General features: G+C 40.7%; 58 protein-coding genes, 2 tRNA genes and 2 pseudogenes (1 of these 62 running past the window's edge). 35 read left to right on the top strand and 27 right to left on the bottom strand.

Annotated features, from left to right (window positions below; genetic code table 11):
- The 8 genes from C2M30_RS01080 to C2M30_RS01045 all read left to right on the top strand — a co-directional run.
- Positions 1–1535, top strand: partial view of an ATP-binding cassette domain-containing protein gene (locus tag C2M30_RS01080; RefSeq protein ID WP_105170367.1) — the 3' portion only. Its footprint begins 394 nt before the window's first position; the window shows 1535 of its 1929 coding nt (coding positions 395–1929); the start codon falls outside the window, past its left edge; its stop codon occupies positions 1533–1535.
- Positions 1453–1986, top strand: a complete 534-nt coding sequence (locus tag C2M30_RS01075; RefSeq protein ID WP_105170366.1) for a TIGR02444 family protein — start codon at positions 1453–1455, stop codon at positions 1984–1986. The genes C2M30_RS01080 and C2M30_RS01075 overlap by 83 nt, the downstream gene beginning before the upstream one ends.
- A 97-nt stretch (positions 1987–2083) precedes the next feature.
- Complete coding sequence (locus C2M30_RS21660) at positions 2084–2227, top strand: DUF3149 domain-containing protein (protein ID WP_010562184.1); 144 nt, start codon at positions 2084–2086, stop codon at positions 2225–2227.
- Between the two features lie 318 nt (positions 2228–2545).
- Complete coding sequence (locus C2M30_RS01065) at positions 2546–3532, top strand: hydrolase (protein ID WP_105170365.1); 987 nt, start codon at positions 2546–2548, stop codon at positions 3530–3532.
- On the top strand, positions 3529–3762 hold the full coding sequence (locus C2M30_RS01060) for a YheU family protein (RefSeq protein ID WP_105170364.1): 234 nt from the start codon (positions 3529–3531) through the stop codon (positions 3760–3762). The genes C2M30_RS01065 and C2M30_RS01060 overlap by 4 nt, the downstream gene beginning before the upstream one ends.
- 148 nt (positions 3763–3910) lie before the next feature.
- The gene (locus C2M30_RS01055) at positions 3911–5116 is read left to right on the top strand and encodes a dipeptidase (protein ID WP_010562187.1); all 1206 of its coding nucleotides are present in this window, start codon (positions 3911–3913) and stop codon (positions 5114–5116) included.
- A 71-nt stretch (positions 5117–5187) separates the two neighbouring features.
- A complete protein-coding gene (locus C2M30_RS01050) occupies positions 5188–5790 on the top strand; it encodes a DNA-J related domain-containing protein (RefSeq protein WP_158683288.1) in 603 nt (200 codons plus the stop codon).
- A 6-nt stretch (positions 5791–5796) separates the two neighbouring features.
- On the top strand, positions 5797–6255 hold the full coding sequence (locus tag C2M30_RS01045) for a GNAT family N-acetyltransferase (RefSeq protein ID WP_234004661.1): 459 nt from the start codon (positions 5797–5799) through the stop codon (positions 6253–6255).
- A gap of 354 nt (positions 6256–6609) precedes the next feature.
- On the opposite strand, the gene C2M30_RS01040 is transcribed toward C2M30_RS01045, so the two are convergent.
- The 4 genes from C2M30_RS01040 to nudE form a co-directional block, all read right to left on the bottom strand.
- A tRNA-Met gene (locus tag C2M30_RS01040) sits at positions 6610–6686 on the bottom strand.
- A gap of 73 nt (positions 6687–6759) precedes the next feature.
- Positions 6760–6836, bottom strand: a tRNA-Met gene (locus tag C2M30_RS01035).
- 105 nt (positions 6837–6941) lie between these two features.
- Positions 6942–7733, bottom strand: a complete 792-nt coding sequence (cysQ, locus tag C2M30_RS01030; RefSeq protein ID WP_054980471.1) for a 3'(2'),5'-bisphosphate nucleotidase CysQ — start codon at positions 7731–7733, stop codon at positions 6942–6944.
- A 21-nt stretch (positions 7734–7754) separates the two neighbouring features.
- Positions 7755–8309 carry an ADP compounds hydrolase NudE gene (gene nudE, locus C2M30_RS01025; protein WP_100912442.1) on the bottom strand — a complete coding sequence of 185 codons (555 nt, stop codon included), beginning with the start codon at positions 8307–8309 and terminating at the stop codon, positions 7755–7757.
- A gap of 60 nt (positions 8310–8369) precedes the next feature.
- Between nudE and yrfG the strand changes: the two genes are divergently transcribed.
- Positions 8370–9026: a GMP/IMP nucleotidase gene (gene yrfG / locus C2M30_RS01020; RefSeq protein WP_100912441.1), complete on the top strand. Its 657-nt coding sequence runs from the start codon at positions 8370–8372 to the stop codon at positions 9024–9026.
- Between the two features lie 57 nt (positions 9027–9083).
- Here the strand turns inward: yrfG and C2M30_RS01015 are convergent, their stop codons facing one another.
- The 4 genes from C2M30_RS01015 to C2M30_RS01000 form a co-directional block, all read right to left on the bottom strand.
- Positions 9084–9704, bottom strand: a complete 621-nt coding sequence (locus tag C2M30_RS01015) for a dUTP diphosphatase (RefSeq protein ID WP_105170362.1) — start codon at positions 9702–9704, stop codon at positions 9084–9086.
- 45 nt (positions 9705–9749) lie between these two features.
- Positions 9750–10250, bottom strand: coding sequence for a hypothetical protein (locus tag C2M30_RS01010; RefSeq protein WP_105170361.1), 501 nt, complete (start codon positions 10248–10250; stop codon positions 9750–9752).
- Between the two features lie 116 nt (positions 10251–10366).
- Positions 10367–12697 carry a fatty acid cis/trans isomerase gene (locus tag C2M30_RS01005; protein WP_105170360.1) on the bottom strand — a complete coding sequence of 777 codons (2331 nt, stop codon included), beginning with the start codon at positions 12695–12697 and terminating at the stop codon, positions 10367–10369.
- Entirely contained in the window at positions 12698–13075 is a 378-nt protein-coding gene (locus C2M30_RS01000; protein ID WP_105170359.1) for a hypothetical protein, read from the bottom strand.
- Between the two features lie 113 nt (positions 13076–13188).
- Here C2M30_RS01000 and C2M30_RS00995 point away from each other — a divergent pair, with 113 nt between their 5' ends.
- Positions 13189–13803, top strand: a complete 615-nt coding sequence (locus tag C2M30_RS00995) for a LemA family protein (protein ID WP_105170358.1) — start codon at positions 13189–13191, stop codon at positions 13801–13803.
- 3 nt (positions 13804–13806) lie between these two features.
- Entirely contained in the window at positions 13807–15696 is a 1890-nt protein-coding gene (locus tag C2M30_RS00990) for a M48 family metallopeptidase (protein ID WP_105170357.1), read from the top strand.
- A 1-nt stretch (position 15697) separates the two neighbouring features.
- Here C2M30_RS00990 and C2M30_RS00985 read toward each other — a convergent pair whose 3' ends face one another.
- Positions 15698–16363, bottom strand: a complete 666-nt coding sequence (locus C2M30_RS00985; protein WP_105170356.1) for an SDR family oxidoreductase — start codon at positions 16361–16363, stop codon at positions 15698–15700.
- A 118-nt stretch (positions 16364–16481) separates the two neighbouring features.
- Positions 16482–18578, bottom strand: a complete 2097-nt coding sequence (locus C2M30_RS00980; protein WP_105170355.1) for a TonB-dependent siderophore receptor — start codon at positions 18576–18578, stop codon at positions 16482–16484.
- 205 nt (positions 18579–18783) lie between these two features.
- Here C2M30_RS00980 and C2M30_RS00975 point away from each other — a divergent pair, with 205 nt between their 5' ends.
- Positions 18784–20121 (top strand): PepSY-associated TM helix domain-containing protein, encoded by a 1338-nt coding sequence (locus C2M30_RS00975; protein ID WP_105170354.1) that lies wholly within the window; start codon positions 18784–18786, stop codon positions 20119–20121.
- Positions 20122–20141: 20 nt separating this feature from the next.
- Here C2M30_RS00975 and C2M30_RS00970 read toward each other — a convergent pair whose 3' ends face one another.
- Positions 20142–20918 carry a VOC family protein gene (locus C2M30_RS00970; RefSeq protein ID WP_105170353.1) on the bottom strand — a complete coding sequence of 259 codons (777 nt, stop codon included), beginning with the start codon at positions 20916–20918 and terminating at the stop codon, positions 20142–20144.
- 118 nt (positions 20919–21036) lie between these two features.
- Entirely contained in the window at positions 21037–22833 is a 1797-nt protein-coding gene (locus C2M30_RS00965) for a methyl-accepting chemotaxis protein (RefSeq protein WP_234004660.1), read from the bottom strand.
- A 517-nt stretch (positions 22834–23350) separates the two neighbouring features.
- Here C2M30_RS00965 and C2M30_RS00960 point away from each other — a divergent pair.
- The gene (locus C2M30_RS00960) at positions 23351–23986 is read left to right on the top strand and encodes a hypothetical protein (protein WP_199775859.1); all 636 of its coding nucleotides are present in this window, start codon (positions 23351–23353) and stop codon (positions 23984–23986) included.
- Between the two features lie 140 nt (positions 23987–24126).
- Here C2M30_RS00960 and C2M30_RS00955 read toward each other — a convergent pair whose 3' ends face one another.
- The 4 genes and pseudogenes from C2M30_RS00955 to C2M30_RS00940 form a co-directional block, all read right to left on the bottom strand.
- Positions 24127–24462 carry a hypothetical protein gene (locus C2M30_RS00955; RefSeq protein WP_010562205.1) on the bottom strand — a complete coding sequence of 112 codons (336 nt, stop codon included), beginning with the start codon at positions 24460–24462 and terminating at the stop codon, positions 24127–24129.
- 208 nt (positions 24463–24670) lie between these two features.
- Positions 24671–25404, bottom strand: a pseudogene (locus C2M30_RS00950) (MBL fold metallo-hydrolase).
- Positions 25401–25958, bottom strand: coding sequence for a chemotaxis protein (locus C2M30_RS00945; protein WP_234004659.1), 558 nt, complete (start codon positions 25956–25958; stop codon positions 25401–25403). Before C2M30_RS00945 ends, C2M30_RS00950 begins: the two are co-directional and overlap by 4 nt.
- A 310-nt stretch (positions 25959–26268) precedes the next feature.
- Positions 26269–27111, bottom strand: a complete 843-nt coding sequence (locus C2M30_RS00940; protein WP_105170351.1) for a DMT family transporter — start codon at positions 27109–27111, stop codon at positions 26269–26271.
- A 76-nt stretch (positions 27112–27187) separates the two neighbouring features.
- Between C2M30_RS00940 and C2M30_RS00935 the strand changes: the two genes are divergently transcribed.
- The 13 genes from C2M30_RS00935 to C2M30_RS00875 all read left to right on the top strand — a co-directional run bounded on the left by C2M30_RS00935 (position 27188) and on the right by C2M30_RS00875 (position 37363).
- The gene (locus C2M30_RS00935; protein WP_105170350.1) at positions 27188–27748 is read left to right on the top strand and encodes an LON peptidase substrate-binding domain-containing protein; all 561 of its coding nucleotides are present in this window, start codon (positions 27188–27190) and stop codon (positions 27746–27748) included.
- Positions 27749–27840: 92 nt separating this feature from the next.
- Positions 27841–28431: a sigma-70 family RNA polymerase sigma factor gene (locus C2M30_RS00930; RefSeq protein ID WP_105170349.1), complete on the top strand. Its 591-nt coding sequence runs from the start codon at positions 27841–27843 to the stop codon at positions 28429–28431.
- Positions 28424–29092 (top strand): ChrR family anti-sigma-E factor, encoded by a 669-nt coding sequence (locus tag C2M30_RS00925; protein WP_100912426.1) that lies wholly within the window; start codon positions 28424–28426, stop codon positions 29090–29092. The genes C2M30_RS00930 and C2M30_RS00925 overlap by 8 nt, the downstream gene beginning before the upstream one ends.
- An 8-nt stretch (positions 29093–29100) precedes the next feature.
- Positions 29101–30057, top strand: a complete 957-nt coding sequence (locus C2M30_RS00920; protein ID WP_105170348.1) for a YbgA family protein — start codon at positions 29101–29103, stop codon at positions 30055–30057.
- On the top strand, positions 30058–31461 hold the full coding sequence (phrB, locus tag C2M30_RS00915) for a deoxyribodipyrimidine photo-lyase (RefSeq protein WP_105170347.1): 1404 nt from the start codon (positions 30058–30060) through the stop codon (positions 31459–31461). It abuts the gene before it with no gap.
- Positions 31454–31885: a nuclear transport factor 2 family protein gene (locus C2M30_RS00910; protein WP_105170346.1), complete on the top strand. Its 432-nt coding sequence runs from the start codon at positions 31454–31456 to the stop codon at positions 31883–31885. The genes phrB and C2M30_RS00910 overlap by 8 nt, the downstream gene beginning before the upstream one ends.
- On the top strand, positions 31882–32604 hold the full coding sequence (locus tag C2M30_RS00905; protein ID WP_105170345.1) for an SDR family NAD(P)-dependent oxidoreductase: 723 nt from the start codon (positions 31882–31884) through the stop codon (positions 32602–32604). The genes C2M30_RS00910 and C2M30_RS00905 overlap by 4 nt, the downstream gene beginning before the upstream one ends.
- Complete coding sequence (locus tag C2M30_RS00900; protein ID WP_105170344.1) at positions 32604–33854, top strand: NAD(P)/FAD-dependent oxidoreductase; 1251 nt, start codon at positions 32604–32606, stop codon at positions 33852–33854. The genes C2M30_RS00905 and C2M30_RS00900 overlap by 1 nt, the downstream gene beginning before the upstream one ends.
- 2 nt (positions 33855–33856) lie before the next feature.
- Positions 33857–34582: a DUF1365 domain-containing protein gene (locus tag C2M30_RS00895; RefSeq protein WP_199775858.1), complete on the top strand. Its 726-nt coding sequence runs from the start codon at positions 33857–33859 to the stop codon at positions 34580–34582.
- A gap of 2 nt (positions 34583–34584) precedes the next feature.
- The gene (locus tag C2M30_RS00890) at positions 34585–35859 is read left to right on the top strand and encodes an SAM-dependent methyltransferase (protein ID WP_105170343.1); all 1275 of its coding nucleotides are present in this window, start codon (positions 34585–34587) and stop codon (positions 35857–35859) included.
- Positions 35834–36334, top strand: coding sequence for a DUF2878 domain-containing protein (locus C2M30_RS00885; protein WP_105170342.1), 501 nt, complete (start codon positions 35834–35836; stop codon positions 36332–36334). Before C2M30_RS00890 ends, C2M30_RS00885 begins: the two co-directional genes overlap by 26 nt.
- A gap of 13 nt (positions 36335–36347) precedes the next feature.
- Positions 36348–36845 (top strand): chalcone isomerase family protein, encoded by a 498-nt coding sequence (locus C2M30_RS00880; protein WP_158683287.1) that lies wholly within the window; start codon positions 36348–36350, stop codon positions 36843–36845.
- Complete coding sequence (locus C2M30_RS00875; RefSeq protein ID WP_105170340.1) at positions 36842–37363, top strand: DUF3833 domain-containing protein; 522 nt, start codon at positions 36842–36844, stop codon at positions 37361–37363. The genes C2M30_RS00880 and C2M30_RS00875 overlap by 4 nt, the downstream gene beginning before the upstream one ends.
- Before the next feature lie 64 nt (positions 37364–37427).
- On the opposite strand, the gene C2M30_RS00870 is transcribed toward C2M30_RS00875, so the two are convergent.
- Both C2M30_RS00870 and C2M30_RS00865 read right to left on the bottom strand, forming a co-directional pair.
- The gene (locus C2M30_RS00870) at positions 37428–38222 is read right to left on the bottom strand and encodes a UDP-2,3-diacylglucosamine diphosphatase (RefSeq protein WP_105170339.1); all 795 of its coding nucleotides are present in this window, start codon (positions 38220–38222) and stop codon (positions 37428–37430) included.
- Positions 38223–38312: 90 nt separating this feature from the next.
- On the bottom strand, positions 38313–39032 hold the full coding sequence (locus C2M30_RS00865) for a hypothetical protein (RefSeq protein ID WP_105170338.1): 720 nt from the start codon (positions 39030–39032) through the stop codon (positions 38313–38315).
- 111 nt (positions 39033–39143) lie between these two features.
- On the opposite strand from C2M30_RS00865, the gene C2M30_RS00860 reads away from it, so the two are divergent.
- From C2M30_RS00860 to C2M30_RS00845, 4 genes and pseudogenes are all read left to right on the top strand, one after another.
- Complete coding sequence (locus tag C2M30_RS00860; protein WP_105170337.1) at positions 39144–39521, top strand: hypothetical protein; 378 nt, start codon at positions 39144–39146, stop codon at positions 39519–39521.
- Between the two features lie 368 nt (positions 39522–39889).
- Positions 39890–41705, top strand: a pseudogene (locus tag C2M30_RS00855) (assimilatory sulfite reductase (NADPH) flavoprotein subunit).
- A gap of 52 nt (positions 41706–41757) precedes the next feature.
- Positions 41758–43476, top strand: coding sequence for an assimilatory sulfite reductase (NADPH) hemoprotein subunit (cysI, locus tag C2M30_RS00850; protein ID WP_105170336.1), 1719 nt, complete (start codon positions 41758–41760; stop codon positions 43474–43476).
- 41 nt (positions 43477–43517) lie between these two features.
- Positions 43518–44258, top strand: a complete 741-nt coding sequence (locus C2M30_RS00845) for a phosphoadenylyl-sulfate reductase (protein ID WP_010562228.1) — start codon at positions 43518–43520, stop codon at positions 44256–44258.
- On the opposite strand, the gene C2M30_RS00840 is transcribed toward C2M30_RS00845, so the two are convergent.
- The 3 genes from C2M30_RS00840 to C2M30_RS00830 form a co-directional block, all read right to left on the bottom strand.
- Positions 44255–45022 carry a substrate-binding periplasmic protein gene (locus C2M30_RS00840; protein WP_158683286.1) on the bottom strand — a complete coding sequence of 256 codons (768 nt, stop codon included), beginning with the start codon at positions 45020–45022 and terminating at the stop codon, positions 44255–44257. The two genes, C2M30_RS00845 and C2M30_RS00840, sit on opposite strands and share 4 nt — an antisense overlap.
- A gap of 69 nt (positions 45023–45091) precedes the next feature.
- Positions 45092–45325: a hypothetical protein gene (locus C2M30_RS00835; RefSeq protein ID WP_010562230.1), complete on the bottom strand. Its 234-nt coding sequence runs from the start codon at positions 45323–45325 to the stop codon at positions 45092–45094.
- An 81-nt stretch (positions 45326–45406) separates the two neighbouring features.
- Positions 45407–45844 (bottom strand): PaaI family thioesterase, encoded by a 438-nt coding sequence (locus C2M30_RS00830; protein ID WP_010562231.1) that lies wholly within the window; start codon positions 45842–45844, stop codon positions 45407–45409.
- 116 nt (positions 45845–45960) lie between these two features.
- Between C2M30_RS00830 and C2M30_RS00825 the strand changes: the two genes are divergently transcribed.
- Positions 45961–46731 (top strand): hypothetical protein, encoded by a 771-nt coding sequence (locus tag C2M30_RS00825; protein WP_010562232.1) that lies wholly within the window; start codon positions 45961–45963, stop codon positions 46729–46731.
- Positions 46732–46787: 56 nt separating this feature from the next.
- Here the strand turns inward: C2M30_RS00825 and C2M30_RS00820 are convergent, their stop codons facing one another.
- Positions 46788–47018, bottom strand: coding sequence for a hypothetical protein (locus tag C2M30_RS00820; protein ID WP_054980505.1), 231 nt, complete (start codon positions 47016–47018; stop codon positions 46788–46790).
- Between the two features lie 159 nt (positions 47019–47177).
- Between C2M30_RS00820 and msrA the strand changes: the two genes are divergently transcribed.
- On the top strand, positions 47178–48422 hold the full coding sequence (msrA, locus tag C2M30_RS00815) for a peptide-methionine (S)-S-oxide reductase MsrA (RefSeq protein WP_105170334.1): 1245 nt from the start codon (positions 47178–47180) through the stop codon (positions 48420–48422).
- 9 nt (positions 48423–48431) lie between these two features.
- Here msrA and C2M30_RS00810 read toward each other — a convergent pair whose 3' ends face one another.
- Positions 48432–49121, bottom strand: coding sequence for a DNA-3-methyladenine glycosylase I (locus C2M30_RS00810; RefSeq protein WP_105170333.1), 690 nt, complete (start codon positions 49119–49121; stop codon positions 48432–48434).
- A 235-nt stretch (positions 49122–49356) separates the two neighbouring features.
- Here C2M30_RS00810 and C2M30_RS00805 point away from each other — a divergent pair, with 235 nt between their 5' ends.
- A complete protein-coding gene (locus C2M30_RS00805; protein ID WP_105170332.1) occupies positions 49357–49824 on the top strand; it encodes a GNAT family N-acetyltransferase in 468 nt (155 codons plus the stop codon).
- On the opposite strand, the gene C2M30_RS00800 is transcribed toward C2M30_RS00805, so the two are convergent.
- Positions 49807–50637 carry a LysR family transcriptional regulator gene (locus C2M30_RS00800; RefSeq protein WP_105170331.1) on the bottom strand — a complete coding sequence of 277 codons (831 nt, stop codon included), beginning with the start codon at positions 50635–50637 and terminating at the stop codon, positions 49807–49809. The genes C2M30_RS00805 and C2M30_RS00800 overlap by 18 nt on opposite strands.
- 112 nt (positions 50638–50749) lie before the next feature.
- On the opposite strand from C2M30_RS00800, the gene C2M30_RS00795 reads away from it, so the two are divergent.
- Positions 50750–51403 (top strand): glutathione S-transferase family protein, encoded by a 654-nt coding sequence (locus C2M30_RS00795; protein ID WP_105170330.1) that lies wholly within the window; start codon positions 50750–50752, stop codon positions 51401–51403.
- A 44-nt stretch (positions 51404–51447) separates the two neighbouring features.
- On the opposite strand, the gene C2M30_RS00790 is transcribed toward C2M30_RS00795, so the two are convergent.
- Together C2M30_RS00790 and C2M30_RS00785 are read right to left on the bottom strand one after the other, a co-directional pair.
- Positions 51448–53586 carry a S9 family peptidase gene (locus C2M30_RS00790; RefSeq protein ID WP_105170329.1) on the bottom strand — a complete coding sequence of 713 codons (2139 nt, stop codon included), beginning with the start codon at positions 53584–53586 and terminating at the stop codon, positions 51448–51450.
- Positions 53587–53696: 110 nt separating this feature from the next.
- Positions 53697–54125, bottom strand: coding sequence for an Lrp/AsnC family transcriptional regulator (locus tag C2M30_RS00785; RefSeq protein ID WP_105170377.1), 429 nt, complete (start codon positions 54123–54125; stop codon positions 53697–53699).
- Between the two features lie 155 nt (positions 54126–54280).
- On the opposite strand from C2M30_RS00785, the gene yjeH reads away from it, so the two are divergent.
- A complete protein-coding gene (gene yjeH, locus C2M30_RS00780) occupies positions 54281–55528 on the top strand; it encodes an L-methionine/branched-chain amino acid transporter (protein ID WP_105170328.1) in 1248 nt (415 codons plus the stop codon).
- 2 nt (positions 55529–55530) lie between these two features.
- Here the strand turns inward: yjeH and C2M30_RS00775 are convergent, their stop codons facing one another.
- Positions 55531–57030, bottom strand: coding sequence for a hypothetical protein (locus C2M30_RS00775; RefSeq protein ID WP_158683285.1), 1500 nt, complete (start codon positions 57028–57030; stop codon positions 55531–55533).
- Positions 57031–57671: the final 641 nt, after the last annotated feature.

Below are 57671 nucleotides of genomic sequence, written 5' to 3'. Positions count from 1 at the left end.
TACTGCATGGTTTAGGCTTTTCGCAGCAGCAAATATCTCTGCCGGTAAAATCATTTTCGGGTGGTTGGCGCATGCGCTTAAACCTTGCCCAAGCGTTATTACAAGAAGCAGATTTACTACTGCTGGATGAGCCAACCAACCACTTAGATTTAGATGCGGTTTACTGGCTAGAAAAGTTTTTGAAAACCTACTCAGGTACATTAGTGCTAATATCACACGACCGTGAATTCTTAGATGCCATTGTCGGCGAAATCTGGCACGTTTATCAGCAGCAAATTCACACTTACAAAGGTAACTACAGCCAGTTTGAGCGCATTAAGGCTGAAAAACTAGCTCAGCAGCAAAGTAACTTTGAAAAGCAACAAGAGCAAATAGCGCACTTAGAAAACTTTATTCGCCGCTTTAAGGCCAAAGCCAGCAAAGCCAAACAAGCGCAAAGTCGTGTTAAAGCACTCGAGCGAATGGAAAAACTGGCGCCAGCACATATCGACTCGCCATTTAACTTTAGTTTTAAAGAGCCACCTAGCTTACCAAACCCACTTATTTCTTTAGAAAAAGTGAAAGCGGGTTATGGCGATGTCACCATTTTACAAGACATCAAACTAAACCTTGTTCCAGGTAGCCGCATTGCACTACTTGGTAAAAACGGCGCGGGTAAATCAACGTTAATCAAATTATTAGCAGGCGAGTTAAACGCGCAATCAGGCGAATTTGTGCACCACCAAGGCTTGCGTATAGGTTACTTTGCGCAGCATCAACTCGAATCGCTCGACCCAAGTGCATCGGCCATTTTGCATTTGCAACGTCAGGATAACAAAGCGACAGAGCAAGAACTAAGAGACTTTCTTGGTTGCTTTGCGTTTCATGGCGACAAAGCGCTTGAGCCTGTAGCGCCATTCTCTGGTGGCGAAAAAGCACGTTTAGTACTGGCATTATTGGTGTATCAAAAACCTAACATCTTGCTACTCGATGAACCAACCAACCACTTAGATCTTGAAATGCGTCATGCTCTCGTAATGGCACTGCAAGGGTTTGAAGGGGCAATGGTTACGGTATCGCACGATCGTCATTTATTAAAAAACACTTCAGATCAGTTTTATTTAGTGGATAGCGGTCAAGTAACTCAACTTGGTTACGAGATTGAAGATTACTACGCATGGCTTGCCAACAAAGACGTTGCTAAAACACCTGAAAGTGATACAGCACCAGTTGAAAGTAAACCTAACAAGGTGCAAAACCGCAAAGAGCAAAAACGCCTCGAAGCTGAATTTAGAAAACAAATGCAGCCATTAAAGCGCGAAATTGAAAAACTTGAAAAGCAGTTAGAAACAGTTAGTGATGCGCTGCAAAACGTTGAAAGCGCGCTAGCGGACGCCAGCATCTATCAAGATGAAAATAAGGCAGAACTTAATAAACAGCTAGCGGAACAGGCCAAACTTGCGCCACAGCTCAATGAGATTGAAGAAAGTCTGCTTGAAAAGCTCGAAACACTTGAACAAGAGGAAGCTGACTTTGCAGCCCAATTTGCAGAGTAGCAACCTCTGGCAGTTTGCTTTGCAGTATTACAGTAAAAGCGCGCGTAGCCGCGCGCTTTTACTGCTGCAAGATAAATACGCTGCCAATATCAATTTGTGCTTACTACTTAAATACCTCTCCCACCAAAACATAATCGTAAGCACCTCAACCATTGCCGTATTACATGCACACGTTACGGAATTTAGCCAAAACTACACTCAGCCGCTTCGCCAAATACGAGCCAACTTCAAACAGTCGTTGCAAACAATGGAAAATTACTCAGTATTGCGAACCCATATGCTCAATGCCGAGTTAGAGCTTGAAAAGCAAGAACAGCAATTGCTAGTAGACGCCTTTAATCGCGCAACAGCAAACGATTCGCCTCCCACCTGCCCGCTTAAATACTACCTAGAAAACATTTTAGCAGTGCCAAAAACTGACCTAGATCAAACATTAACTCAACTTGCGTAACACGCGTAAATACGCGGGATAAATATTGATCTAAGTCATGATCATTATGCTCACCTTATTCTATTCTCTTTCGTGTTGACGTTAGAGGAGAAACACAATGAGCAATTTATTTAGAGACTTTTTCCAGGACCCTGTGCTCTTTTTATCATTTGGCATTTTAGGTGTTGTTATTGTTCTTTGCCTTTTCTACGTAGGCTTCTTTATCAATAAGATTAAGAACGATCAGCCTAGCGAGTCATAACTAGTTTTATAAAATTTGATAATGTGGGCTTTAGCCGGCATTTGAAAAACCCTGTTAGAATTAAGCACGACGCACTAAAGCATCAAACTAGGCAACTAGTTTGGTGCTTTATTTTTTCTAATACCAATTTGGATAATTAAGTGCTCTATTGTGAGGCAATAAAACCGCGCTGGTAGCAAGGCAATCACTTCGCTGTAAAGCTGCGCTACATGAAAAACTTTAACGCGGTTAGCAACAGGTTTAATGCTTCAAAATGAATAATTATAATTGCGAATTGGTATGATACACTGAACAAATATTTTTCTTTTGTACACAGCCATGGATCAAAACTTTAAGCCAGCTTGGTGGATGACCAATCGGCACGCACAAACCATTTTACCGCGCTTTTTTCGCCCAAACCTTACCGTTGATTACAATATTGAAGAAATCACTACGCCCGATCACGACTTTCTGCAACTGATCTGGAGTTCTCAGCATATTGCTGCCGACGACAAACCGTTAGCAATTGTGCTGCATGGCTTAGAAGGAAATATTGATAGTTTCTACGCTAAAGGCATGATGAAAGCCTTAACTTTAGCCGGTTTTGATGTTGTGTTATTACACTTTAGAAACTGTGGACAAAAAGCTAATTTGCAGGCACGCGCCTATCACAGCGGTGAAACCAGCGATTTGCATTTTTTGGTTAATACATTAAAACAACGCTTTCCAAATAAGCCATTAATGGCCGTTGGCTTTTCACTCGGAGGCAATGTATTAACCAAGTACCTAGGTGAGTATGAAGACGAATGTCAGCTAGATGCCGCAGCCGTTGTTTCAGCCCCGTTTGCCTTAGCATCATCATGTAAAGTGATTCAAAAAAGTTGCTTTAAGCTTTATCAAAAATATTTACTGGATAGGCTAAAAAAGTCCACAGCAAGAAAGCTTGATAACATTAAAGAATCAATTAATTTAACGGCAAAGCAACTAGAAAACATTTACGATTTATGGGAATTTGACAATAAAGTAACAGCCCCATTACATGGTTTTATAGATGCGGCCGATTACTACCTAAAATCAAGCGGCAAACAGTATTTAAAACGCATCACAACTCCCACTTTAGTGATTCATGCAAAAGATGACCCTATGTTGTCACAAGAAGCTATTCCGCAAAAAGAAGACGTAAGCAACGCGGTTAAACTGATGGTTTCCAAGCAAGGTGGACATGTTGGCTTTATAAGCGGTAAAAACCCATTTAAGCCGATTTTTTGGCTAGAGCAGCAAGTTCCCCATTTTTTCCAGCAACAACTTTTAGGCAAATTAAAATGATCGTTCCGATTGAACAAATTGACCCAGATACTCTGACTAATTTAATTAAAGAGTTTGTTCTGCGAGAAGGCACTGACTACGGTGAAGAAGAGGCAGCACTCAACTTAAAAGTTGAGCAAGTGAGAGCACAGCTCAAAATTGGCACAGCGGTATTAGTGTTTTCTGAATTACACGAAACGATTAATATTATGCCAGCCAGTGACTTTGAATCACACCCAGATTATGAATAGAAAAGGCAGCGCCTTTTCTATTTTTTAACTTTTCACTTTCTTACTCACAACTTTCGATTACCAACAGCTCTCAACATTTCTATCGCGATTCTATTGCTTTACTCATTAAAGCAAGCACAATAAAGAAAACAACGACACAGAATCCACTATGAAATATCTAATAAAAACAAGCTTAATCGCAAGTGCCATAATGGCAACCTTCACAGCAGGTGCAACCCAATACACAGCATCAGAAAAAGCAGTAAAACTCGCACAAGAGAACTTATTAATCGACACCCATATCGATGTACCTTACCGCATTTACCACAAATGGGATGATGTCTCAAAAGCCACGGAAGGTGGGGATTTTGACTATCCTAGAGGTGTAAAAGGCGGTTTAAATGTGCCTTTTATGTCGATTTACATTCCAGCAAACCTCGAATTTGAAGGCAAAGGGAAAAGTTATCAACTAGCCAATCAATTAATTGATGGCATGGAAGCATTAGCACAACGTGCACCAGATAAATTTGCTATTGCAACCAGTACTGCCGACGTTGAAGCACAATTTAAGCAAGGATTAATGTCACTTGCTATGGGCATGGAAAACGGCTCGCCAATGGAAGGGGAAATGGCAAACCTAAAGCATTTCTTTGACCGTGGTGTGCGTTACATTACCCTTGCGCACTCACAAAGCAACCATATTTCTGACTCGTCCTATGATATTCGTCGTAAGTGGAAGGGGTTAAGCCCGTTTGGCAAAGATCTAGTAAAAGAAATGAATAAAATCGGCATGCTGATTGATGTTTCACATATTTCAGACGATGCGTTTTATCAAGTTATGGAATTATCTGAAGTGCCTGTGATTGCATCGCACTCATCACTTCGTAAATATACGCCGGGTTTTGAGCGCAATATGGATGACAAAATGCTGCTTGCTCTCAAAGAAAACGGCGGTGTTATTCAGATTAACTTTGGTTCAAGCTTTGTAACCTCTGCAGCGGGTGCTTGGGGCGATAAAATGAAAGCAGCCCGTAAACAAGCCAAAGAGACTTTCGGCGAAAATAGTTCACAAGTAAAAGATTTCAGAAAAGCATACAGTGCTAAAAACCCATACCCGTTTGCAAGTTTAGAGCAAGTGCTGAATCATATTGACCATGTAGTAAAACTAATTGGTATTGATTATGTCGGTATTGGTTCTGACTACGACGGCGTTGGCGACTCACTGCCAATCGGTTTGAAAGACGTAGCAAGCTACCCTAACCTAGTGCAAGGTTTATTAGATCGCGGCTACTCTGATAAAGATATTATTAAGTTATTAGGCGGTAACACAATGCGTGTTTGGCGCGAAGCCGAAAGCTACGCTAAAAAGCACTAACGCTTATAAATGTTAGGCGGCATTGTGTCGCCTGACTTTCTCAGCAAGTGTTAAAACAGGAAGTGAACATTTTGAATAGCAACTTTGAAGCACTCTCATTAACACTGCAACAAGCTATTTTAGCGACGCTTTTACAATACCCGAATTGCAAACTCAACGCGCTTTTTAACCAGTTAAAGCAACAAAAGCTGCTGCACACCCTAGATTCAAACCCAGAGCAAAACCTGTTTAAGCAAAACTTTCTGGTAATGAATGCCCTATTCAACCTTCAACATGATGCAAAAGAGTTAGGGTATAGTTTAATTATTGAATCAATCAATATAAAGCTTGTTAAGTATCAAGAAAACCAAGTCACAAATCATAACTCTGCGCTTTCAGAGTATTATTTAAACTTTAACAATATCGCTATCTCAAACGATGAAATAAACCAGTTACTGGATAACTTTTGGCAGTACTACGCTGAACATAGCACAATAACATCAGATAATTTAACTACAGCGTTTAACACGCTTGGCTTAGCTCGTGACGCTAATTTGAAACAGGTAAAGCGTGCTTGGTATAAAATCGCACTCGCATCACATCCAGATAGACAAGATAACCAGCATACTAGTGACTACATTACAGCAAACCATGCCTATCAGCTACTGGTAAAACATTTCACGCAAAGTAAGTAACTCTTAATGCAGCTGATACCCATTGAGCCTGAAAAACTTTCTTTAGCTCTTTTACTCGAAGCCGATCCAAACATTGAAAAAGTACAGGCCTATTTAGCAAATGGCATCTGCTTTGCCGCAGTTATCGATAATACTGTAATTGCTGCTTGTATCTTTCAACGACGCTCACGCATCTCTATCGAACTAATGAATATTGCGGTGCAGCCAACATATCAAGCGCAGGGGGTCGGCTCTAAATTGCTGGCATATGCGATTGCCGAGATAAAATACAAAGGCGTTGAAATTATTGAATTAGGGACTGGAACTTTTGGTCATCAACTTAGCTTTTATCAAAAATTAGGATTTCGTGTTGAAAGTGTGATTAAAAACCACTTTTTAGACAACTACCCTGAGCCAATTTTCGAAAATGGAATTCAGCACAAAGATATGCTCAGGCTAACCCTTTGTTTGAAAGATATTTCATAGCAAATTAATAGTTTACGACTTATTGAATTCAACTTAACGCGATATTAAGCACTAATGATAATTTGCCGGAAAGTTTAGAAGCTTTAAATATAAAGGAATAATTTCTAGAGAAGAAAACTATCTAAATAAACTGAAAAGTTGAAATATTAAGAAATAGTTAAAGGAGCCGGATGTGACACGCGTTGGGCACCAACGACGACCGTAGGGCGAAATAAACTATTTATAAAGATTTAAAAATTGAGAGTATTAAGAAATGGTTGCGGGAGCCGGATGTGATACGCGTTGGGCACCAACGACGACCGTAGGGCGAAATAAACTATTTATAAAAATTTAAAAGTTGGGAGTATTAAGAAATGGTTGCGGGAGCCGGATTTGAACCGACGACCTTCGGGTTATGAGCCCGACGAGCTACCAGGCTGCTCCATCCCGCGTCAGAATGGTTCACGAATGTGAACAAGCCTTAGAAGTTTTAATTCATTCTAAAAGAATTGGCTACCAAAGAGTTGGTTGCGGGAGCCGGATTTGAACCGACGACCTTCGGGTTATGAGCCCGACGAGCTACCAGGCTGCTCCATCCCGCGCCTGTATTCTTAAGCTTTGCTGCTTAAGTGAGGCGCTATAATAAGGATTTATGACAGTTATGCAAGTTTTTTCTTTTAAAAACTGTTTAACCGCTCAAATTAGCATCAACGCTTATGCGGTTTGATCATTTCTTGCCAAGGGTAACTTTGATCGCCCGTAATAATAAAGTCAGGGTTTTCAGTCGTTTCGCGCTGGTTATAGGTAATAGGATTGAATTCCGCATCAAAAAGCTTACCACCTGCCATTTCCACAATTATTTGTGATGCGCCAGTGTCCCACTCTCCAGTTGGCCCTATTCGCATAAAAGCATCAGCACGTCCTTCAGCGATTGCACACGCTTTTAATGAGCATGAACCTAATGGCAATGTATCAAACTCTGAGTCAATGTACTGACTTACCGTTGCAATATTTTGTCGCCTACTGACAGCTAACTTTAATTGAGATTGCTTTTGAACTTGCAGCTGAACATCTTCGCCATTTTCACGTTTAAATGAACCAACACCTTGCATCGCCCAATATGTAACCCCTTCGGTTGGCCAAAAAATAACACCAAACACCGGTTTATTATTTTCAACAAGCGCAATGTTTACTGCAAAGTCGCCACTTTTAAGCACAAACTCACCTGTGCCATCTAGCGGATCGAGTAGCCAGTATCGCTGCCACGACTCACGGTCTGAGAGCGCAGGAATTGGTGTTTCTTCAGACATAATCGGGATATCTGGTGCTAGCGCTTTTAAACCCGCTAATAGCACCTCATTTGCCGCTAAATCTGCTTTTGTTACAGGCGTGTTATCTGACTTTTCACATAGTTGAATGTCATCTTGATGGTATACATCTAAAATAGCGTCACCTGCTTGTCGCGCTATTTCAATACAAGGCTCAATAAATTCTTTCATTCGGTACTACTGTAAATTAAATTAAGATAAATACTGTTTTGCTAATAATAGTGCAGCAACGCTGCGCGCTTCGGTAAAGTCGGTTTGCTGTAATAGTGTTTGCCAATCGCTTAACGGCCACTTAACAACTTCAAGTGGTTCAGGTTCATCCCCCTCTAACTTCTCGGGGTATAAATCTTGCGCCAACAATATGTGCATTTTAGCGTTAAAATAACTCGGAGCTAACGATACTAACTTTAGCTCAGCAAGTTGCTTTGCACCAAATCCAGCCTCTTCTTTTAGCTCACGATTACCAGCTTGCACCGCTGTTTCACCAGGATCAATTAGACCTTTTGGGAACCCGAGTTGATAGTCGTGTGTACCTGCACAGTACTCTCGCACTAATATTAGATTATTTTCACTATCCACAGGCACTACAAGCACCGCACCTCGGCCCCCGCCTTTTACCCTTTCATATTGCCTTTTAACGCCATTTGAAAAAGTTAAGTCCATCGCTTCTACCGTAAACAATTTACTGTGCGACACTTCGGTAACATTTGTAATTTGGGGGAGTGTTAATCCTTTGTTCTCGGCCATCTTGAAACTCTGTTAAACTACAGTCTAAATTTATAATAAAACTTTTAAACTAAAAAACCTATGTTAAATTGGCAGGAAATCGATACCGTTTTATTTGATATGGACGGCACATTATTAGACCTTCATTTCGATAACCATTATTGGCTTGAACTAATCCCACAAAAACTTGCAGAAAAACACGGTATCACTAAGCAACAAGCGTTTGCACAGCTGTCAGAAAAATACCAACAAGTGGAAGGACAAATACAGTGGTATTGCTTAGATTATTGGCAGCAGGAACTCGATTTGCCAATTGTCGAGTTAAAGCAAGAAATTAAGCACTTAATTAGCATTCGAGAAGACGTGCCTGACTTTTTAAAAGCGCTTAAAGAAGCCGGAAAAAAACTTATTTTACTGACCAATGCGCATCCAGATAGCCTGTCACTCAAAATTGAACAAACAGCTTTTGATGTGCATTTAGATGCGCTTATTTCAACCCATGAGTTTGGCGTAAGTAAAGAATCTCAGCGCTTGTGGCAACAAGTGGAGCAACAGCTTGGCTTTGATAAAACCAGAACTTTGTTTGTAGATGACAGCTTGCCTGTGCTTGATGCGGCAAAACAGTTTGGTATTAAACACCTTCTTGCAGTTGCAAACCCAGATTCCACCAAAGCAACCCGCACTATTGATAACTACTTATCAATTGAAGACTACCGCACTCTACTGCCAATAACTTAACTCATAAAAAAAGGCCACATTAGTGGCCTTTTTGTACTCTTTAATTTGGTTTATAACTTACGCTGGGTAGCGAGCCTCTAAGCCTTTGTATACCAGCTCAGCAAAGTTCTCTTGATTAATGTCGAGTGATTTAACTACTTCAACTAAGTGTTCGTTATCTTCTTGACCGTTCCACACTTTAATGTAGCTGCCATCTTTATAGCCATGATCTTGGCGGAAAAAGTTAAGTGTGTTTTTACCAACATAACCACGATATAAATCGTCGATATCCATACCAATTTGCGCCATACAACCGGCAAATGCAGCCGCATCAAATGTCTTGTTTGCTACGGCACTTGCAGCAAGTAGTTCTAGAGTTTGCTTAAAATCATCAGCTTGAGTCGGCTTTTCTAGTTCAGCAGTTAATTGCTCTGCTAACTCTTGATAACTTGTTTCGCCATCGATTCGAAGCGATAAACCAAAGTGGAAAATATCTACCAGCTCAAGAATTACTTGTTCAGTGTCAGGTGTTTGTTTCTTCCACCACTTCCAACCGTAGTGGTCTAGCATTTCAGCACACTCAACCCAAATCGCACGATACCACTCAAATCCCTGATTAAACCACTGGGCATGGACTTTAGTATTCATCGCGTTTTGCATTTCTAGCATAGTGCAAATTTTGTTTACATTGGCAGACATAATCTTTCTCTAAAATTAAATTGGGCTTAGTGTATCAAAAAGCGATTACTGTCTCAGCTCAAAATCACACTGTGATTTCTTCACATAACGCGCATCAAAGGTTTCACCCGTATTAAATTCAAGGCGCATTGATGACAAATCAAAACGAGAGTGTGGGTAGCGGTCAATCCACTGCATAGTGGCTTGACAAATTTCCTCTAACTTATAGATACGAAAGGTATCGACCACAACAACCGCCTGCTCAGGCTCAAGGTAACTGCGCACAATATTTTCACTCCACGCAGTTTGTGAGTAGTTTTGCGTTAAAAAATAAGTCAGATCAGAGTTATCTAATCCCGAACCCAAAGTGCTCACATTATTGCTGGCTTTTTGAGCGAACTGTGTAAGTGACTGACCACTATTAACAATTTCTTCGCGCTCACCTGGTCCGCAACGACGTGTTGTGAATTTAACGGTGCCATCAGAGCTGTAACATTTACGCTGAACTTTCTCAGCTTGGGCAAAAAAAGGTAATAAAAGAATGCTTATCGCTAGTAAAATCTTCATTGTTATTCTCAACTAGTACGAACTATAGGATTTTGCCAAATTTTTTAGGAACAAATCAAGTGTTAGCATGTTGTTTACATCAGTTTCACAAAGATAAAACCAACAAAACAGATTAACTATTTGTTCTCAAAACGATTGTAATCAAAGATTCCGTATTCAATTTGTAAATTCTGTTTGGCTGTTTTATGCAGAATGTCGCTATAACGCCAAAATTCGGGATCTGTACGCCTAATTGCGAACTGCGTTTTTAGCTGAATGTAGTCTTTCTCTGTTTTCACCTTGCTAAATTGCGTTACAAACTCATTCACCTGATGCTGCTCAAGATAAAACAGCACCGCAGGGTAATCACCAATAAAACCATTTACCAAACTTGCTGTGTCTTCGCGTGGTGCACGCTGCGCACCTTCGTTAAGTAAGCTTGAAATATTAAAGTGTGCATTATGATGCAGCAGACTAAAAGCTTTATGCTGGCCTTGTTGCTTAACTAAAATAAACGAGATTTGTGCAAGTTGCTGCACTGCCGCATTTGGCAGCGAATTAAGCTCCCCAAGTGCTTGGCTGATTTCATCATTTGCCAGCTTATGTCGCGTATTTAACACTGCTGACAAATGCTGCTTAATATTGCTGTAAAGTTCCGCTTTTGGCGCATTAGTTTGATATTTAATGCCTGTTTCTTGGTTAAACTGGGCATTAGACTCTAAATGCTCAACTAAATTTTTGGGCGCTTTTCGATACCAATGATTGCGTACCTTTCTGCGCTCTTCTAACGGCAAAAACGCTAAGAAGTTTTGCTCACCTTCCATACGTAAAAAGTCCATATATAGGCGAGTTACCAACTGATGCCCAACGTTACCGTACACATCAAACCCAGCCACCAGCAAATAATGAATGCGTTCAAATAAGCTGTAATCAAGTACCCACATGGTTTTTGGTGCTTGCCCAACTAACCCTTTAACTACAGTGGCACTATCAAAATGGCGGAAAATAGTCAGTGCGGCATTATCATTATGCCCTTCACCTTGCCAAAGCAGCGACATATCAAGCCCTTTACCACCAGAAAACGACTCATTCATTTTCGCTGTTTTACGCGCTAAAAACTTAGCTTGTAGTCTGGCATATTTAACCCAACTGCTAATTGGCAGCGCATTACTTTGCTCCTCTGCCGGCATTGCCAATAAATCATCTACTTGATGAAAAAACTCATCCATATTGGCATTGGCAACACGTTTGGGTTCAACAAATGCCACCCAAAAGTGGTCATTAATTACATTTAGCGCCACTTGGCCACGACAAACCGGCCCTTTAATAAAACCCATAATAATGGTTTGTGAATGGTCGAGTAAAAATTGGTACTTCACTTTGGTCGGGATCTGAGCAAAGCTTTTAAATGGGTTGGAGGCAACATCTACTGCATAGCTAGGCAATTCCGACACGGTATAATCCGTTGCAATAAACAGCTGATGCAATCGCGCTAACTCTTTGTTATCCAGAGCTAATGGAATATGATTTTTCGCCAAAATGCTGGCCTGATTACGCTGTAAGCGATAATACACTCGCGCAACGTTTGGCTCATCAAATGGTCTGCGTGTTGCGATTACATCAATCGGTTTGCCCGGTGGTGTTGTCGAACGCACCAGCTTATAAAAATGCTGCTCTTTAGCGTTACTGAAATAAATATTTGTTAAAAACCAGTGCTCATAAATATAGCGCGCCATAAGTTGATGCTTAGCTGGTGCTTGGTTTAAAAATGCTTCCCACTTTTCAACCTGCTGTGCAGTAAATTGGTCCACCGGCGCTAAATTGGTCATTTTTGCGCCCTGCATTAACCAATGCTGCAGCACGTTAAATTCGCTATCATCAACGGCAGGAAAACCATAAGGCATACCCAGTGATGGTTGATGCTCAGAGACTTGCTGATAGCTTTCAATACTGGCACAGGTCGCCGTTCTATCTAGCGAAAAATCATATTCATCACCAAGCTGCGCCACTTGTGGCAACGGGTTTGATTTTTTAACAAGTAATGTATTGTAGAGCAAACTTGCTGCAAGGTTGTTCGCAGGTGACTCGGGGTATTCGTTTAAAACCGGTGAAAAACCAAGTTCTCGCCATTCAGACGTTGAATCGGCATCAATAAATAATCGGTGCGGCTTTGCTGCGACTAATCGCGTGCCATCGTAAACGAGTTCTTTGCTAATACCGCGATCAATACCGGCTGCCGATGTTAACTTTAACTGGCAAGGTGCATCATAACAGCCGTGACACACTACACAACGGCTTTCTAATACGGGTTTTACCGCACTCTGATAAAATTGCCCATCACTGCTATGATGCGCAACTATTCGTTGTTTTACTTCGGGTTTGCCATATTTGTTATGCCAGTTATTGACCGCCAAAGCTGTACAGCCAGAAACCACAATTATGAAAAATAAAACAACGAACTTTTTCATTTACTCAACGTCCTCGTCATCAAGTCCTAAATCAAACTCAGGAGCAAATTCCAACCATGGTGAAATAAACTGTTGCTCGTTTTCGCTACAAACCATCACCGCTAATTGCGGGCCTTTTTTAAGGTGCAATTGCACTGATTCAATATTTGTCACTGCACGCTGCCAATCTGCTATTACGTCGTTAAACGCGTAATCTGTTAGAAATACCGTATGTGTTTCTTCATCAGTAATTTTTTGGCACATTTCAGCCATTACCATTTCGGTAAGTGCCACTGAAACAAAAAACGCAGGTTCTGAGTCTTGCGTTATAGGCATATCAGGCGCCAAAAAAAACACTGGAATATCTATATTTTCGGTCGCTAGCGTATCATCTGCCATATTGTTCTCGTATTAAATTTGGGTAATTGCCGATATGATAGCAAAATAGTTGAATTTTTTGGCGCTTTTAGCCATTGTGTTGACAGTTTAGAGGCATTTCTCAAGGAAATTTAATGACCAGTGTAATTGATAACTTCTTCTCAACTATTGGTATTTTGTTACTTATACTCGCGTTATTAGCAGTGTTTGTTATTGTGATATTTAATACACTCGTTAAGTATCGCAATTATGTGATTAACGCTTTTGCACAAATTGATGTGCAGCTACACCGACGTCATGACTTAATCCCAAATTTAGTCAACACCTGCCAAGCTTACTTAAAACATGAAAGCAGTACGCTTGAGCAAGTCACCAAAGCGCGAAATGCCGCGTTAAGTTATTTAGAGCAGGCAAAACAAGCCCCAAACAATGGCGCACTGATTAAACAATTAGCTAACGCTGAAAACACCTTAACGCAGGCTCTTTCAGGTTTACAAATTACTATTGAGGATTACCCTGAATTAAAAGCCAACGAAACGGTAAAAGATTTACATGAAGAGCTGGTTTCAACAGAAAATAAAATAGCCTTTGCGCGCCAAGCTTATAACGATGAAGTTATGCAATATAACACCTACAAACAAAGCTTTCCAAACAACTTAGTCGCAGCTAAATTTGGCCACAAAAATGATGCCAGCGTGTTAGAGCTAGAAAAAACCAGTATACGACAAGCCCCCTCTGTACAACTTTAATTAATGAAAAACTTTTTTCAGCAACAAGCTGCAAACCGGCGTGCCAGCGCTATGCTGGTTTGCTTATTTTGCATTGCCGTTGGCCTAATTGTGTTGCTTGCACAATGGTTTTTTGGTCTTATTTTCGATGCCCGAATAGCCAGTAATCTAAACCTTATTTTGTACCAAGGTTGGGATGTATTTCGTGCACAAAATCCATATCAATGGCATATTCCATCAGCACTCGTTACTGCAATACTTATTTTTACTACGGGCATTTATAAATACCGCCAACTGCGTACGGGTGGCAGCAAAATTGCTGAGCAATTAGGTGCAACACGTATACAGCCCAACACCTTTCATCCGTTAGAAAAGCAATTGCTCAATGTGGTTGAGGAAATGGCAATAGCAGCACGTACCACAGTACCTCGCGTTTACCTACAATTGCATCATAGCCAAGTAAACGCATTTGCGGCGGGTCATAACAGCCATAATGCGGTGATTACGGTAACCCGAGGTGCACTTGAAAAACTAACCCGTGACGAACTACAAGCGGTTGTCGCCCATGAATTTAGTCATATTGTTAATGGTGATATAAAACTGAATAACCGATTAGTTGCAGCTACCTTTGCTATTAGTTTTATCGGTTTAGCAGGTGAGTGGATACTCGAGCGTGCCGCCGCTGCAGGGCGTGGTAACGCTAAAGGCTCTGGAGGCTTGGAGTTAGTAATTGCACTTATGCTTATTTGTTACGGCTATATTGGCACATTAATGGCCGATTTTATTAAAGCCGCAATTTGCCGTCGCCGCGAATATCTAGCGGATGCCAGTGCCTGTCAGTTTAATCGTAATCCCGCAGCGCTCGCAGATGCGCTGAAAGTAGCCGCAGGACTTCGAAAGCCACATCGCAATGCTCACTTTCATCAATACAGCCATTTATTTTTTAATCAAATAAGAACCCCTTGGGTAAGTTCATTTTCGACTCATCCGCCAATTGTGAAGCGAATTGCTAAGCTAGACCCAAGTTGGCAGCCGCCAAGTGCTGGTTTTCGTGAAAGGCCGAGTGTTGCCAACTACCAAGCAATGCAATTAAGCGCAACACGCGAGTTTTTAACTGAAAACAGCACGCCTATAATCAATCAAACCATCACTGCCGATACCAGTCATTTATCAGACAAACTATCGCATTTAGTACACGACCCTTACGCGTGTTTTACACTTATTCCGCTGTTATTAATTAGTGACGAGTTTGAGTTACGAAATTTACAACTAAATTGCTTATTATCATCACACTACGTTGATGCGTATACCCTTGATTGCGCCGAAAGCGAACTTGCTAAATTATCTGAAAACGAACGCTTTCAACTTATCGAGTTAGCATCGCCAAGTATTACCAGCCTAGGGGAAAAACAAAAACACGACTTCACTGAGTTGTGCTGGCAAATTGTTAAGCAAAAAAATCTAGCGCCTAAAACGAATACCAGGCAACGCAATCAGTATTTAATTACTTGGTTGTATTTAGAAATTATCTTAATGCAAGTCACTAAAGCGAAACGTACCCTTGCCGTTACCACTCGTAATAGCAAAAAACTGATTCTCGCATGGCGGTACTTTGTGAGTTTAATTGCAGCGATTGGTCACGAATCTGAACATGAGCAACAGCAAGCGTTTAAAGCAACATGTCAGCAATTTAATATGAAAGGGTTGGAGGTAATTGAGTTTAAACTTTTTGATATTGAGCACGCACATCAGTTTTTTGCTGTACTCACTCGTTTACCACTGAAAAATCGCAATGCTTTTTTGCAAGCTATCGAGTTTACAGCTAAATGGGATAATCAATTAACCGAGGCGGAGCAAACCATGCTTTACAGCTTTGCGCTGTTACTTGATTTACCCAGCCCTGTAGAGCGTTAAATTACCAAGGCAACACTTCGCCATTCGAGTGCCAAAAAGTGCCTGTATTATTTAAATTTAGCTCATCAATACGCGTAATTAAACGACTAGCAGCAAGCTCTGGTGTGATATCGCCAGCAAAGCCGACCATTGCGGTTTGTACAAAACCTGGATGTAAGATTGCTAGGCTAACATCACGCGATGCAAGTTCAATCGCCATACTTTTACTCGCGGCATTGAGCGCGGCTTTTGACATGCGATAACCAATATATGCACCTGAGCCATTATCTTCAATTGATCCCATACGGCTTGTGATCATTGCCACTTTGCTGCCAGCACGCAAGTTTGCTTGTAGTGCATGCGTCACGCGGACTGGTGCAACTGCATTAATATTAATTTGCTGCTCTAGGTTCGCAAAATCCATATTGCTTAGGCTTTCGTTATGAAACACACCCGCATTATTTATTAGAATATCAATTGCTTGATCACCAAGTTGCGTTTTAAGTTTGGCAATATCATCTGCATTTGCAACATCAACTCCCTCAATCACGTTTGCGCCACTTGCATTAAGTTTTTCACTTGCAGTGCGCACTACAGCAGTCACATTAAAACCTTGTTTAATATATTGCTCAACAAATGCAAGCCCGATACCGCGGTTTGCGCCCGTAATAACCACGTGTTGTGTCATAATTTTTTCCCAATAAAAAAGATACCAATAAACATTGGTATCTTTTAGATAAAATACAAGGTGTGTCTAGGGTTTACTAATCTTTAAAGTTTGTTTTTGCAACAAAAACCAATATCCCCTACCAAGTGTAGTTCATTGTTAAGCTTACCGTTCTTGGGTCGCCTGGAAATAGCTGACCGTAAGAGTAGCCACCAGTCCAATGATCTTTGTCGAGTAAGTTGTCAATTAACAAAGCAGCTTGCCACTTTGGTTGCGTAAAATAAACGCCTGCTTGTAAGATCGTGTATGAAGGTAATACAGCGTCGTCCGACGTATTGCGTTCATCAATAAAGGTTGCTCCACCAGCAATTTTCCAGGTGTCAGTAAGCGTATATTTACTCCACAAAGTCGCAGAATTCTTTGGTGCATTTTCTTTTTGCTCACCAATTAGCGTAGGGTCAGAATCTTCCGTAATTTCTGCTCGGTTGTAGGCGTAATTTGCAATTACAAGCCAGTCTTCGCTGATTTGGCCGTTTATATCAAACTCAAAGCCCTTAGCTTGTTCTTCACCACGTTGGCGATACACTCGGTATCCTAACTCGCCTGAACGCTCTAAGTCTTGAACTAGTACATTTTGTTTAGTGATTTGATACAAAGACGTTGTTAGTAACACTTTTTCATCAAACAGTTTTGTTTTATAGCCGACTTCGTATAAATAACTGTCAATCGGCCCAAATGGACCACCTTGTTCTTCCGTATTTAAAAACGTTGATGGCGGTTCAAAACCCGTAACCCAACTAGCGTACACACTAGAGTCTAACGACAGGTTATATACAACACCTAAGCGCGGTAAAATATCGCTATCTGAACTCTCATTGCCGTTAAGGTCTGTTAGTTTATAATCCTCACGACGTAAACTCGCAAGAATAGACAAGTCTTCAAACTTAATATGGTCTTGAATATATAAACCGTTACTTGTTAACCCTCCACCAAATTCAAACACATCACCTAAGTTGTAACTGTCTACATTAGGCTGTTGATATGTTGGATTCAAAATATCAAAAGTCCCTGCTGAGCGGCTCATTCTTTGCGAATTAACTTTATGATTATCAATATAATCACCACCTACAACAATATTGTGTTCGATATCGCCCGTGTATAGTTTGCCGGTTACATATGCTGTCACATTATCAGAGTCAGCATCAATATCGCGATCGGTATACCATACATTAAACACAGAATCAGAATCGGCAATGTAAGTTGCAGCTCGGTGCTCTACTAATTTTTGTTCACTGTCTAAATGCATGTATTTAAAGCCGAGTGACCAATAATCATTAAAGTGATGATCTAGAGTCAAACTTGCTGAAAGCGATGTAGTATCAAGTTTATCACCCGGCTGGTTTGACGAGAGTGACATAGGAATTTTTGAAAGGTCGGTCGCTCCCCTAAGGTTTGGCTGCCCTCGGTCAAGTAAGCCCTTACTATCAGAGTAAACTACTTCAAAGTTTAATTTTGTGTCTTGGCCAAGTAAGTAAGTTAAGCTTGGTGAGAGCAATAAACTTTTATTGAAAATATTGTCTCTAAATGTGTCTGAATCTTCATAACCACCGTTAAAGCGATACAATAAATCGTCACTGTGAGCGATTTGCCCTGTCGAATCTAATGCGATGTACTTATCTGAATAACTACCGACACGCGCACTAATATTATGACGACTTTCCGCAAGCGGTTTTTTAGTAACGGTATTAACGGTACCACCAGGACTTGCATCACCAAAAACAGCAGAAGCAGGTCCTTTAATTACTTCAACACGCTCAACGTGGGCAATTAATGTTTGGTTCCAAAAGTTATTATGAGTTCGCATTCCGTTAACCCGACGATCGTCCTGACTGCGAAAACCGCGAATTGTGATATCGTCATAAACAGAATATTCATTTGCGCCACTAACAAAAGGGGTTACGTCATTAAGACGCATCATAGCTTGGTCTTGAATCACTTCTTTTGTTACTGCACTTATTGATTGGGGAATTTCTAAAATATCTGCTGCTGTGCGCGTTACTGAATAGCTATAATCGGAGAAAGTGGATTGCGAGCTTCGACCTAAAATCTCAATTACTTCTATGTCTTTTAGATCTTTTTTAGTTTTTTGGCTGGTATCACTCGGTTCGTTAGCAAATACGATATGAGGTAACATTAAAATAGCTGATACAGCCAAAGCTAGGCGACTAAACTTCATATTAATCCTTAATAAAAAAACGTCGCGCAATATTGTAAATGCAAATCATTATCACTACAATACTTTAAATTTCAAATTGATACACAATGTGAGCTTCGTTTTATTGCGAGTAAGTGTAATAAATCGAGAAAATACAAATCGGGTTATTTCACAACAAGCCAAACATTATTAAACGTCGTTTTAAGAATGCAAGGAAGATTACTTAATGACAAAAAAGCAATGGTTTAGCTGGCATAGTCTAAGCGGCGTGTGGTTTGGTCTAATATTGTTTTTTATCTGCTGGACTGGCGCTTTTGCAACCATTTCATACGAATTAGACTGGCTATTTGATAATAAGGCTAGAGCACAGCCACAAGCTCATAATGTGAGTTTAGGTGAAGCCTATCAAAAGGTTCAAACACAGTTTCCAAACGCACAAATCGGTATTGCATTTTCTTCGGGAGAACCTTATTTTGCACACGACTTTGTAGTTAGATTTAAAGGTAAACCTTGGCAACATGTTTACGTTGACCCCGTTAATGGAGAAGTTACTGGAGTCACTAGCTTTTTAAATATTCAACGTTTCTTTCGTGACTTTCATATGCACTTTTTCGGCATATTCGATAGCATCGTCTCGTACTATTTGGTACTTATTTTTGCATTACCCTTATGTTTCTCAACCGTAAGTGCCGTTTATCTATATCAAGGATGGTGGAAAAAGTGGCTACAACTTTCATGGAATGGCGATAGTCGCGCAAAACTAGCCAGTTTGCATAAATTTTCTGGTGTTTGGAGTTTATGGTTCGCCGTAATAATTTCGCTGACTAGTATTTGGTACTTGTACGAATTTGTACGCATGGACTTAGTCGATGGCAAAACTGCATTTACAGATGTTGGTAACTTCGCCGTCAACCCTATAGCTGAGTTAGAAGCGCAAAATACGCAACCCTTATCAATTGTTACGCTAGAAAAAATAGCTCAAAATGCACGGCCCGATTTAGATATTAGAGCTATGAGATTCTCTGGTGGTTACTTTTATGTGGAGGGGCAGTCAGCTGATATCTTAGTACGTGATCGTGCCAATAAACTTTACATTAACCCATACAGTGGTGAAGTTGTTTATAACCAAACAGCATCAAGCCAAGGGCTCTATTGGCGTTTATCTGATACAGCAGATCCTCTTCATTTTGGCAATTTTGCTGGTTTGTGGGTTAAATTAGCATGGTTTGTTTGTGGTATTGCGTTATCATTTTTATCACTCAGCGGTAGCTACATGTATGTAAAACGACAAAGCAAATTAAGACGAAAAGAATCACAGCAAGGGGTTAAAACGTCATTAATAATTAGCTGCTGTTTACTCAGTTTGATTGGATATTATGCTTACATAACCATTATGAGCTATGGCGTTGCAGGGCAAACACCAAATTTACCAAGTGGCTCACTTTTATTCTTGTCGGTTTGGATTGTAGTGACGCTTGCTATTATTTCGTTTTGGATTAAATCGCTACTTAGCGTGTGTTTTACAGATACCAAATCGTTGTATCAACTAAAAACATTTAGTTGATACAACGTAATACTACTGAACTACATTTCAATCACAGATAGAAATCCGCCTTGTGGGTCGTTGATCACACTAAAACGACCAACATTGGGCACGTCGGTTGCAGGTACGCATACGGTACCACCCAGCTCCTCTACTTTTGCTAAGGTTTCATCACAATTGGTTACTTGGAAGTAAGTCATCCAGTGTGCTGGCATATCGCCCCACTCTTCATTCATTTCCAGCATGCCCGCAATTTCTTCATCACCTAACATAAAAATGGTGTATGGCATACCATCCATGTCTTCAACTTTATATTGCCAGCCGAATACAGATGAATAAAACTGTCGGCTTGCCTCTGCGTCTTTTGATGCAAGCTCGTTCCAACACACACTGCGCGCTTCATTTTTGATTTGTGAACCACAATGCTGATTACCTTGCCATATCGCAAACATTGCTCCGTTCGGCTCAAAGAACATCGCCATGCGCCCTGCATCCATAACATCATGAGGGCCAGCAATTACACGTGCACCTGCTTGCTTAGCTTTCTCAACGGTTTCGTCAACATTATCTACCGCAATATAATTTAGCCAATGACTTGGTACTTTTTGCTCTAAACGCTCTGCTTCCATTTGGTACATGGCACCAATATCTTTGCCATTAAGTTGCAGCATGGTGTAATACAAATCATCACCTATCGGCTGATCATCATGTTGCCAGTCAAATAGTTGAGTATAAAATGCCTTCGCTGACGCCCAATCGCGAGAGCATAATTCCGTCCAGCAAAATGTGCCTGCTTGGTGCTTTGTGTAACTTGCCATGTCTTTTTCCTTATTGTTTGTGAGCACTGTATTAAAGTTAACCAAGATATTCTAAAAAGCAATAAAAAAGCGAGGCTATTACTAACCTCGCTTTTACTCTAACCATTTAATTTTGTAGTTAAATTTTAAACCACTTTATTGCATTATCGAGCTCATCAGCTTGATGTGAAACCTGATTTGAGGCTTCAGAGTTAGCCAGTGAGCTATTTGCTAGTTCATCTGCATAGTCGCTGATTTGTACAATATTTTGGTTTATCTCTTGTGCCACAGTAGATTGCTGCTCAACCGCCACCGCAATGGTTGACGTCATCTCTGAGATTTCCTGAATATCGGCAATAATTTCAGCGAACGCTTTACCTGCTTTATCTGTTTGCTCAGCCGTTTCTAAACCTTGCGATTTGCACAATTCAATACTGTCGACAATGTTCGCAGTGCTTGATTGCAAGTCGGTAATGATCTGCGTAATTTCTTGCGTTGACTCTTGTGTTTTCACCGCAAGAGAGCGAACTTCATCAGCAACAACCGCAAAACCTCGACCTTGCTCACCCGCACGCGCGGCTTCAATCGCTGCATTTAACGCAAGTAGGTTAGTTTGCTCTGCGATGCCACGAATAACTTCCATCACAGCGTTAATTGCGTTGCTCTTTTCACGCAGTAAATTAACCTGCTCAGCAGATTCAACCAATTGATTACTCAATAAGGTCATTTGATCAACGGTTGTTTCTATTTGCTTCTGCCCAATCGTCGCGTTTTGTGAAACTGTATCAACACGGTTTGAGGTTGTTTCAGCATTAATAGCAATATCATGCGCTACTGCGCCCATTTCAGTTACCGCACTTGCAACTGTTTCAACTTCCGATTTTTGCTGAACCAGTTGCTGGCCACTCGATTCCACTACCTGCGCTACACGAGTCGATTCAGTATTTACAATTTCAACCGAGTGATGAATGGTTTGTAGTACGGATAAAAACTTCGCCATCAATTCATTCACACTATCGGCCAACATCGCCAACTCATCATTACCGTGTTTGCGAACCTTAATCGACAAGTCACCCGAATGCGCGATGCGGTCAATATCGTTAATAACACTATCAATTGACGTTGTAACAGAGCGTGTGATGGTAAATAAAAAGCCAACTAATGCGAATGCCAAAATTAAACTCAATGCAATTTGCTGCACTTTAGCATCTGCGTAGATATCTTCTTGAATAGCCTCTAACTCAACCCCTAGCGCTTCAAGTGATATTTTTAGCTTATCTTCGGTTTCTGCAACTTGGCTCTTTAAACCTGTTGTTTGGTTAAAGCCAATTGCAAGATAACGCTCAGACGCTTTTAAAAAAGCATTTTGATACTGCTTTAATAAGCTGATTAAATTTCTATCATTGCTGATAAGTAGCAGCTTTTCTAACTCAGCAACCGTACTGTTAATACGCGCAATGTATTTTTTGTCGCCTCGCATAATGAAATCTTTTTCACTTCGGCGAAGTTGCAGCACTAATACACTGATGTCTAGGCGATTAGTCGCTTTTGCTTGTTCTTCTAATTTATGAACGGCACCGCGTAGTTCTTTACGCAATCCCGCATTTTGGTTGTAACCATACTCAATGTACAGTTCATCTAAACTGACAAAATCACGCTCTAATGTTGATAGCATTTCTCTTGTATCAGCAAGCGCACGTGGAGTTACATCAAACTCAGATAGTTTTTGTTGTAGTTTAGTTAAGGCCGACTCAGCTTCATCGACTCGATTTACCAATTCTTGGCGGAAACCTGACGCTGGCTTCTCCAAGAACTTAACTTCAATACGCAATGTATCTGCGACAGCGCGCTCAGCAGCAATTAAATCTTCTGTAGCATCCACTAATACTTGCTTCTTCCCTGCAATATAAACATTTAATAACGTGAGAGCAGCCATTGAAACTACCGCGATCCCTGAAAGGATTTGCAACTTAGTTTTAATTTTTATGGCTTGAAACATTTTTACCTCTAAACTTCAGTGACGGTGGGGAAATTGTATAAGGCTTGATTAAACAATTTATTGTTCTAACGCATATATGTTGTCGACTAAAAACAGCATAGCTTTAGAATATTTGTAACATTTATTTAATCGAGGCCATTTAATACCTAAATTAGACACAACACAACCCGTTTTTAAAAAACTTATTTCTGAATCAAACACCTATGTTGCAAATGCAACAAACATTAATAACTTTAACTAATGCTAAAATGTTATTTTGCGAACTTCATCACAATGAGCGTCGTTAACCTCATCTCAACACACTTTTGTTATGCTAAATGAATGTTATGCTAGAGCCTGTTGATCTTTGCTGTGCTATCTACAAGTGTACTTTTCCACAGCATTACGAAGGATCACCTCATAACTTAATTTACAGCTCCCCCTGGGCTACCAAATAGAAATATGGAATTACACGATGAAATATAAATTTGCTTTGGCTGCACTCATTAGCAGCTTAATACCTGCCTCAGCACTTGCAGCGAGCAGCGCAAAAAACCTCGGCCCAGCGGTAGTCAAACCAGCACCAAAAGTTAGTATTGCTAGTCACGACGCTTTTTTCGATAAATTGCGCGCTCATTGCGGTAAGGCATACCAAGGAAAAGTAACGGTTGATAACCAAGATAATGGTTCTTTCAGCGGTAAAAAATTAGTAATGCATGTGCGTAAATGCAGTGACACAGAACTACAAATTCCATTTCATGTTGGTGACGATGCATCACGCACATGGATTATCACCAAAACTGGTTCAGGTTTAAGTTTAAAGCACGACCACCGCATGAGTAACGGTGAATACGATGTATCAACCATGTATGGCGGCCATACGGTTGATGCAGGCTGGCAACACGCACAATCTTTTCCTGCCGATCAATACTCAAAAGAGTTATTTGTAAAACAAGGAATACCACAATCAAATGGAAATACATGGCAAATTTTCATTTACCCAGAGACATATACCTATCGCTTAGTACGTGAAGGGCGCGAGTTTAGAGTAGACTTTGATTTAACTAACCCAATTACACCACCTGCTGCACCATGGGGCTATCAAGATTAACAGCGATATCCATTATGCTAGTTACGCAATGGGAAATAACGCGAGATGATGAAAAGCTAACAAAGTAGAACTTCCGTATGTAGTCAATCTACATCGAAAATTTTAACGCTGTTAGCATATTCTTTATTTCACTTGCATAATTAGCTACAGGTTAGTTCAGCAACTAATGGGCCTGGATTTGCTCTAGGCTCTGTTGGGAATTTTTCAAACGCTTGAATTCCCGACACAAACTTAAGATTAAATTTATCGCTTTTACACAGCGCTGCGCTGTGGCGCAACATAAATACAGATTGCTTAGCAAACTCTTGATAACTGCCTTCTCGAATAGACAGCTTGTATTTGTTATCAGCCAACTGTGTTTGGCGATAGTGCACTTTATGGTCAAAATCATACAGCGCTTGTACTTTTCCTTGGTCTTTTGCATGTAATGCCAATGATGCAAACAATACAGCTAATCCAACTAAAACCCTTGTCATACCGTTTCCTTTAATCGTATTCCTGAACTCAAAAACACATTACGTTTTAATTTACGTACTACTCATTATGCTGGTTCGCAATGAATCCCAAATTAATTGACACACAAAAGGCAATATCAAAAAGCATAAGATAAGCGCGCTTACACACGTTTTATTAAAATATATCAGTAAGTTAGATTGTTTTTAACTATGAGTTCAAGTTATCAACTTACGAATTCACTATACCAACTTCCAAATTATCAAACCACTCAAGAAACTCTTGTACTGCCTCACCTTTAAAGATCCGCCCGTGCTGTGGCGCCATCATGTCTATATCAAGTTCGCGTACGCGCGCAATCCAGTTCTTTTTCGCGCTATTAGACGGCATCCAGCGCTGGTGAAAGTAACGCATTTTATCGGCGTGTTTGGCAAAGTCTTCAACAAACATGGGGGCGTCTGGCTCTTCAAGCGAGCGCCAATATCACCGCTCATCAGAATTTTGGCTTCAGCATCATAAACATGAAAGTTACCCGAGGAATGTAAAAAATGGGCTGGAATAAAACGAAACGTCACACCATCTAAGCGCAACTCTTGTCCTTCATCGGGGATCGACTTATATTCAATATTATCCATACCAAAGTGGCGAATAAACCCTTCCCACAGCCAAGGCGCGTATAGCTTGGCATTTGGAATAGTTTTATCCCACAAACCCAGTGAAGAAATGATATCTGGGTCTTGGTGTGATGCAAATAAGGTAGTCACTTTCTCGAGTTCAGTATGACTTAATATGCCAGCTAACATCGCAGAAAATAACTCTATACCACCTGGATCTAACAACATGGTTTGCTGGTTAGTCACGATCATATATTGGTTGGTATCAATTATTTTTTCTGATTTTCCCTGATCCCGGCCAAATACAATCCATTTGTGATGTTTACCTTGGTATAAATCGGTCGATTTCATTTAAATACCCTTTCTAACTCATCGAGTGTGCTGAGGTTAGTCTCTATCGCGCCTTTAATACGCATTGCAGCGGAGCTTATATAGTCTGAAACAGATTCCAAACTGGCACAAAACTCACCTGCCTGTGATGCTTCTACACGCGACGTCACTGCGATGTATTCGGCTGCGCGCATTTGTTGTTCTATTTCTTCAAATTGCCACTGTAAGTTTTGCAATTCATGTTTAAGCGCTGTCATGGCATCTTTCACTTGCCCTGCCGCCTTGTGGTGTAATGCGCGACTTTGCGGATGCTCAAACAATGCAAGGCTATTAGCGAGGTGCTGCTCAAATTGACTAGCGCGCAAATGATGTAACGCGAGCCGAAATAACTGGCTGGCGTGTAAATTAATATGTTCTGTTGTTTGAATGGTGCGCCCGGAAAATTCGTTGATAAAATTGGTGATCGATTTGAAGCCTAAAGCAGCCTCCCCCGCCCTAATTGCGACAACTCTGGCGTTTTTGGAGGTAAGCGATAAGCTTTTTGCTTCAGTCAAAATCACTTCTAGTTGTGCCACAATTGTCGCCACGGTAATAAAGCACTTTATTTCCGGATGTTTTTTGATGCTATCCATAGAGATATTTAACGCTCAAGTAAGTACTTTCAAATATAGGAAATAAAAAAGAATTTTGCCGAGAAAAATGTAAATTTAGATTTATTACAGGCATAAAAAAGGCTCACAGGGATGTGAGCCGAAAGTGCATCATCAACAACTAATGCTTCAGGGAAATATCTAAACAAGAAATCTCTTTCTTGTATTTCAATAGACATAGCCGTTTTGAGGAAGTTCAAAAAAAGTTTAAATTAATTTTATAAAATGATCTGTGTTACTCAGTTACAAAGCTAAATATTAATACTGAAAAGATGATAATCACGCCGTAAACATACTGATATGGTTTCAGTTTTTCTCGCAAAAACACGCTTCCTACAATCATCGCAGCCACAATGCCAATCGCACGCTTTACCGCCTCAACAATACTGGCATCTAAATATCTGAGTGCACTAAATTGCAGTAGTACCGCAGCTGCAAAACCACACAAGCCAATCGCCCAATAGATTTTACACCCCCTTGGCAACAGCGCACTTTTTCGCCTAGTTACAAGCGAACAAAAAAGCACTAGGACCATAATTACGTTAACCCACAACGCATGAAAACTCACCGATGCATGTGGTAATACAAATTGATCGAGGCAAATACAGCCCGCCCAAGAAAATGCCGCGAGTAACATAAATCCAGCGCCCGGCTCTGTAATAGCAACCCCTTCACCAAGTAGGCGATATGTAGCGTAGGCGCAAATACCAATAATCGTGTACGCTTGCCAGCTAAGAATATTTGAAAAAACGACTGCATTAAGTAGCGCTGCAATCAAAGGCGTCAGCGCGAGCATGGGCAGCAAAATAGAAAAACGTCCACACCCAAGCGCCGAAATAAAGGATACCGCACCAAGCGCTGCCAACAAGCCACTTAGACTGGCAAACACATAATAAACCATTACTTGAGGCAACTGGGAAGAACCCGTGGCCAGCCAAAAAACTAAGTAAACAGGTAACGTGAACAAGCTAAAAACAAAACTAACGAGTAAAGGACTGTTATTTTCAACCAGACGTTTTCGACAAAAATCAAATAGCACCCACGCCAAACTTGCCAACAACAAAAACAACCAAGACAAAGTAATCTCCTTGTAGATGGATCTTTTTTAGCAACAATACGTATAAGCATATTATGTTGTTCAGAATAAGCTACTTATGAATCTACCAGTATTTCCATTACCAATATTTTTGTTGCCCGACGGTGTAACTCGACTACGTATTTTTGAGCCTCGCTATCTCAAAATGGTGTCGATTGCCTGCCAACAAAATGGTTTTGTGTTGTGTTTGTATGATCATCAAGCTGAGCTAAACGTGCCTAAACTCGGCGCCTGGGTTGATATTATTAACTTCTACCAGGAAGGCGAATTGCTGCATATTGATATCAAGGCGAAAAGCCTTGTGACCATCAAAAATGTAACTATGGATCAAGACAGTTTGCGTTTCGCTGATTGCAGCGAAGTGCCTCACTGGCCGCAGCAAAGCGAACAACAACACCACTCTGTGCTCGCCGCTAAGCTACATCATGTGTTTGAAGAGTTTCCTGAGCAGGCGTCTTTGTATCCTGAACCAAAGTTTGACGATATTAACTGGGTTTGTGCGCGGTTTTTAGAAATTTTGCCGCTGTCTTTCGAGAAAAAACAACTCTTTACTAACGCAGATAGTTTTACTCAAGCCGATGATTTTTTAAAAACTATTATTTTAGGTCAAGAAAACTGATCGCTTTTGTGCTCACTGCGTATTGTCTACTATGATTTTATTGTCAGAGCGCTATGATGATATCAACAACAACCAATAATCACCGATCTTCGATGAAGCAAAACGCAAATTTAGATGGGCAAGAAATTGACAGCAAAACGCTATCTAGCTGGCTAAATGACATAGCCGAGAAGCGTGACAAACAAGCATTTGCGCGCCTATTTAAATGGTTTTCACCCAAAATTTTAGGCTTTGGCAGAAAGCAATTTAACAACCCTGCGTTGGCGTCAGAGTTGCTGCAAGAAACAATGACCAACGTGTGGCGTAAGGCTCACCTGTACAACCAAGAGAAAGGTGCTGCGACAACGTGGGTCTACACAGTGATGCGTAATATTAGTTTTGATATGTTGCGCAAAGTGCAAGCCAATCACGAAGACACACTCAGCGATGATATTTGGCCATTAGCAGAAGCGCAAAATTCAGATGAACACGTGTTTGCCGACCACTTAATGGATAAGCAAATTTCACAGTATTTGAATCGCCTTCCTGATAACCAGAGACAAATTATTCAAGGCGTATATTTTCAAGATTTATCGCAAGAGCAATTAGCAAAAAATCTAAGCATTCCGTTAGGAACCGTTAAATCGCGACTGCGTTTAGCCCTAACAAAATTGAGACAGCACATAGGAGCAGACAATGATTAAGCACCATCCACAACTTTCACTGCTCAAAACCTATTGTGCCGGAGAATTACCAGCCTCAATTTCTGTTGTTATCGCCGCACATATTGAATTGTGCCCGCATTGCCAACAGCAAGTAGAAGCACTGACTGCTGAGGCAGCAAAAGGCGCATTTACGTACACCAATAATGACACCGACAACTGTGATTTACCGTCAGATATCGATTTAGATGCGTTAATCAACGATATTACGCTTGATGACAGTATTGATGATGTCGTTGCAGCGCAACCAATTGAGTTATCACTGAAAGAAAATAGCTATTACCTGCCTCAAGTGTTAAAAAATTTAGAGCTAAGCAGCTGGGCTAACTTAGGTAAACTATCGCGTTCGCGCATTGGGTTAGAAGACGCCAATTTGCACACTAGCTTGTTGCACATCGACCGTGGCGGCTCAGTGCCTGAACATACTCACAATGGCTTTGAAATTACACTATTATTAGATGGTAGTTTCAAAGACGATATGGGTGAGTATCATAAAGGCGACTTTATTTGGTTAGACGGAAAACATACACATAATCCAATTACAGAACACGGTTGCCTGTGCTTAACTGTTTCAAGTGATTCGCTGCACTTTACACAAGGCTTAAGCAAGTTACTTAATCCAATCGGTAAATTTATTTACTAGGAGGGAGCATGGTTACAGATAAGGATAAAATTATACTTGGTATAAGCGCCTGCTTAACAGGTGACCAAGTACGCTTTGACAAAAGCCATAAAAAATCTGATTTTTGCGTTAACCAGCTAGGAAAGTTTGTCGAGTATCAAAAATTTTGCCCTGAGGTTGCGGTTGGGTTGCCTGTGCCGCGCCCTACTATTAGGCAAATTAAGCGCGACGATATGATCCATGTTTCACGTCCCGATGGCAGCATGGACGTTACGCTAAAAATGAACGAATACGCTGAAAAATCAGCGAGTAAAATGTCGCACTTAAGTGGTTTTGTGTTTATGAAAGGCAGCCCAAGTTGCGGTATGGAGCGTGTAAAAGTGTACTATGAGCACGGCAAAGGTTGTGAACACGATGGCGTTGGTTTATTTGCTAAGCAAGTAATGGCGCTTAACCCAAATTTACCTTGTGAAGAAAATGGCCGACTTAACGACCCGCACCTACGCGAAAATTTTGTACTGCGAGTGTTTACCTACAAAAAATGGCAAAACCTTGTGGCATCAGGGCTTACGATACACAAGCTGACGACGTTCCATGGTCAACAAAAATATTTAGTTATGAGCCATAATGTAGCAGCGTATAAAGCCCTTGGCAGATTGCTTGGTGAAGAAAACGATTTACCAGTGGAAAAATTAGCTGATAAATACATTACGATGTTAATGCAGGCCCTTAAAAAGCCCGCATCCCGAAAAAATCACACGAATACCTTGCAACACCTTCAAGGTTATTTTAAAAAGCATCTAACTAAGCAGAATAAACAAGAACTTAGCGAAAACATTATCGCTTATCACGATGGTTTAGTGCCGTTAATGGTGCCACTCACTCTGATTAACCATCATTTGCAAAACTACCCAAATGATTATTTGGCAAACCAAGCTTATTTAGACCCTTATCCTAAGGATTTGAAACTCAGATACGGATTATAAATGAGTACTCTTTACTGGATTAGACGGGATTGTCGTTTAGACGATAATCCCGCTTTATTTTATGCATTACAGCAAAATTGCCAACATGCAGTGTTTATTACTGCCTATGAAACTTGGCAAGCTCACAATCATTCAGGCATTCAAATTGATTTTATTGAGCGTCATTTAAATTGGTTTAGCGACCAGCTTACCAAGCTCGGAATTAAAGTGAGCTTTATTGAATGCGATACCTTTGAGCAACAAATTGCCCAACTAACAGAGTTTTGCCAAGAAAATAACATTACTTCGGTAGTAGCTAACAGCGAACCGGAATTACGTGAAAAAATACGTGACAACAAAGCTGCGAAGCAACTGGAGCTAACGCTATACGATGCTGACACCATTTTGCCTTATGGCGCAGTGCTTAATAAACAAAATGAAATGTTCAAAGTTTTTACGCCATACAAAAAAGCATGGGTAAAAACGCTGCAGCAGCATGGCTTTAACCATAATTATCTTGCAGCAATTAAACAAAGTGAAGAAAGCCCTCATCAAGCCAGTAACATTACATTTAATTATGCTAAGCAAGATTCAAGTAAATGGCCTTTGGCACACGAGTTTATGCAACACGTGTTACCTCGCTTTATAAATGATAAAGTTATCGACTACGCGCGTGATCGAGATTTCCCAGCGATTAAAGGTACAAGTGGTATTTCACCTTACTTAACCATTGGCGCAATTAGCCCTAAAAGGGTTTTGTACGATCTATTATCCTATTACCCACACATGCTTGAAGATGTAAAAGCACCAATTTTTACTTGGCTAAACGAGCTAATTTGGCGTGAGTTTTATCGCAACTTGTTGCTGTCATTTCCAAATCTAAACAAATTGCACGACTTCCAAGGTAAATTTAAAGGCTTCGATTGGCCCAATGATCACGCTAAATTTACCGCTTGGTGTGAGGCAAAAACAGGATTTCCGATCGTTGATGCTGCTATGCGCCAGTTAAAGCAAACAGGTTGGATGCATAACCGCCTGCGTATGATTGTAGCAAGCTTTTTAACCAAACATTTATTGGTTGATTGGCGCTTAGGCGAAGCATTTTTTATGCAACACCTTATTGATGGCGACCTTGCCGCCAATAGCGGTGGCTGGCAATGGGCAGCAGGCACCGGCTGCGATGCACAACCTTATTTCAGAATTTTTAACCCAATAACGCAAAGTGAAAAGTTTGATCCTGACGGCAGCTTTATTCGTAAGTATTTACCAGAACTAGAGAATGTACCGCTTAAGTATATTCATCAACCACAAACCTATTTAAATTCGGTTGGCAATCACAGCTACTGGCCACAACTGGTAGATTTAAAAGAAGCCCGTTTACAGGCACTTGATTATTATCAGAAAGAGTTAAACAACGATGAGTAACACACAGCATATTGATGAATTTTTAACTATGTACAACAAGTTGGATCGCGCCAACTTGTCGCTACTGGCTAATATTTATCATCAAGATGTTGTGTTTATTGACCCATTGCACCGCATTGATGGCCTATCTGAACTCACCAAGTATTTTTCTAATCTGTACGAAAACTTAGACGCTGGGCGTTTTGAAATGAAAAAAGTACTGCAACAAGATAATACGGTTAGCCTCTACTGGACCATGTACTTCTCGCATAGCAAAATTAAAGCAGGCAAAGAAGTGTCATTTGACGGCAACAGTTACCTTGAGTATCGAGACGGCAAAGTCATTTTTCACCGCGATTATTTCAACGCTGCCGATATGCTTTATCAACATATTCCTGTACTTGGCGGGTTAATAAATTTAGTTAAAAAGCGTGCCACCGCATGAATACGGTACTAATTACAGGTGCCTCATCTGGCATTGGTGAATCACTCGCTAAATACTACGCGACTCAAGGTTTTACTGTATACGCGTGCGGACGCAACCAAGAGAAACTCGATAAGCTCGCAAGCGAATTTAACAGCATCATACCGCTGGTGTTTGATCTAAATGACAAGCAAGCCATATTTAGCGCGTTAGATAAAAACATCAAACTCGATCAAATCATATTAAACGCGGGTACCTGTGAATACATAGATAACGCAAAACAATTCGATGGTGATTTGTTTGCCCGCGTGATCAACACCAACCTTATTTCTGTTGGTTATTGTTTAGAGGCGTGGTTACCCCAGTTAAATGCGGGCGGGCAACTTGGTTTAATGAGTTCAAGTGCTGTTTACGTGCCACTTACTCGCTCACAAGCCTACGGTGCGTCAAAGGCTGGCGTAAGCTATTTAGCGAAAACTCTAAGCATTGATTTAGCACGCCACAATATTGGGGTCAGTACAATTCACCCAGGGTTTGTCGCAACCCCTCTAACCGATAAAAATGATTTCCCGATGCCTAGCCGTATTACCAGTGAACAAGCAGCGCAGGCAATCTATCGTGGTATGAAAAACAAACACTACGATATTCATTTTCCCAAACGCTTTACCTTAATACTTAAAACACTCGCACTGTTACCGTTTTTTATCTGGCGCAAACTTGCAATTAGGATGACAAAATAATGAAAAGAATAGCCATTATTGGCAGTGGTATCTCAGGCTTAACCTGCGCTTATTTACTATCAAAGAAGTACGATATCACCCTATTTGAAAAAAACGACTACATTGGCGGACACACAGCCACTGTTGATATTGAACATAATGGCGAAAAGCACGCAATTGATACCGGCTTTATTGTTTGTAATAACAAAACATACCCTAATTTTTTAAAGCTATTATCGCAAATTGGAGTTGCTTACAAAGATACTGAAATGAGCTTTAGCGTGCACAATGTGCAAAGCCAAATGGAATACAATGGCCACGGTCTCAATTCATTACTTGCACAGCGTTCAAATATTTTTAAACCTCGTTTTTGGTTGCTAATCAAAGACATTCTGCGCTTCAATAAACTCTGTAAGCAGCTACATCAAACCGATATAGATCCAGCGCTCACGCTCGGCGACTTTTTAGACCAACACGCCTTTAGCGATTTCTTTTGCCAGCATTATATTTTACCGATGGGCGCGGCTATTTGGTCCACCAGCTTACAAGAAATGCGAGACTTCGAGCTGAAATTCTTTGTTCGCTTTTTTTATAACCACGGCTTATTAAATATCAGCGATAGACCGCAATGGCATGTCATTAAAGGCGGCTCGCGAGAATACGTTAAGCCATTAACGCGCCGCTTCGCCGATAAAATTCGCCTCAACACCGATATTAAGCAAGTTACGCGCGGCAATACCGGTATTTCTTTAGAATTTGCAGATGGTACAACTCAAATATTCGATGACGTTGTATTTGCCTGTCATTCCGATCAGGCATTAAAACTACTAGGCGATGCGAGCGAGCAAGAACAATCAGTGCTCGGTAATATTCCTTACAGCAAGAATGAAGTGGTACTGCACACCGACATAAACATGTTGCCAAAACGCAAGCTTGCGTGGGCTAGCTGGAATTACCGTTTAGACAGTAATAACCCACGCCCTGCTGCAGTAACCTATAATATGAACATATTACAGGGACTTAAAACGGACACGACTTACTGTGTTACGCTCAATCAAACTGAACAAATTGATAAAAGCAAAATTTTACGCAGCTTTGTTTACCATCACCCAGTGTTTAATAAACAAAGTATGGCGGCGCAGCAGCAACGAGGCACAATTTGCGGCACCAATCACACACACTTTTGCGGTGCGTACTGGTATAACGGATTTCATGAAGATGGCGTTCGCAGTGCGCTCGACGTATGTAAACGCTTTGATTGCGAACTATAACTATGAATAGTGGCATATACTGCGGACAAGTAAGGCATAGACGCTTTTATCCTAAGCAACATGCCTTTAGCTATAGCATGTATATGCTGGCACTTGATTTAGACGAACTAGACTTAATCGCCACAACTAGCCGTTTGTTTAGCCTTAAAAAATTCGCGCCAATTAGCTTTTTTCAAGACGATTATATAAAAGGTGAACCGGGCAACTTAAAGCAACGTATTGCCAGTAAAGTTACACAGTTAGGTGGTAACTGGGATGGCACAAAAGTAACCTTTATGGGGCAATGTCGAAATTTCGGTATCTATTTTAGCCCTGCAAATTTTTTCTTTTGTTACGACCAAGATAATGTTTGTACAACCATGTTAGTTGAAGTTTCGAATACGCCTTGGTTAGAGCGTCACTACTATGTGGTGGATATTTCTAAGCAACAACGCATGGATAAAACATTTCATGTGTCGCCGTTTATGGATTTAGATATGCAATATGTATGGCGTGTAAAAGCGCCACAAGAAAAAGTACTTATTCATATCGAAAACCATAAATCAGAGAAAGTGTTTGACGCCACAGTAGCATTATCACGCTGCGAATTTTCGCGCAGAAATATGCTTAAAACATGGCTTAGTACACCAGCAATGACATTAAAAGTCGTCGCTGGCATTTACTGGCAAGCACTTAAGCTTTTTGCCAAACGCATCCCATTTATTGCGCACCCAAACGCGAGAGGATAATTATGGAGCAGCAAAGTACCAGCTCAACCAATCTAACGCAGGAAAACGAGTTATCGTGGTTTACATCACGCTGTCGCTCACTTGTTTTAAACGCACTGAATCAAATTGAAAATGCCGGCGTAGAAAGTGAAGAAAACGGTCAGATTACGTTTCTAGGAAACCAAGACAGTGAACTACGAGGCAAGTTAATAGTGCTTGATCCAAGCCTTTACATCGACTTTATTAAAGGCGGTAGCATTGCAGCAGCAGAAGGCTACCTCAAAAAGAAGTGGACATCACCCAACTTAACCGAGTTAATTCGTGTTTTTGCCCGCAGCAGCAGTACGCTCGACCAAGTAGAAGCTAAAAAATCGCTGTTAACTAAAATTAAAAACTTTTTGTTTCACTGGGGCAATGCCAATACACAATCTGGCTCAAAGAAAAACATTCTCGCCCATTATGATTTAGGTAACGAGCTCTACACCCGCTTTTTAGATAGCACGATGATGTACTCAAGCGCCATCTATTCAAATGAAGCAACTGACTTACATTCAGCACAACTTAATAAATTAAAAACCATTTGTGACAAGCTTAAACTCTCTGAAAGTGACCATTTAATTGAAATCGGTACCGGCTGGGGCGGATTAGCTATTTTTGCCGCTAAGAATTATGGCTGCAAGGTTACTACAACCACAATTTCTGACGCGCAATACGAGTACGCCGTCGAAAAAGTAAAAGCCGAAGGGTTAGAAGATAAAATTACATTACTGAAAAAAGATTACCGCTTACTGGAAGGTAAATACGACAAGCTGGTTTCAATCGAAATGATTGAAGCAGTTGGTCATAAGTTTATGGCGGAGTTTTTTGCTAAATGCAACAGCCTACTGAAAGACTCAGGCCTAATGCTCATCCAAGCAATTACCATTTTAGATGCCCGTTACGAACACTATCGCAATAACGTTGATTTTATTCAGCGCTACATTTTTCCTGGCGGCTGTTTACCGTCTAACGCGGTAATGAATCAGCACATTGCCGAACAAACTAATATGATGATCGATAACGTGGAAGACATTGGCTTACATTATGCGCGAACACTTTACGATTGGCGCATGAAATTTGATAACGCCTGGCCAGAGTTAACTCAATTTGGTTTTGATGAGCAATTTAAGCGTCTGTGGCACTTCTACTTATGTTATTGCGAAGGCGCATTCATTGAGCGCGTGATCAGTACCCATCAGCTCGTTATGCGTAAGCCTCATTATCGCGATAATCATGACCAGCAAATTTTGGCTTACTAACCTTGTTTTATTTCAGCTAGCTTGGTTTTGCTGTGCGCTACTCACAGCAAATGCCAGCTGGCTGACTCCATTAATCGTTGCTCTTCACTTTGCTTTATCGCCAACAAAACGAAGCGATGCAAAGCTATTACCCTTTGCCCTTTTTGGTTGTGTGATTGATTACATACTCTTTCAACTCAATGTGATTAGTTTTGCCGCAGAGCAATTTCCACTTTGGCTGCTATGCCTATGGGTTATGTTTGTACTTTCAATTAAGCATTCATTAAGTTGGTTAGGAAAGTGTAAGCTATGGCTAGTTGCCATCATTGGCGCATTTGGCGGTGCACTAAGTTACCTTGGTGCACTTAATTTTTCTGCCATCATCACATCTTTAAGCCAACTATCACTCTTTACTGTGTACGCAATTATTTGGGCGCTACTGCTGCCCGCATTGATCGTTTTTAAACAAAGGCTCGTAGAATCTAAACACAACTAACTGGATGTTAGCCATGTTTAAAACATTACTATTTGCGACCCTTTTATTCGCCCCAAGTCTGTTTGCGATACAAACAAGCCAACTCACTAAATACGGTGAAGGTGAAATGAAAGTGCTATTTTGGCACTTATACAAAGCCGAGCTATTTGGCAGCAAAACGCGTTACTCCTTTGACGACGCTAAACTCGCGCTTAAAATCACCTATTACCGCGATATAGACAAAGAGGACTTAATAGAAGCAACTGCAGACCAATGGCAACACATTGGCGTGACCCATCAAAACATACCCAAGTGGCTAGATGAACTCGCTACCATTTGGCCAAACATTAAAAAGAACGACATGCTGATTGTGACGCGCAATGAAGACAACAGCGCAAGCTTTTTCAATCACCAAGGGCTTTTAGGCACTGTAAACGATCCTGACTTTGGCGATGCATTCTTAAATATTTGGTTATCGGAAAAAACCACTCGCCCAAAATTGCGAGCAAAACTTGTTGGAGATAAAAAATGAAACGATTGCTAATTGTGGCACTAACCATATTAATTTCAGCATGTTCAAGCCCAGATATTAATGATTACACAAGTACTTCTCCCGACCTTAAATTAGAGCAATTCTTTAACGGTAAACTAACGGCTCACGGTGTAGTGCTTGACCGCTCAGGCGCATTAACACGACGCTTTAGCGTTGATTTAGTGGGTACGTGGCAATACGATAAAGGCAAACTAGAAGAATGGTTTGTTTATGACGACGGGGAAAAACAAACACGTACTTGGTATTTAGAAAACTTAGGTGACGGCAATTACAAAGGTACGGCCAATGATGTAGTAGGAACTGCGATGGGCACGGCTAAAGGCTCTGCACTTTATTGGCGTTATCAATTAGTCATTGACTATCAAGGCGAACCACTCGAAGTCACGCTAGACGATTGGATGTTTTTGATTAATGAAAAACGTCTGATCAACCGAACCGAAATTATTAAGTTTGGTATCAAAGTAGGTGAAGTCATTCTTACCATCGAGAAAGAGTAGTAAGTAGGTGTTAGATGCCGCGGCTCAAGCTAAAGCATCTACAAACTCAAGCATAAAAGCAAGTTTAAGCAGCCTGCTCGCTGTGTTTCTGACTTAAATCGACCACTTTCAAGCTGGTTTGAATATCAGACCAATGCAACAACTCAATACGGCCTGACTCGTCCTCCACCAGCACAGTGCAGTTTTCTATCCAATCACCGTCATTACAATACAAAATGCCATCGATTTTTTTAATGTCTGGTTGATGAATATGACCGCAAATAATGCCATCGACACCTTGCTTTTTCGCTTCGTGCACAGCGGCTTTTTCAAACGCAGCGATTGCTTGGCGTGCTTTATGAATTCGGTTTTTAATCCAAGACGCAAGCGACCAATAGTGACTGCCGAATAAGCGCCGCACACGATTGTGCCAACGATTCAAAAACAGTAAAAAATCGTATGCGCTATCGCCAATAATACTGATCAGTTTGCTATAACGTGTTGCAGAATCAAAATCATCGCCATGCACAAGCAAAAAACGCTTACCAGTTTTGGCTGTGTGAATAAAACTGCGATGCACTTCAACATTCATAAATGCTTCGCCAACATAAGCGCGAAAGGTTTCATCATGGTTGCCGGGAATATAAATAACACGTGTGCCAGAGTTAGCTTTGTTGCGAATACACTCTAACACTTGATAATGGCTTGGTTGCCAGTAAAATTGTCGTTTCATCGACCATAAATCAATTATATCGCCAACTAAGTAAAGCACATCGCATTCTGTATTGGTGAGAAAATCCAGTAAGAATTCAGCCTTACAGTCTTTGTAACCCAAATGCACATCTGAGATCCAAATACAGGAATAATATTGCTTTGCCATATTCGCGCTTCCTTATGTGTAATAAGTCTTACGCTAAAAACATCCGATGACAAATTAGCGGCACTTATAAGAAAGCTTTATGACAACAAATCAATTTGCCAGAACTTTTCGTTTTCTTCTAAAAGGCATATTTTGAAACAACAGCATCATTCCTGACATACAAAACAATACAGCAACAGCGGCAAAACTAATTAATAATGGATTATTAAAATCTTCACGCTCGTCATAATCCATTATGTGCAGCATCCAAAAGAAATCAAAAATACGCCAAATAGTGCTACGTACAGTAATTACCTGACCCGAATCAGCTTGTATATACAATGTAGTGTTAACATTATCCGCAAAGTCTATACGCCAAATATTGCTTTTATAACCGACCTCTCTCGGTCCTTCTTTTAACAGTGATGCGGTCGCGTCTATGGTTTGGCTATCAGCCAAGTAATGAGCTTTTGCCTGTCTGATAATTTGCTGTTTATTAGGTGCCTCGAGTTTCTCTCCCGTTTCGCCATGCAAGTAAACTCGCTCTTTATGGCCGACTAATTCAATTACAGGAGTCCCTAAGAAGTGTATGAAATTGACATTTTTCAGTCCGATATTGTATTGCTTAAAGTTATCAAAATTTCTTGTATATACATCTTGCGAGAAAGGATTTTCTAACTGTCGTTTGGCAAGGTGTTTACCGTGTACATACTCCAGTGGAATCGCACTCATAACTAAGCCACCCAATAACCATGCGAATACTTGTAACGCGAGTAAATAACCTAACCATTTGTGGCACTTACGCGCCCATTTAAACCACGATTTTTTCATTATTGTTCTCGTTATTGGGTTTTTCCGCTCGTAATATCGTCTTCGCGAAACTAGAGATAAAAGCCAATCTAATGTAAAGTTAGCGATTAAGCAATTACAGAGAAAACATCAATGTCAGATATTCAGTTTCTTAATGTCGACCTAGAAATCGAGTCAAAACAAGATATTGCCCAATTAGTTTCAGACTTGGGTAAGTCGGCTATGGTTCTTCACTACGACAAAGATGAAACTCGTCAGTTGGCGCGTATAGAGGCAAACATTGACGTAACTTCTCCTGACAGTGCAATTAATCACTTATGTGAATTGATCGAATCCTGTTCTCGCAACGCTTTAAAGCAATGGCTTAGCTGTACAAGACGCACATTCGATATTGGCTTTCAAAGTGGTAAAAAACCAAAGTGTTTTAACCAGGCGCTTCACGCCGATACTCTGCTTAGAATTTCAGCCATAGGCGCCGGCATTGAAATCACACTTTATCCGGTTGAGTAACTCGTTCACAAACACCACCCGCGAGATTGATCACAGTGAATTACAACCTACTCACTGTGATTAAAACCACTAAAAGTAATCACTTTCACTTACCTTTATTGAATATTATCCAATCGCAATACCGCAACGTGCCGCAACTAATTTCAAGCACAACAATCAATTAACGCATCGGCTCTCAATAAAAATTATAAATAACACGTCATACATTCCTTTTTGGAATAACAAAGCACTTTCTATTATTTTTTTCTTTGCCATGACATCGTTATATTTCACCATCAGAGAAGCTTAAAAAGGTGTGTTGTTACTAGATGTATAACAAGCACCGTTAAGAAATGTATAAACCATTTGGTGGTCGAGGAAAAAATTCCATGTTGTTAAGTCAACTTTCTGCGCAAGCGAGTCCGCTTACGCCAGAGCAAGTACAGAAGTTACAAGCGCTTACTGCTGAACTGAACCCAATTCAACAAGCTTGGGTGAGTGGTTACTTAGCAGCAAATGCCAATACAGCAGCATTATCAGGTCAGGTTGCGGGCGCAGCACCACAAGCAGGCGAAGCTGCGGCATTAACCATTCTTTATGGTTCACAAACAGGTAATGCCAAAGGCGTCGCTAACCAGCTAAAAGCAGCAGCTGAAGCGAAAGGTCTAGCGGTTAAGCTTGTAAATATGGCTGACTATAAGCCAGCTCAACTTAAGAAAGAGAAGTTTATTGCTGTTGCTGTTTCTACTTATGGTGAGGGTGAGCCACCAGAAGACGCTGAAAATCTACATGCGTTCTTAGCTTCGAAAAAAGCGCCTAAACTAGATGGTGTTAAAGTGGCGGTTATCGGTTTAGGTGACTCAAGCTACGAATTCTTCTGCCAAACGGCGATTGATTTTGAAGAGCGCTTTAAAGCACTAGGCGCAGAAACTGTGGTTACGCGTGCTGATTTAGACGTTGATTATGAAGACCAAGCAGCAGCTTGGATCGGTGGTGCGGTTGATGCATTCGAACCTGAGCTAAAAGCACAATCACAAGGTTCAGCACAAGTTATTCCTATGGCTGGCTTCGGTGCAGCACCAGCGCAAAGCCAATACACTAAGCAAAACCCATTTGCGGCTGAGCTAAGTGTGGTACAAAAGATCACAGGTCGCGACTCAACTAAAGATGTACGTCACATTGAGATTTCATTAGAAGGCTCTGACATCACGTATCTTCCAGGTGATTCTTTAGGTGTTTATTTCTTAAATGACGAAGCACTTGTTGATGAAACGCTGGCACTATTAAACATTGATGGCGCGACTGAAATCACGTTAGGTGAAGAAACGTTATCAATTCGCACAGCACTTATTGAAAAACTAGAGCTAACTCAGTCTTACCCTGGTTTCGTTGAAAAGTACGCACAAGCGACTAACAACGCAGAGCTATTAAAGCTAGTTGAAGATAAAGCAGCAATGCGTGAATACATCGAAGCACGTCAAATCTTCGATATCATTAAGCAAAACCCAAGCGATATTAGCGCACAAGATTTAGCAAATAGCCTACGTAAGCTACAAGCGCGTTTATATTCAATTGCGTCAAGCCAAGCTGAAGTGGAAGAAGAAGTACACTTAACGGTTGGTTTAGTCGAGTTTGATGCCTTTGGTGAAAAACACTTTGGCGGTTGTTCAAGCTATCTTGCACACCGTGCAGAAGAAGGCGTACAAGTTAAAGTATTTAGCGAGCATAACGACAACTTCCGTTTACCAAGCGACGATAACACTCCAGTTATCATGGTTGGCCCAGGTACAGGTATTGCGCCTTTCCGCGCATTCTTGCAAGAGCGTGATGCACGTGAAGCGGAAGGTGATAACTGGTTATTCTTCGGTAACCCGCACTTCACGCAAGATTTCTTATATCAAGTAGAGATCCAAGGTTATGTGAAGTCTGGTCTACTAAACAAAGTAGACCTAGCATTTAGCCGCGAGCAAGCAGAAAAAGTATACGTGCAAGACCGTCTTCGCGAGAAAGGCGAAGAAGTATTTGCATGGTTAGAAAAAGGTGCACATTTCTATATTTGTGGTGACGCAAACCCGCATGGCGAAAGACGTTCACCAAGCACTTATCGACATTGTTAAAGCCCATGGTGGCAAAGATGACGAGCAAGCTGAAAGCTACCTTAAGGAGCTTCGCAGCAACAACCGTTATCAAAAAGACGTGTACTAACAGCTTGTTAGTACACCACACTGACCGTCACAGTAGAATTTTAGGATAAGCCATGAGCACAGATTACAAACCTAACAGCAAGCTAGACCCAAATGCTAAGTTTGCTGATAACGAAAGATTAAAAACGCAAAGTAACTTTTTACGCGGTACCATTGAAGCGGATCTAAAAGACCAACTTACCGGTGGTTTTACAGCGGATAACTTCCAGCTAATCCGTTTCCACGGTATGTACCAGCAAGACGACCGTGATATTCGTCCAGAGCGTACTAAGCAAAAGCTTGAGCCAATGCATAACGTGATGCTTCGCGCACGTATGCCAGGCGGTATTATCACACCTAAGCAGTGGTTAGCGATTGATGAGTTTGCTGGCGATAAAACCATTTATGGCAGTATTCGTTTAACAACACGTCAAACATTCCAGTTCCACGGTGTGTTAAAGCCGGGCATTAAAGAAATGCACCAAATGCTAAACAGCGTTGGCATTGACTCAATTGCAACTGCCGGTGACGTTAACCGTAACGTACTATGTACGACTAACCCAGTTGAGTCTGAGTTACACCAAGAAGCATACGAGTGGGCCGCTAAGATTTCTGAGCACTTATTACCACACACTAAAGCGTATGCTGAAATTTGGTTAAACGGTGAAAAGACAGAAACAACAAAAGAGCCAATTTTAGGGTCTACTTACTTACCACGTAAGTTCAAAACCACGGTTACGATTCCACCAAACAACGAAGTAGACGTTCACGCCAATGACCTTAACTTTGTTGCCATTGCTGACAACGGCAAACTAGTTGGTTTTAACGTACTTGTTGGTGGTGGTCTTGCGATGACCCACGGTGATGTAAACACTTACCCGCGCAAAGCGGATGATCTAGGTTTCATTCCGCTTGAGCACACACTAAAAATTGCAGAGCACGTCGTATCTGTTCAGCGTGACTGGGGTAATCGTGTTAACCGTAAGAACGCAAAAACTAAGTACACATTAGATACTTTCGGTACAGATGCGTTTAAAGCGGAAGTTGAAAATCGTGCTGGCGTTAAATTTGAAGAAAGCCGCCCTTATGAGTTCACTCACCGTGGTGACCGTATCGGTTGGGTAGAGGGTATTGATGGTAAGCACCACCTGACGCTGTTTATCCAAAGTGGTCGTATTCTTGATTACCCAGGTCAACCACTGAAAACAGGTTGTCGTAAGATTGCAGAAATTCACCAAGGTGACTTCCGCATGACAGCTAACCAAAACTTAATTGTTGCCGGTGTGCCTGCGGATCAAAAAGACATTATTGAAAAAATCGCGCGCGAGCACGGTTTAATTGACGACTCACACTCAGAGCAACGCTTTAACTCAATGGCATGTGTGGCATTACCGACTTGTCCACTTGCGATGGCTGAAGCTGAACGTTATTTACCTGAGCTTATCGAGAAAACAGAAGCTATTTTAGCGAAGCACGAAATTCCGAATGACGACATCATTATGCGTGTCGTAGGCTGCCCGAATGGTTGTGGTCGCGCCATGTTAGCTGAAATTGGTTTTGTCGGTAAAGGCCCAGGTAAATACAACGTTTACCTAGGTGGTAACCGTGAAGGTACGCGCGTACCTAAGCTTTACCTAGAAAATGTTGGGGAAGACGTTTACTTACCAGCATTAGATGAATTAATTGGCCAATGGGCCAAGGAGCGCAACGAAGGTGAATGTTTTGGTGACTTCGCTATCCGTAAGGAAATCGTTGCCGAAGTGAAAGTCTCTAAAACAGACTTCCACGCTTAATATTTTAAGGGCGGTTAGCCGCCCTCATTTGGAATTTATGCATGAGTGAATTTAAGCAAATATTAACGCTAGATAAAGACGTTCAGAATGCCATGCTTGCCGATGCAAATGGCATGCTAGCAGAGCTTTCGGCTGAAGAACGTGTTTTATGGGCGTTAGAAAATTTACCAAGCACACACTTTTTATCGTCTAGCTTTGGCATTCAAGCGGCTGTGATGTTACACCTAGTAACATCGCATAAAGCAGATATCCCGGTGGTTTTAACAGATACTGGTTATCTTTTCCCAGAAACTTATCAGTTTATTGATGAGCTTACTGAGCGATTGAAACTCAATCTGAAAGTGTATAAATCAGAACTGAGCCCTGCGTGGCAAGAAGCTAAGTTTGGTAAATTATGGGAACAAGGCGAACAAGGTATTAAACAATACAATACCTTAAATAAAGTTGAACCTATGACACGTGCATTGAAAGAACTCGATGCAGGTACTTGGTTTAGCGGTTTGCGTCGCCAACAATCATCGACTCGAGCAGATAAGCAAGTGCTTGAGATCAGTCGCGGTACCGTGAAGGTTTATCCAATTATTGATTGGCATAGCCGCGATGTGTATCAATACTTAACCAAGCACGATTTACCTTACCACCCGTTATGGGAACAAGGCTATGTGTCGATGGGTGATGTGCATACCACACGTAAGCTAGAGCCAGGTATGACCGAAGAAGAAACGCGTTTCTTTGGTTTAAATCGTGAGTGTGGCCTTCACACAGACGGCGGCGGTATTTAAGGTCGTTTTGCTAAAAAACGATGTGATACCTTAGGTAAATTATTTTTTGCCAACCATGTTAGGGTGAGCTTATCTAGCTCACCACTAACATACATTTGCGTAATTGCAGTATCAAATGCATCGCGTACTTTCTCATCTCTAAAGATAATCTGCGAACCGGCATTTGTGATAACGTCTAACGGTGTAAACTTATTTGTTAGCCCCAGCGGTTTAATAAAATGATAAAACTTCAGCCAATCAGCAACTAATACATCAATCTTATTTGCCACCAGCATCTTATTCACAGCGAGCTGATCGCCACTTTCAAAATAACGTGTATTTATGTCATTGATTAGTATTTGGAAGTCATGACCAAAGTTTAAACTTGCACCTGAAAAACTTGCTAACCTTGCACCTTTTAAATCAAGCACATGTTCAGCCTTAGCCCATCGATTGTCTTTACTTAAAATTGCACGATTGTAAAAGAACAAGCGATACTGAGACGGGTAACCGTCCCCAGTAAATGCACCTGTCCAATTTACTGCAATATCAACCCTTTGCTTTTCGTAGTAGCGTTTTATCGCATCGTTTGAAACATTGATGTAAGTCGGGCTGAACCCTGCTCTATTAAGCCCTGCAGACAAAAGCTGCTCGTATAAGCCAACATGGCGTTGATAGGAGCTTGCTTTGAAGTATGGAGTAAAGTTGCCAGCAGCGACTTTAATATCGCGGGCATACACATGAGCGTTAAAGCACAACAATAATAAACAAAAAAGTCTAATCACAAGTGCCACTAATAATGAGTGATAAATCATAGTATGGCTGATTATTTAATAATCTGCTGAGCTAACCTGTTAACCACTCTTTTTTCTTTGTTCCGCGGTAACCCAAATAAAAGTAAGGTACATTTTGGTTGGCAAAGATAAGATTAATCCAAGGGCATAACACCCTCCGCCAATCATCATGCCGGAGATACCCATACTTTGCTCAATATGCGCGACATTTATCAAATAATATCCAAGTCCTATTAAGCATAATCCAAGCACAATAACTACTTTAAGCAGCGTAATTAACGATTTTTCACTCATTTGCATATACCTCTGGCTAAGGTATATGCCAGCGCTAGATAAAATACCAGCGCTAAAACGCGGTTACTAGATGTAGATCAACTATCGTCGCTCAACCACCGCTGCGGTCATTCTTGAAATACAGGTAAGCTCACCGGCTTGGTTGGTAATTTTAACTTCCCACACAGAGGTACGTTTACCTAAGTGAACAGCTTTTGCTGTGGCATACACCATACCTTTGCGCGCCGCTTTAATATGATTCGCATTGATTTCTTGGCCTACGCAGTAGTACTTATCGGTATCTACAACAAAGTTTGCCGCGTAGCTTGCTACTGTTTCAGCTAGCACAACATTCGCGCCTCCGTGCAGCATACCAATAGGGTTGTGGTGATCAGGTGTAACTGGCATGCTAGCAACAAGATAATCGTCGCCAACTTCACATATTTCAATCCCTAACGTTTTCATTAAACTGCCTTTGCCATGCAAACCTTCATCTAGCTTATCGCATAACGCTTTATCTATTTCTTTATACCAAATCATTTATTGTTCCCTCGTATACAAAGCTAGGTACTTTTACAATCTCTAACAATTTCAAACAGGTCTGAACTTATCAATAGGTAGTTATTTCATTATCCTACTGTCAAAAAGGAATTAACATGAAAAAACTACTGCCTTTAGCCCTTTTATTTGCCTGCAATAGTGGCTTAGCAAGCGACACGATTCAACATCAAATCGATTTTGGTGTATCTGACCTTTATGACTTTGATGATAATTTTGTTGGGATTGCTTATACCTACGCCTTTGAAGATCTGGCATCGGCAAGTGGTCCTCACAATATTAAAACCTATCTAAATAGAATCAATACCCTCTCGACGCGAGCACTCGTACTGGATGATTTTTATGATATTGACGTCGAATACACACATTATTTCGACAATGCGTTGGTTGTTCGCTCTAACGTAGAGTATGCAAAAGATAACGATTTTAATAATGAATATTTAATGCTTAATGGCGAACTCGGTAACAATATCACCACTAATTTGCAGCTAGGTGTTGGCGTAACTTACTTATATCGTAACGAATCCGATGTTTTTGGTGTGCAAGACTCAAGTAATAACTGGCGATTAACCCCATATGTGCGCTATACCAAAATTGAACAAGGGCAAGGCTGGGATTTTGTATTTAAACAAATATCGGGGAAAGAAGATTATTATCAAGGACGGGCAGATTATTATATCAATGAGAATTGGTTTATTGGTATTCAAGCGCTGGCGCAAACCAATGAACTCGATAATAACAATTTTGAAGTGCAAACTCAGTATTGGTTTAATGAACACTTTTCATTTAACTTTGGTTTAGGTGCGGGGTTTGGAGATGATAGTTCAGGTTTAGACTCAGTGACCTTGCTGATGACTTCACGCTTTTAATTTAGAGTGCGCTTAACTTTATCAACGCGCACTCTAAAAGAGTTAATTTAGTAAAACTAATTGTTAGAGAAGCGATCATATTGCTTAGGTAACTCGTGCTGCTTTTCCTCGGCGCTAATATAAACAGTACTTTCAACTACTTTCCAAGAGCCCGTTGCGGTGTCGATTTCCCAATCGGTATGCGTTTCTAATTCGGTAATCGGAGTGTAAGTAACATCCATCGTCGCATTACAACCTGCTAAGGTTAGTGCAGATAAACCAAGTGCTATTGAGATTAATTTTTTCATGTTTCCCCCTTGTTGTTGCGATAAAGCATAAAACAATTTATCACTATCACTTTCACTAATTGATAAACGGCTAATCTAAATGTTGAGCGGCTGTGAATATAAACAAGGCGATCTCAGGTCTATGTATTTACGTAGTATAAAGTTTAACAAGGCGCCGATATGAACTACCTAATTTGCTTTAGCTTATTCTTACTAAGCTTTACCAATTCTGCACAAGAGCGTAAACCACAAACCAATCACATAGATTCAATCGTGCTTGGTTCGGGCTGCTTTTGGGGCGCAGAGAAACGCTATGAAGCACTTGATGGCGTAATTGATGCAGTGAGTGGCTATGCGGATGGCAGCGGCTTTAAAGCAACCTACCGTAATATCATTAAAAAAAGTAACAAGTACAACCCTAATAACTATGCCGAAGTCGTTAAAGTCACTTTTAATCGTAATGAAATTAGTCTAGAGCAAATTTTACAGCATTTTTATGAGCACCATGATCCGACACAGGTGAACCGTCAAGGTAACGATGTCGGCACACAATATCGCTCAACTATTTTATATAATTCAGAGCAACAAAAAACGCTCGCAATGGCGGTTACTAAACAATTCCAATCTCTACTTAGTCAGGCTGGTTTCGGCAAAATAGCCACCAGCATTAAGCCACTTGATACCTTTTATGCTGCGGAAGAATATCACCAAGATTACCTAGCCAAAAACCCTAATGGCTACTGCCCTGATTTGCGAACTGGTGTGACATTTAACCAACAAAAAATTGCCAAAAGTGACAATAGCGCATTACTAGAGGGTAAACAGATTTTAGTTATTGATGCACCTTTCTGTCCGTATTGTGAAAAATTTAAATCTGAGACAGCAACAGGTTATGCAGGGTCAATTCCGCTTACATTCAGAACAGCCGACCAACTTCATGACCTTGAAATTAAAACGCCTACATGGGCAACCCCCACCATTATTTTGTTAGAGCAAGGCAAAGAAGTATTTGCACGCCAAGGCTATGTGTCTCGCGATGAATTTTACAAAATAGTAGGGGCATTTAAACTGGGAAAAGGTGAAGCGTTTAATGTGGCATTTAATAAAGGCACCGATAACCGCTATTGCAAACAATATGAGATTTTTAAAAACACGCCGGATGGCGTATTTATCGATAAGCTAAGTGGCGCTAAGTTATTTGATACGCGTGACCGCTTTAACTCTAACAGTGGCTGGCTTTCATTCACCAAACCGGTTAAAGGTGCAGTATATGAAAAACCAGACCATAGCTTTGGCATGGTGCGTACTGAAATTCGTGCCGTTGAGTCAGACATTCATTTAGGCCATGTGTTTGATGATGGCCCAAATGGTCAACTGCGTTACTGCATCAATGCAACCGTATTAGAATTTGTGCCGCGTAGTTAACTTATTGTGTTAGCTAATACCGACTACATTGTCACCGCAGCTATATGAAATTATTTGGCTAACCTCTTGATAACTTAAGCCACTTTGCTGTTGCAATTCATTAAAGAAAGTTTGAATTGCAACCAACGACTTTTTAGTTTGTAAACCGCCATCAATAATCTTATGGCTGCGCAAATAGCTCTCACAATCTCGCGATAACAAAAAGGTATCTTTGCCTAATACACGAAGCGCATAAGGCCCAGTGTTACCACCTAAGCGTGCGCCATGCTTTTTAAGATACTGCCAAAGCCCAATAATGTCGTCACTTGGCCAATCTGCGATAAACTGACTAAAACTACCATGCTGACTTGCAACATCATGGATCATATAGGCATTGGCCTGCACCGTTTGTACTTTTTTATAGTTACGCACAATGCGTTCATCGCTAGCGGCTTTTTCCTGTTGTTCCGGCGACATCATTAGTAATGCCTCAACATCAAAACGCCAAAATACCTCTTCAAAGCCAGGCCACTTTTTCTCAATAACCGACCAATAAAATCCACTTTGAAAAATCTTTTTGGTAAATTCAGATAACCAAGCTGAATCTGGCAACTCTGCTATGCGCTTATTACTCACTGGTTTTGACAGCAACGCCTTTAATTGACGCTCACCGCCCTTTCGCTCGACTGCGCGAAGATAGATATCGTTAAACTTTTCCATAAATTACTGGCTTTAGAAAATTTGAACTAGCTTAACCCCAGTGCAAATTTAGATGCAAGACCAGTGCTAAAGAAAAGAGCACAGCTTGCACCAAAAAGTGGCATTTCCTATCGCTTTTCGTTTCTCAGGTTCAATCAAAAAATAATTCACCAATAGATTCAATTTATTACAAATAAAAAAAGATTGGCATATTAGATGAATATGCGTGACTGGATTATTTAACAGAAGACCTTACATGCACATTAAAATTGATGATTTATCCAGCCCCGCTGTGATTGCTCTGTTACAAGAACATTTAGATGATATGTACGCAACATCACCCGCTGAGAGTGTTCATGCACTTGACCTTAACGAACTTAAAAAAAGCAATATCACTTTTTTCAGCGCATGGCGTGATGATACCTTGCTTGGCTGTATTGCAATAAAACAGCTTTGCCCAAACCACGCTGAAATAAAGTCAATGCGCACCGCAAAGTACGCCCGTGGAGGCGGCGTCGCGTCACGCTTACTGCAACACACAATTGAGCTAGCAATTGATAAAGCCTATTTGTCACTTAGCCTTGAAACCGGCACGCAAGAGTACTTTTGTGCTGCACGCAATTTATATCTAAAGTTTGGATTTAATATCTGTGGTCCTTTCGCTGATTATCAAGAAGATCCACACAGCACGTTTATGACATTGCAGCTAAACACTGTTGCCTAGTTGCAACAGCTCAGTTTGAGAAATTTTGCTATTGGTATGCACGTTACTAATTAGCACAATACTAATATCAGGTAAGGCGGGTAAGTGCGTATTTTTCAGTTCTGTTAGCTCGCCGATACTTAAGCGCGCCATAGCACCAATTGCCATGCCTTGTTTTATCAACCCTTGCATCGCAGCAACACTGCCACTCATGGCAATCAACTTAAATTGCGTTCCCTGCTTGTGCAGGCCTTCAATTGCTGCGTGATGAAAACGGCAATCTTGCTGAAATGTAACCAGGGGCAAAGGCGTTTGCTCTAGTATTTTACAATCACCATTACTTACCCATACACCACTATCTTTAGCAATAATAATACCCTCTTCACTATCAAATGAGCGTGTTACTATGCCTAAATCGAGTTCACCATTGTCGAGCTGCTGTCGAATAATATTACTTGGTAAACAACGTATTTGTAGATCTAAACTTGGCCACAACTGATGCATTTTTTTTACTACGCTTGGCAAAATAGCATCGGCGTAATCATCAGGGCAACCTAACCGAATGCGTAACTTATTACGGTCCGTTTTAACGGCATTTAATGTGCTGTCGTAATGTGCAATAAGTTGTTTTGCATAACCAACAAGTTGATGCCCATCTTTTGACAAAATGAGATTGCGACCATTTTTTTCAAACAGCACCTTACCTAAATCCTGCTCGAGTTTTTTCATCTGCATACTAACTGCCGACTGAGTGCGATTAACCTGTTTAGCAGCGCGCGTTATGCTTCCAGTGTCGACAAATGCAAGTAAACTTTTAAGCGCATCAATTTCCATAACACATCAATTTAACTGATAGATAGTATAAGAATTATGCGCTATTCGATGCATAAATAACACGATAAATTATTGGCAAATAAACTAACTACCTAATTGAGAGTAACGCTAGATGGATTTATATATCGCCAATAAAAACTATTCGAGCTGGTCACTAAGAGCCTGGCTTGTAATGAAAAAATTCAATTTAATTTTCACTGAACACAACTTAAAATTAGAGACACCAAGTTTTAGCGATACCCTTGCCACCATTGCTCCCATCGCTAAAGTGCCTGTGTTAGTTGATGGTAGTACAACCATATGGGATTCGCTTGCAATCTGCGAATACATCAATGAAGCTTATTTATCTAATAAAGGTTGGCCAAGTGATCCGCAGCAACGTGCAAAAGCTCGGGCATTAGCGGCAGAAATGCATGCTGGTTTTAACTCATTACGCAATCAGTTACCTATGAATATACGCGCTAAGCGCAAAGTGGAACTGACAGCACAAAGCCAAAATGACATTGCGCGCATTGAGCAGATTTTTAGTGAACAACACACACTGTTTCAACATCAAGGCGGTTGGCTATTTGGTGATTGGGGAATTGTTGATGCCATGTTTGCGCCTATCGCGCTGCGTTTTAAAACCTATGGCATTTCATTAAATGCTCCTGCAACGGCTTATATGCACAAAGTATTGAGCTGTTCTGTACTTGCCGAGTGGGTAGATCTGGCTTTGCAGGAAACTGAGATTGTTCAAATGGATGAAGCGGGCGAAGAAATATAACTTAGCTTAATAAAAAAGGGGCTTTCGCCCCTTTAATATGTGTATTACTGCTCTAGTAAATCAATGAAGAACGCATACTCTAATGCAGTATCGTTTATGCGCTTAAAGCGACCTGATGCACCACCGTGACCTGCTTCCATATCCGTTTTGAATAGTAGTAGGTTATCGTTCGTCTTATATTCACGCAACTTAGCAACCCACTTCATAGGTTCAAAGTACTGTACTTGCGAGTCATGTAAGCCAGTCGTTACTAACAGGTTTGGATACGCTTGACGCTTAACCTGATCGTAAGGTGAGTAACTTAACATGTAGTCATAGTACGCTTTTTCATTCGGGTTCCCCCACTCATCATACTCGTTTGTAGTCAGTGGAATTGATTCATCAAGCATAGTGGTAACCACATCGACAAATGGTACGTGAGAAGCAACACCGCGATATAATTCTGGCGCTTGGTTAATCACAGCCCCCATTAATAAACCACCGGCACTGCCACCAACCGCAAATACTTTATCTTTTGCACCGTAACCTTGCTCTACAAGCGCTTTGGTTACGTCAACAAAGTCGTTGAAGGTATTTTTCTTGGTGAGTTTTTTACCATCTTCATACCAAGGGCGACCTAGCATTTGAGAGCCTCGAATATGGGCAATGGCGTAAACAAAACCACGATCAAGCAGGCTTAAACGTGACGTTGAGAAAGTCGGGTCGAAGGTTGCACCATACGAGCCATAGCCATATTGGTAAAGCGGGTTAGTGCCATCTTTTTTAAACTTATCTTTATGATAAACCAGCGATACAGGTACTTTTTTACCATCGCGTGCCGTTACCATAATGCGTTCAGATACATAGTTATCAGAGTTAAAGTCACCTAATACTTTCTGTTCTTTTAGTACAGTTTTCTTACCGTCTTCTAACGTATATTCAATTACACTAGAAGGCGTTGTCATACTGGTGTAATACAAACGAACAGATTCATTATCAAGTTCATTGTTACCGTACATACCTGCAGCAAATGCAGTATCTTTAAAGTCCAGGTTAAACTCTTTGCCTGAGTCTAGCTTACGCACAGTGACATTCGTTAAACCATTCTCACGCTCTTGATAAACTAAGTGATTATCAAATAACGTAATATCTTCAAGTTTTACGTTATCACGCGCAGGGATAACTTCTTGCCAATGCGCCTTATCACCTACTTTACTTGCATCAACTTTCATTAAACGAAAGTTAACCGCATCTAGGTTAGTAGTAATGTAAAAATCGTTATTTAACTTAGCAATACTGTATTCGTGTTTGTCTTCACGGGGAATAAAACGCGTTGGCTTCGCCTTAGCGTCGTTCGCATCGATAATTGATACACCGCGTGCTTCAGTACTTGAATGGTGAATGTAAACTAAACTGCTGTCTTTACTCTTACTAATATAAGTGTAGTAAGCTTTGTTTTTCTCTTCATACACTAGCTCATCACTGCTTTGGTCCGTTCCCAGCACATGGCGGTAAACCTGATAACCAAGCAAGGTTTGCGGGTCTTTTTTGATGTAGTACAAGAAGGTGTTGTCGTTACCCCAAACAATATTGCCTGAAGTACCTTCAATTTCATCTTTTAAGTATTCGCCTGTAGTTAAGTCTTTTATGCGAATAGTGTAAATACGACGACTTAATGTATCTTCGCCATACGCCAGTAAATTATCGTTTTCACTTACAGTTAGCGTGCTAACACTAAAATAATCGTGTGCTTTTGCCAATTCGTTAACATCTAACAGTACTTGCTTATCAGTACCTGCTAAATCTTTTGCGCGCGTATATACGCTATATTCATTATCACCGCTTACTTCACTACCGTAAAAGTAATCGCCCTGTTTGACTGGTACAGATTGATCATCTTTAACAATGCGACCTTTGATCTCGTCAAATAATTGCGCTTGTAGTGCTTCAGTATGTTTTAATTTTTGTTCTGTATAACTATTTTCAGCTTCTAAATGCGCTAGAATTTCAGGATCTTTGCGCTCATCGTCACGCATCCAATAATAATTATCAACGCGTGTGTTACCGTGGTGCGTCATTTCAAATGGCACCTTTTTGGCGATAGGCGCCGCAATATCAGTTTTGTTGTTGTTTTGAGTGTTATTGCAAGCGCTAAGCACTAATAGTGAGAGTGCACTTAGTGTGATTGGTTTTAATGCTTTCATAAATATTCCCTTTGTATTTAACCTTCCCATGCTAACCCAGTAAATTAATTACGACTATAGTTTTGCGTAACGAATTGTAACAACGGTATATAACGATAATTTACGTGTATTTAGCCTAAATTATTAATCCATTCACTCATTACGACATGCGTTTTAATTTTTACGATATCAGGCTCTGCGTCTAAGTATTCTCTAATTTCATGAAGTCGTTGCATCGAATCTGTTTGCACGTAAACCAATAAATCCATGTCGCCAGTAATGCCATGGCACGTTAAAACTTCCGGGATCACCTGAAACACCTTAACAATGTTTGAACAACGCGTACATTGATGCTGAATTTCAAAGTAAGCTGATACACCTGCTTTTTGCGATTCGCTTAGCAAGACTTGATAGCCGCGAATTTGCCCCTGACGCTCTAGTTTTTTAATCCGCTCTGTAACAGCTGAACGCGAGAGGTTTACTGCATCAGCTATCGCCGATACGCTTTGCCTCGCGTTTATTTTTAACTGACCAATAATCGCCTGATCAAATTTATCCATTTGCATACTTAATCACCTAAACCTTCAAAGTGTTTTAATTTTGCAGTAATACCGTCATTTTACCTGCATATCACACACTCTGCCTAGCAACTCAAACAGTTTGAGATAGTAAATATTTCTATACTAGCGCTATTAAAAACTATAAACAAAGCAACATGAAATCAGTTAATACAGGCATTGGACGCTGGCAAGGCGCCGGCATGATGGCAACAACCTTACTCGGTACCGGAGTATTTATACTACCGCAGCTAACCGTCGAAATGTCGGGGAGTAATGCACTATACGCTTGGCTTCTACTGACAGTGGGGTTAATCCCTATTACTTATGTGTTTGGAAAGCTATCGTCACTTTTTCCACATTCAGGCGGCCCTGCTCATTTTGTTGAAAAAGCCTTTGGCAAAACTGCAGGCAGAGTCATTGGCTTAATGTTTTTGTTAGTCGTGCCAATTGGTGCACCCGCAGCCATTATTATGACCTTTCAGTTTGTGCAAGGAATGATAAATATTAGCGGTGTACAATTGTTACTCGCGGAACTCGCTGCGCTTTTATGCCTGTTTTACATCAATCGAAAAGGCATTCATGTTTCTGCAAAACTACAGTTTCTGCTTACCCTGTTAATCACCTTTATTGTCATGTTGTTATTTACTGTCAGCAATGAACAAGTGGTTATGCAATCGAACACAACGCTGAGTTTGGATAGCGATAAAATACTCAGTGCCGCGGGTCTCGCTTTTTGGAGTTTTCTTGGTGTTGAAGCTATGTCACACCTTGCCAATGAGTTTAAAAAGCCGAAGCAAGATGTTATTCCAGCGATGATTATAGGCAGTGTCATTGTTGGCGTGATTTATTTATTATCTACGGTATTAGTTTTGGCCCACCCTAATGATCAAAAGCTGGCGATTATCGGCGTATTTAACCACTATTTCAGTGGCGGTAACTATATCATTGGCATACTTGGTACAGCAGGTGGCCTTGCTACCATCAACGTTTATACAACAAGTCTGGCTAAACTCGTCGCAAGTTTTGCTGAACAAAAAGTATTGCCCAAACCATTAGCATACACAAACCAATATAATGTACCGCAAAGAGCATTGATTTGTGTGCTGAGTATCATGGCAACAGTACTCGTTATAACTTATTTCAGCGGCCAAGATCTGGAAGATTTAATAAACTGGGTAAATGGTGTGTTTGTTATTATCTATATTGCAACCATGTGCTCTGCATGGGTATTACTCGCAGCAAAACACCGTATTACGATTTCGTTAGGGTTTATTGCCTGCATGGCTCTTGCATTTGGCATTGGCGCGCACATGGCTTATGCACTGTTATTAGCTACGGTGTTAATACCTGCGGTAAAATGGCAAAAACGCCGCGGCAGTGTGCAACTCGTTAATAACTGCTAATGCTATAGCATAGCGAGATTACTGTTTTTAGTGGTGCCATCCTTTTTCCAAAAGACTAACGCTGGCACCTGAACTTCCCACACTTCATTAGCATTCCACACATACGGTGGTTGGTAGCGTTGTGTGAACACCACCTCTTCAAGTCCCGAGTTATCACGAGTAGATTCAAAATAAATATTAGTGCTGCGTACCACCAAAACTTCAGTTTGGCTAAGTGATTGTATGTGGTTACGTGTAATTTGTTTTACGTAAGGCTCTTCTGGATTTTTAGGGAATAGAGAAGAAACGATACCTTTTTCAATTTGCTCAGTTTCATGCGAGATAAAATAAACCCCACTCCCAAGTGGGAATCGTCCAACCATACGTAAGAATAGCGCACAAAAATTAGCGTTATACTCACCTTGCTTCATGCCATCTTTTAGAATGTCATATGCGCGATACATATTACGATAATCATATTCCTCTTTGGTAGACAGCATAAACGAAGCATACACCATAGGAATACGCATCAAGTCACGCAGCTCAGGTTCTTGATTATCAAAATCAAGCAACTGAGTCATAAAATCTAACTTGGCATTTTCAATTTCAAAAAACTCATCACGTTCTTCTTTTTTATCAAAACGTCTTTGCGGTAAACCTACCCCCTGACGCAAGTAGAGATATGAGTTTCGTTTAATTCCAGCTAATAACTTATTACGTTGTTCTACATCCAACAGCCTGAATCGGTTACCTTGATAAATTGCTTCAGCATGAGGTGCATAAGAGCCAATATGGCGAAGCAAAGTTGCTTTAACGATGGGTTTAAGCACTTCTTCACGATAAGCCATTTTTTGCTCTTTGGTGAACGGCTTGTAATCATGACGCTGCATTAAGCTGACTTTATCGTATCCGATAATGTCGCTCAGCGCTTGTTTTAAATAAGGTGAAGTAAATTGGTTAAATAGGCGTGCTTCTTCAAACAGCGCAACGGTTAATGCCGTGATATAAATTGGTTTGTTTTTTTCGTTTCGCGTACAACGAACCGTCTCATTAGGTAGCGGCGTTGAAAGTACCATGGTCCCCAAAAACTGACTGAATATTTTAGGCCCATCGAGCAAATCGAGAATATTATCGATTAGCTTTTCCAGTGAAATATAACGCTCACCACGAGCCTTCAAACGCTCGGCTGCAATTTGTTTGATGCGCAGCTCAGCTTCATCGATCTTTTGATGTAGTTTTTCTAAATAACGCTGAGCAGATCGTTGCCCTTTAATAAGCGGATACTTACCTTTTTCTTTGCGGTAGTTTTCGACAATATCGATATGTTCTTGGTAAGCGACGATCTTTTTATTTAATTGCGCAAGTTCCGCTTCGTATTCGTAGTGTTTTTCAAAAAACAGAGACGCCTCTTCCAACATCTTACGATAATCGTATTGGAATTCTGATATTTTCTTCGAGATAGCGCTAGCCATATTTGGGATAGCGGATAACCGATCTGTTTGATACTGAATAAAGCGCTTCATATTCTTATTATTTATGTTTACACACGATGTTAAGCTAATTTATTTTTACTTTTTATTTAAAAAGACACACTTCTTATCGACACAAAAAAGCATTAGTGTAACTAAGTTAACAAAATTAATCAGTTTAACGTGTGACTAAACAACTTCACATATATGTTAATACTACTATATTACGTGAAAATGCAGTAATTAAAACGTCATTTTTACCATAAGCTAGAACAGCAAAATACGTACAGAAATATGTTTACCCTGCAGACTGAGCTTAGATTCAGGATTCAGGGTTCAGGGTTCAGGGTTCAGGGTTCAGGGTTCAGGGTTCAGGGTTCAGGGTTCAGGGTTCAGGGTTCAGGGTTCAGCAATATTCTGAAGTCTAGTTGCTTAATTCTAAATTTTTTTTAATGTCCTAAACGCAAAAAGCCCGCTCATTGAGCGGGCTTTGATGTACATGGATGTACAAATGTCGATAAGCTTCATGGATGAAGGGCTTTTATCGACCTTACTTAATTAGAAGCTTTGCGATGTTCAAGTGCCCACAGCGGTGAAGAGGCACATGGGCGTTCGCCCTATCTTTTCTGGAGTTCAAATGCAAAAAAGCCTCAACATAATGTTGAGGCTTTCTTTAATTAGGAGCTTGGCGATGT

This window comes from Pseudoalteromonas sp. T1lg24 (assembly GCF_002964745.1).
Taxonomy (GTDB): domain Bacteria; phylum Pseudomonadota; class Gammaproteobacteria; order Enterobacterales; family Alteromonadaceae; genus Pseudoalteromonas; species Pseudoalteromonas spongiae.
This window is presented reverse-complemented; position numbering and strand designations above follow the sequence as displayed.

Excerpts from the sequence above, each read along its gene's own strand:
- C2M30_RS01075 (WP_105170366.1), top strand. The coding sequence starts at position 1,453 with ATGAGATTGAAGAAAGTCTGCTTGAAAAGCTCGAAACACTTGAACAAG.
- C2M30_RS21660 (WP_010562184.1), top strand. The coding sequence starts at position 2,084 with ATGAGCAATTTATTTAGAGACTTTTTCCAGGACCCTGTGCTCTTTTTA.
- C2M30_RS01065 (WP_105170365.1), top strand. The coding sequence starts at position 2,546 with ATGGATCAAAACTTTAAGCCAGCTTGGTGGATGACCAATCGGCACGCA.
- C2M30_RS01060 (WP_105170364.1), top strand. The coding sequence starts at position 3,529 with ATGATCGTTCCGATTGAACAAATTGACCCAGATACTCTGACTAATTTA.
- C2M30_RS01055 (WP_010562187.1), top strand. The coding sequence starts at position 3,911 with ATGAAATATCTAATAAAAACAAGCTTAATCGCAAGTGCCATAATGGCA.
- C2M30_RS01045 (WP_234004661.1), top strand. The coding sequence starts at position 5,797 with ATGCAGCTGATACCCATTGAGCCTGAAAAACTTTCTTTAGCTCTTTTA.
- cysQ (WP_054980471.1), bottom strand. The coding sequence starts at position 7,733 with ATGAAAGAATTTATTGAGCCTTGTATTGAAATAGCGCGACAAGCAGGT.
- nudE (WP_100912442.1), bottom strand. The coding sequence starts at position 8,309 with ATGGCCGAGAACAAAGGATTAACACTCCCCCAAATTACAAATGTTACC.
- yrfG (WP_100912441.1), top strand. The coding sequence starts at position 8,370 with ATGTTAAATTGGCAGGAAATCGATACCGTTTTATTTGATATGGACGGC.
- C2M30_RS01015 (WP_105170362.1), bottom strand. The coding sequence starts at position 9,704 with ATGTCTGCCAATGTAAACAAAATTTGCACTATGCTAGAAATGCAAAAC.
- C2M30_RS01010 (WP_105170361.1), bottom strand. The coding sequence starts at position 10,250 with ATGAAGATTTTACTAGCGATAAGCATTCTTTTATTACCTTTTTTTGCC.
- C2M30_RS01005 (WP_105170360.1), bottom strand. The coding sequence starts at position 12,697 with ATGAAAAAGTTCGTTGTTTTATTTTTCATAATTGTGGTTTCTGGCTGT.
- C2M30_RS01000 (WP_105170359.1), bottom strand. The coding sequence starts at position 13,075 with ATGGCAGATGATACGCTAGCGACCGAAAATATAGATATTCCAGTGTTT.
- C2M30_RS00995 (WP_105170358.1), top strand. The coding sequence starts at position 13,189 with ATGACCAGTGTAATTGATAACTTCTTCTCAACTATTGGTATTTTGTTA.
- C2M30_RS00990 (WP_105170357.1), top strand. The coding sequence starts at position 13,807 with ATGAAAAACTTTTTTCAGCAACAAGCTGCAAACCGGCGTGCCAGCGCT.
- C2M30_RS00985 (WP_105170356.1), bottom strand. The coding sequence starts at position 16,363 with ATGACACAACACGTGGTTATTACGGGCGCAAACCGCGGTATCGGGCTT.
- C2M30_RS00980 (WP_105170355.1), bottom strand. The coding sequence starts at position 18,578 with ATGAAGTTTAGTCGCCTAGCTTTGGCTGTATCAGCTATTTTAATGTTA.
- C2M30_RS00975 (WP_105170354.1), top strand. The coding sequence starts at position 18,784 with ATGACAAAAAAGCAATGGTTTAGCTGGCATAGTCTAAGCGGCGTGTGG.
- C2M30_RS00970 (WP_105170353.1), bottom strand. The coding sequence starts at position 20,918 with ATGGCAAGTTACACAAAGCACCAAGCAGGCACATTTTGCTGGACGGAA.
- C2M30_RS00965 (WP_234004660.1), bottom strand. The coding sequence starts at position 22,833 with ATGGCTGCTCTCACGTTATTAAATGTTTATATTGCAGGGAAGAAGCAA.
- C2M30_RS00960 (WP_199775859.1), top strand. The coding sequence starts at position 23,351 with ATGAAATATAAATTTGCTTTGGCTGCACTCATTAGCAGCTTAATACCT.
- C2M30_RS00955 (WP_010562205.1), bottom strand. The coding sequence starts at position 24,462 with ATGACAAGGGTTTTAGTTGGATTAGCTGTATTGTTTGCATCATTGGCA.
- C2M30_RS00935 (WP_105170350.1), top strand. The coding sequence starts at position 27,188 with ATGAATCTACCAGTATTTCCATTACCAATATTTTTGTTGCCCGACGGT.
- C2M30_RS00930 (WP_105170349.1), top strand. The coding sequence starts at position 27,841 with ATGAAGCAAAACGCAAATTTAGATGGGCAAGAAATTGACAGCAAAACG.
- C2M30_RS00925 (WP_100912426.1), top strand. The coding sequence starts at position 28,424 with ATGATTAAGCACCATCCACAACTTTCACTGCTCAAAACCTATTGTGCC.
- C2M30_RS00920 (WP_105170348.1), top strand. The coding sequence starts at position 29,101 with ATGGTTACAGATAAGGATAAAATTATACTTGGTATAAGCGCCTGCTTA.
- phrB (WP_105170347.1), top strand. The coding sequence starts at position 30,058 with ATGAGTACTCTTTACTGGATTAGACGGGATTGTCGTTTAGACGATAAT.
- C2M30_RS00910 (WP_105170346.1), top strand. The coding sequence starts at position 31,454 with ATGAGTAACACACAGCATATTGATGAATTTTTAACTATGTACAACAAG.
- C2M30_RS00905 (WP_105170345.1), top strand. The coding sequence starts at position 31,882 with ATGAATACGGTACTAATTACAGGTGCCTCATCTGGCATTGGTGAATCA.
- C2M30_RS00900 (WP_105170344.1), top strand. The coding sequence starts at position 32,604 with ATGAAAAGAATAGCCATTATTGGCAGTGGTATCTCAGGCTTAACCTGC.
- C2M30_RS00895 (WP_199775858.1), top strand. The coding sequence starts at position 33,857 with ATGAATAGTGGCATATACTGCGGACAAGTAAGGCATAGACGCTTTTAT.
- C2M30_RS00890 (WP_105170343.1), top strand. The coding sequence starts at position 34,585 with ATGGAGCAGCAAAGTACCAGCTCAACCAATCTAACGCAGGAAAACGAG.
- C2M30_RS00885 (WP_105170342.1), top strand. The coding sequence starts at position 35,834 with ATGACCAGCAAATTTTGGCTTACTAACCTTGTTTTATTTCAGCTAGCT.
- C2M30_RS00880 (WP_158683287.1), top strand. The coding sequence starts at position 36,348 with ATGTTTAAAACATTACTATTTGCGACCCTTTTATTCGCCCCAAGTCTG.
- C2M30_RS00875 (WP_105170340.1), top strand. The coding sequence starts at position 36,842 with ATGAAACGATTGCTAATTGTGGCACTAACCATATTAATTTCAGCATGT.
- C2M30_RS00870 (WP_105170339.1), bottom strand. The coding sequence starts at position 38,222 with ATGGCAAAGCAATATTATTCCTGTATTTGGATCTCAGATGTGCATTTG.
- C2M30_RS00865 (WP_105170338.1), bottom strand. The coding sequence starts at position 39,032 with ATGAAAAAATCGTGGTTTAAATGGGCGCGTAAGTGCCACAAATGGTTA.
- C2M30_RS00860 (WP_105170337.1), top strand. The coding sequence starts at position 39,144 with ATGTCAGATATTCAGTTTCTTAATGTCGACCTAGAAATCGAGTCAAAA.
- cysI (WP_105170336.1), top strand. The coding sequence starts at position 41,758 with ATGAGCACAGATTACAAACCTAACAGCAAGCTAGACCCAAATGCTAAG.
- C2M30_RS00845 (WP_010562228.1), top strand. The coding sequence starts at position 43,518 with ATGAGTGAATTTAAGCAAATATTAACGCTAGATAAAGACGTTCAGAAT.
- C2M30_RS00835 (WP_010562230.1), bottom strand. The coding sequence starts at position 45,325 with ATGAGTGAAAAATCGTTAATTACGCTGCTTAAAGTAGTTATTGTGCTT.
- C2M30_RS00830 (WP_010562231.1), bottom strand. The coding sequence starts at position 45,844 with ATGATTTGGTATAAAGAAATAGATAAAGCGTTATGCGATAAGCTAGAT.
- C2M30_RS00825 (WP_010562232.1), top strand. The coding sequence starts at position 45,961 with ATGAAAAAACTACTGCCTTTAGCCCTTTTATTTGCCTGCAATAGTGGC.
- C2M30_RS00820 (WP_054980505.1), bottom strand. The coding sequence starts at position 47,018 with ATGAAAAAATTAATCTCAATAGCACTTGGTTTATCTGCACTAACCTTA.
- msrA (WP_105170334.1), top strand. The coding sequence starts at position 47,178 with ATGAACTACCTAATTTGCTTTAGCTTATTCTTACTAAGCTTTACCAAT.
- C2M30_RS00810 (WP_105170333.1), bottom strand. The coding sequence starts at position 49,121 with ATGGAAAAGTTTAACGATATCTATCTTCGCGCAGTCGAGCGAAAGGGC.
- C2M30_RS00805 (WP_105170332.1), top strand. The coding sequence starts at position 49,357 with ATGCACATTAAAATTGATGATTTATCCAGCCCCGCTGTGATTGCTCTG.
- C2M30_RS00800 (WP_105170331.1), bottom strand. The coding sequence starts at position 50,637 with ATGGAAATTGATGCGCTTAAAAGTTTACTTGCATTTGTCGACACTGGA.
- C2M30_RS00795 (WP_105170330.1), top strand. The coding sequence starts at position 50,750 with ATGGATTTATATATCGCCAATAAAAACTATTCGAGCTGGTCACTAAGA.
- C2M30_RS00790 (WP_105170329.1), bottom strand. The coding sequence starts at position 53,586 with ATGAAAGCATTAAAACCAATCACACTAAGTGCACTCTCACTATTAGTG.
- C2M30_RS00785 (WP_105170377.1), bottom strand. The coding sequence starts at position 54,125 with ATGGATAAATTTGATCAGGCGATTATTGGTCAGTTAAAAATAAACGCG.
- yjeH (WP_105170328.1), top strand. The coding sequence starts at position 54,281 with ATGAAATCAGTTAATACAGGCATTGGACGCTGGCAAGGCGCCGGCATG.
- C2M30_RS00775 (WP_158683285.1), bottom strand. The coding sequence starts at position 57,030 with ATGAAGCGCTTTATTCAGTATCAAACAGATCGGTTATCCGCTATCCCA.